General features: G+C 33.8%; 52 protein-coding genes (2 of these 52 cut by a window edge). 31 read left to right on the forward strand and 21 right to left on the reverse strand.

All coding sequences use genetic code 11. The features are described from left to right. From BSF42_RS10155 to metG, 9 genes are all read right to left on the reverse strand, one after another. On the reverse strand, positions 1-489 hold the 5' end (the start) of the coding sequence (locus tag BSF42_RS10155; protein WP_095952969.1) for a hypothetical protein. Its footprint begins 906 nt before the window's first position; only the first 489 of its 1,395 coding nucleotides appear in the window; the start codon lies at positions 487-489; the stop codon falls past the left edge of the window. Positions 490-522: 33 nt separating this feature from the next. Continuing rightward, positions 523-1,152, reverse strand: a complete 630-nt coding sequence (locus BSF42_RS10160; protein WP_095952970.1) for a chloramphenicol acetyltransferase — start codon at positions 1,150-1,152, stop codon at positions 523-525. Further along, positions 1,152-1,859 carry an HAD family hydrolase gene (locus tag BSF42_RS10165; protein WP_095952971.1) on the reverse strand — a complete coding sequence of 236 codons (708 nt, stop codon included), beginning with the start codon at positions 1,857-1,859 and terminating at the stop codon, positions 1,152-1,154. The genes BSF42_RS10160 and BSF42_RS10165 overlap by 1 nt, the downstream gene beginning before the upstream one ends. A gap of 202 nt (positions 1,860-2,061) precedes the next feature. Continuing rightward, the gene (locus BSF42_RS10170) at positions 2,062-2,949 is read right to left on the reverse strand and encodes a DMT family transporter (RefSeq protein ID WP_095952972.1); all 888 of its coding nucleotides are present in this window, start codon (positions 2,947-2,949) and stop codon (positions 2,062-2,064) included. A 128-nt stretch (positions 2,950-3,077) separates the two neighbouring features. Further along, on the reverse strand, positions 3,078-4,520 hold the full coding sequence (locus BSF42_RS10175) for a hypothetical protein (protein WP_095952973.1): 1,443 nt from the start codon (positions 4,518-4,520) through the stop codon (positions 3,078-3,080). Positions 4,521-4,657: 137 nt separating this feature from the next. Next, positions 4,658-6,169, reverse strand: coding sequence for a flotillin family protein (locus BSF42_RS10180; RefSeq protein ID WP_172426669.1), 1,512 nt, complete (start codon positions 6,167-6,169; stop codon positions 4,658-4,660). Between the two features lie 17 nt (positions 6,170-6,186). Beyond that, positions 6,187-6,753, reverse strand: a complete 567-nt coding sequence (locus tag BSF42_RS10185) for an NfeD family protein (protein WP_172426670.1) — start codon at positions 6,751-6,753, stop codon at positions 6,187-6,189. A gap of 148 nt (positions 6,754-6,901) precedes the next feature. Then, entirely contained in the window at positions 6,902-7,177 is a 276-nt protein-coding gene (locus tag BSF42_RS10190) for a hypothetical protein (RefSeq protein WP_095952976.1), read from the reverse strand. 272 nt (positions 7,178-7,449) lie between these two features. Beyond that, positions 7,450-9,585 (reverse strand): methionine--tRNA ligase, encoded by a 2,136-nt coding sequence (gene metG, locus BSF42_RS10195; protein WP_095952977.1) that lies wholly within the window; start codon positions 9,583-9,585, stop codon positions 7,450-7,452. A 431-nt stretch (positions 9,586-10,016) separates the two neighbouring features. Here metG and BSF42_RS10200 point away from each other — a divergent pair, with 431 nt between their 5' ends. Further along, positions 10,017-10,244 carry a CDGSH iron-sulfur domain-containing protein gene (locus tag BSF42_RS10200; RefSeq protein ID WP_095952978.1) on the forward strand — a complete coding sequence of 76 codons (228 nt, stop codon included), beginning with the start codon at positions 10,017-10,019 and terminating at the stop codon, positions 10,242-10,244. A 130-nt stretch (positions 10,245-10,374) separates the two neighbouring features. Continuing rightward, positions 10,375-11,511, forward strand: coding sequence for a DinB family protein (locus tag BSF42_RS10205; protein ID WP_095952979.1), 1,137 nt, complete (start codon positions 10,375-10,377; stop codon positions 11,509-11,511). Between the two features lie 37 nt (positions 11,512-11,548). On the opposite strand, the gene BSF42_RS10210 is transcribed toward BSF42_RS10205, so the two are convergent. Together BSF42_RS10210 and BSF42_RS10215 are read right to left on the reverse strand one after the other, a co-directional pair. Beyond that, on the reverse strand, positions 11,549-12,292 hold the full coding sequence (locus tag BSF42_RS10210; protein WP_095952980.1) for a hypothetical protein: 744 nt from the start codon (positions 12,290-12,292) through the stop codon (positions 11,549-11,551). Positions 12,293-12,350: 58 nt separating this feature from the next. After that, positions 12,351-12,713 carry a hypothetical protein gene (locus BSF42_RS10215; protein ID WP_095952981.1) on the reverse strand — a complete coding sequence of 121 codons (363 nt, stop codon included), beginning with the start codon at positions 12,711-12,713 and terminating at the stop codon, positions 12,351-12,353. Between the two features lie 262 nt (positions 12,714-12,975). Here BSF42_RS10215 and BSF42_RS10220 point away from each other — a divergent pair, with 262 nt between their 5' ends. The 3 genes from BSF42_RS10220 (at position 12,976) to BSF42_RS10230 (ending at position 15,120) form a co-directional block, all read left to right on the forward strand. Further along, on the forward strand, positions 12,976-13,542 hold the full coding sequence (locus BSF42_RS10220) for a hypothetical protein (RefSeq protein WP_095952982.1): 567 nt from the start codon (positions 12,976-12,978) through the stop codon (positions 13,540-13,542). Between the two features lie 27 nt (positions 13,543-13,569). Then, positions 13,570-13,959 carry a hypothetical protein gene (locus BSF42_RS10225; RefSeq protein ID WP_095952983.1) on the forward strand — a complete coding sequence of 130 codons (390 nt, stop codon included), beginning with the start codon at positions 13,570-13,572 and terminating at the stop codon, positions 13,957-13,959. 105 nt (positions 13,960-14,064) lie between these two features. Beyond that, entirely contained in the window at positions 14,065-15,120 is a 1,056-nt protein-coding gene (locus BSF42_RS10230; protein WP_095952984.1) for a hypothetical protein, read from the forward strand. Position 15,121: 1 nt separating this feature from the next. Here BSF42_RS10230 and BSF42_RS10235 read toward each other — a convergent pair whose 3' ends face one another. Then, positions 15,122-15,571, reverse strand: coding sequence for a protease complex subunit PrcB family protein (locus BSF42_RS10235; protein ID WP_095952985.1), 450 nt, complete (start codon positions 15,569-15,571; stop codon positions 15,122-15,124). A 534-nt stretch (positions 15,572-16,105) separates the two neighbouring features. On the opposite strand from BSF42_RS10235, the gene BSF42_RS10240 reads away from it, so the two are divergent. From BSF42_RS10240 to proC, 9 genes are all read left to right on the forward strand, one after another. Further along, positions 16,106-16,645 (forward strand): hypothetical protein, encoded by a 540-nt coding sequence (locus BSF42_RS10240; protein ID WP_095952986.1) that lies wholly within the window; start codon positions 16,106-16,108, stop codon positions 16,643-16,645. 135 nt (positions 16,646-16,780) lie between these two features. Continuing rightward, the gene (locus BSF42_RS10245; RefSeq protein ID WP_095953035.1) at positions 16,781-17,701 is read left to right on the forward strand and encodes a hypothetical protein; all 921 of its coding nucleotides are present in this window, start codon (positions 16,781-16,783) and stop codon (positions 17,699-17,701) included. Between the two features lie 158 nt (positions 17,702-17,859). After that, a complete protein-coding gene (gene serS / locus BSF42_RS10250; RefSeq protein WP_095952987.1) occupies positions 17,860-19,131 on the forward strand; it encodes a serine--tRNA ligase in 1,272 nt (423 codons plus the stop codon). 89 nt (positions 19,132-19,220) lie between these two features. Continuing rightward, on the forward strand, positions 19,221-20,063 hold the full coding sequence (gene lgt / locus BSF42_RS10255; protein WP_095952988.1) for a prolipoprotein diacylglyceryl transferase: 843 nt from the start codon (positions 19,221-19,223) through the stop codon (positions 20,061-20,063). Positions 20,064-20,201: 138 nt separating this feature from the next. Further along, positions 20,202-21,983: a tetratricopeptide repeat protein gene (locus BSF42_RS10260; protein WP_095952989.1), complete on the forward strand. Its 1,782-nt coding sequence runs from the start codon at positions 20,202-20,204 to the stop codon at positions 21,981-21,983. A 151-nt stretch (positions 21,984-22,134) separates the two neighbouring features. After that, entirely contained in the window at positions 22,135-22,446 is a 312-nt protein-coding gene (locus BSF42_RS10265) for a DUF4286 family protein (protein ID WP_095952990.1), read from the forward strand. Between the two features lie 163 nt (positions 22,447-22,609). Beyond that, the gene (gene rsmA, locus BSF42_RS10270) at positions 22,610-23,395 is read left to right on the forward strand and encodes a 16S rRNA (adenine(1518)-N(6)/adenine(1519)-N(6))-dimethyltransferase RsmA (protein ID WP_095952991.1); all 786 of its coding nucleotides are present in this window, start codon (positions 22,610-22,612) and stop codon (positions 23,393-23,395) included. Further along, positions 23,379-24,728: a magnesium transporter gene (gene mgtE / locus BSF42_RS10275; protein WP_095952992.1), complete on the forward strand. Its 1,350-nt coding sequence runs from the start codon at positions 23,379-23,381 to the stop codon at positions 24,726-24,728. Before rsmA ends, mgtE begins: the two co-directional genes overlap by 17 nt. Before the next feature lie 111 nt (positions 24,729-24,839). Beyond that, positions 24,840-25,616 carry a pyrroline-5-carboxylate reductase gene (gene proC, locus BSF42_RS10280; protein ID WP_095952993.1) on the forward strand — a complete coding sequence of 259 codons (777 nt, stop codon included), beginning with the start codon at positions 24,840-24,842 and terminating at the stop codon, positions 25,614-25,616. A 273-nt stretch (positions 25,617-25,889) separates the two neighbouring features. Here the strand turns inward: proC and BSF42_RS10285 are convergent, their stop codons facing one another. Together BSF42_RS10285 and nhaA are read right to left on the reverse strand one after the other, a co-directional pair. Then, the gene (locus tag BSF42_RS10285; RefSeq protein ID WP_216360278.1) at positions 25,890-26,360 is read right to left on the reverse strand and encodes a hypothetical protein; all 471 of its coding nucleotides are present in this window, start codon (positions 26,358-26,360) and stop codon (positions 25,890-25,892) included. A gap of 10 nt (positions 26,361-26,370) precedes the next feature. Continuing rightward, complete coding sequence (gene nhaA / locus BSF42_RS10290) at positions 26,371-27,516, reverse strand: Na+/H+ antiporter NhaA (protein ID WP_095952994.1); 1,146 nt, start codon at positions 27,514-27,516, stop codon at positions 26,371-26,373. A 616-nt stretch (positions 27,517-28,132) separates the two neighbouring features. Between nhaA and BSF42_RS10300 the strand changes: the two genes are divergently transcribed. The 3 genes from BSF42_RS10300 (at position 28,133) to BSF42_RS10310 (ending at position 30,247) form a co-directional block, all read left to right on the forward strand. Then, positions 28,133-29,080, forward strand: coding sequence for a 2-hydroxyacid dehydrogenase (locus BSF42_RS10300; protein WP_095952996.1), 948 nt, complete (start codon positions 28,133-28,135; stop codon positions 29,078-29,080). A 164-nt stretch (positions 29,081-29,244) separates the two neighbouring features. Beyond that, entirely contained in the window at positions 29,245-29,892 is a 648-nt protein-coding gene (locus BSF42_RS10305) for an RDD family protein (RefSeq protein ID WP_095952997.1), read from the forward strand. A gap of 79 nt (positions 29,893-29,971) precedes the next feature. Beyond that, the gene (locus BSF42_RS10310; protein WP_095952998.1) at positions 29,972-30,247 is read left to right on the forward strand and encodes a TM2 domain-containing protein; all 276 of its coding nucleotides are present in this window, start codon (positions 29,972-29,974) and stop codon (positions 30,245-30,247) included. Between the two features lie 73 nt (positions 30,248-30,320). Here BSF42_RS10310 and BSF42_RS10315 read toward each other — a convergent pair whose 3' ends face one another. Beyond that, positions 30,321-32,123, reverse strand: a complete 1,803-nt coding sequence (locus BSF42_RS10315) for a lysophospholipid acyltransferase family protein (RefSeq protein ID WP_095952999.1) — start codon at positions 32,121-32,123, stop codon at positions 30,321-30,323. A gap of 119 nt (positions 32,124-32,242) precedes the next feature. Between BSF42_RS10315 and BSF42_RS10320 the strand changes: the two genes are divergently transcribed. The 3 genes from BSF42_RS10320 (at position 32,243) to BSF42_RS10330 (ending at position 35,401) form a co-directional block, all read left to right on the forward strand. Continuing rightward, positions 32,243-33,004 carry an exodeoxyribonuclease III gene (locus BSF42_RS10320; protein WP_095953000.1) on the forward strand — a complete coding sequence of 254 codons (762 nt, stop codon included), beginning with the start codon at positions 32,243-32,245 and terminating at the stop codon, positions 33,002-33,004. Positions 33,005-33,113: 109 nt separating this feature from the next. Further along, on the forward strand, positions 33,114-34,058 hold the full coding sequence (locus BSF42_RS10325; RefSeq protein ID WP_095953001.1) for an OmpA family protein: 945 nt from the start codon (positions 33,114-33,116) through the stop codon (positions 34,056-34,058). 305 nt (positions 34,059-34,363) lie between these two features. Continuing rightward, complete coding sequence (locus BSF42_RS10330; protein WP_095953002.1) at positions 34,364-35,401, forward strand: aldo/keto reductase; 1,038 nt, start codon at positions 34,364-34,366, stop codon at positions 35,399-35,401. A 92-nt stretch (positions 35,402-35,493) separates the two neighbouring features. Here BSF42_RS10330 and BSF42_RS10335 read toward each other — a convergent pair whose 3' ends face one another. The 6 genes from BSF42_RS10335 to panC all read right to left on the reverse strand — a co-directional run bounded on the left by BSF42_RS10335 (position 35,494) and on the right by panC (position 43,246). Further along, a complete protein-coding gene (locus BSF42_RS10335) occupies positions 35,494-37,137 on the reverse strand; it encodes a DUF4139 domain-containing protein (RefSeq protein WP_095953003.1) in 1,644 nt (547 codons plus the stop codon). Between the two features lie 160 nt (positions 37,138-37,297). Then, positions 37,298-39,265 (reverse strand): transglycosylase domain-containing protein, encoded by a 1,968-nt coding sequence (locus BSF42_RS10340; RefSeq protein ID WP_095953004.1) that lies wholly within the window; start codon positions 39,263-39,265, stop codon positions 37,298-37,300. A 20-nt stretch (positions 39,266-39,285) separates the two neighbouring features. Continuing rightward, complete coding sequence (gene radA, locus BSF42_RS10345) at positions 39,286-40,647, reverse strand: DNA repair protein RadA (RefSeq protein ID WP_095953005.1); 1,362 nt, start codon at positions 40,645-40,647, stop codon at positions 39,286-39,288. A 3-nt stretch (positions 40,648-40,650) separates the two neighbouring features. Continuing rightward, the gene (locus BSF42_RS10350; protein ID WP_095953036.1) at positions 40,651-41,802 is read right to left on the reverse strand and encodes an alpha/beta hydrolase; all 1,152 of its coding nucleotides are present in this window, start codon (positions 41,800-41,802) and stop codon (positions 40,651-40,653) included. Between the two features lie 200 nt (positions 41,803-42,002). After that, entirely contained in the window at positions 42,003-42,353 is a 351-nt protein-coding gene (gene panD / locus BSF42_RS10355) for an aspartate 1-decarboxylase (RefSeq protein WP_026727479.1), read from the reverse strand. Between the two features lie 14 nt (positions 42,354-42,367). After that, positions 42,368-43,246 (reverse strand): pantoate--beta-alanine ligase, encoded by an 879-nt coding sequence (panC, locus tag BSF42_RS10360; protein ID WP_095953006.1) that lies wholly within the window; start codon positions 43,244-43,246, stop codon positions 42,368-42,370. Positions 43,247-43,323: 77 nt separating this feature from the next. On the opposite strand from panC, the gene BSF42_RS10365 reads away from it, so the two are divergent. From BSF42_RS10365 to BSF42_RS10415, 11 genes are all read left to right on the forward strand, one after another. Beyond that, positions 43,324-44,130 carry a glycogen/starch synthase gene (locus tag BSF42_RS10365; protein ID WP_095953007.1) on the forward strand — a complete coding sequence of 269 codons (807 nt, stop codon included), beginning with the start codon at positions 43,324-43,326 and terminating at the stop codon, positions 44,128-44,130. Between the two features lie 21 nt (positions 44,131-44,151). Further along, a complete protein-coding gene (locus BSF42_RS10370; RefSeq protein ID WP_095953008.1) occupies positions 44,152-45,786 on the forward strand; it encodes a DUF4270 domain-containing protein in 1,635 nt (544 codons plus the stop codon). A gap of 9 nt (positions 45,787-45,795) precedes the next feature. Further along, positions 45,796-47,646, forward strand: a complete 1,851-nt coding sequence (glmS, locus tag BSF42_RS10375; protein WP_095953009.1) for a glutamine--fructose-6-phosphate transaminase (isomerizing) — start codon at positions 45,796-45,798, stop codon at positions 47,644-47,646. Positions 47,647-47,952: 306 nt separating this feature from the next. Further along, entirely contained in the window at positions 47,953-50,784 is a 2,832-nt protein-coding gene (locus BSF42_RS10380) for a TonB-dependent receptor (RefSeq protein ID WP_095953010.1), read from the forward strand. 82 nt (positions 50,785-50,866) lie between these two features. Beyond that, positions 50,867-52,393 (forward strand): SGNH/GDSL hydrolase family protein, encoded by a 1,527-nt coding sequence (locus BSF42_RS10385; protein WP_095953011.1) that lies wholly within the window; start codon positions 50,867-50,869, stop codon positions 52,391-52,393. A gap of 236 nt (positions 52,394-52,629) precedes the next feature. Continuing rightward, complete coding sequence (gene atpD, locus BSF42_RS10390; RefSeq protein WP_095953012.1) at positions 52,630-54,141, forward strand: F0F1 ATP synthase subunit beta; 1,512 nt, start codon at positions 52,630-52,632, stop codon at positions 54,139-54,141. A 92-nt stretch (positions 54,142-54,233) separates the two neighbouring features. Next, positions 54,234-54,515 carry a F0F1 ATP synthase subunit epsilon gene (locus BSF42_RS10395; protein WP_095953013.1) on the forward strand — a complete coding sequence of 94 codons (282 nt, stop codon included), beginning with the start codon at positions 54,234-54,236 and terminating at the stop codon, positions 54,513-54,515. A gap of 141 nt (positions 54,516-54,656) precedes the next feature. Further along, the gene (locus BSF42_RS10400) at positions 54,657-55,793 is read left to right on the forward strand and encodes a pyridoxal phosphate-dependent aminotransferase family protein (protein WP_095953014.1); all 1,137 of its coding nucleotides are present in this window, start codon (positions 54,657-54,659) and stop codon (positions 55,791-55,793) included. 2 nt (positions 55,794-55,795) lie between these two features. After that, on the forward strand, positions 55,796-56,200 hold the full coding sequence (locus BSF42_RS10405) for a hypothetical protein (RefSeq protein ID WP_095953015.1): 405 nt from the start codon (positions 55,796-55,798) through the stop codon (positions 56,198-56,200). 117 nt (positions 56,201-56,317) lie between these two features. After that, entirely contained in the window at positions 56,318-57,181 is an 864-nt protein-coding gene (locus BSF42_RS10410) for a TraB/GumN family protein (RefSeq protein ID WP_095953016.1), read from the forward strand. A 7-nt stretch (positions 57,182-57,188) separates the two neighbouring features. Further along, positions 57,189-57,671: the 5' portion of an RNA polymerase sigma factor gene (locus tag BSF42_RS10415; protein ID WP_095953017.1), read on the forward strand. Its footprint extends 21 nt past the window's final position; only the first 483 of its 504 coding nucleotides appear in the window; it begins with the start codon at positions 57,189-57,191; its stop codon lies off the right edge, out of view.

The raw sequence follows: 57,671 nt of genomic DNA on the forward strand, positions 1-57,671 counted from the left end.
GTTTTTAAATACAAAAACCGTTAAAGCCTGTTTCTCGTTATATTGCAGCAACAGATAAAAATTATTGTCCTTTTGATATTGCGTAATTATAGATTGCTCTTCAAGAGGAATTTTAAACTTCAATGCTTTGGAAGTTTTATTTTCAAAATAATATTTAATTATAATAATGCTTTTCTCCTGTTCAGAAAACCAATATAAGGTTGGGTTTCCATCTTCGCTGAAACTATAACCTATTAAAGATTTGTTTTCTACGAATTGTCGAGAGGTAACAAATTTATCCTTTAAGAAAAGGGCGCTGTTGTATTTTAGTATGGAAAGACTGTCGGAATCCGCGATAAAAACAAAAACATCATGAGTCACTTTGTTCTCTGCATTTAAAATCGCGCTGTGTGATTTACTTTTTAAATCTAATGGATAAGAGGTTAGTACTGTTTGACTTAACGTGACAGTGCTAAAGACTAAAGACCAAAAAAGAAAGATTTGTTTCATGTTTTTTTACGCTCAAAAATCATTCCGTATATACTATTTATTCATAAGCTCCTGAAATAAGTCTACAAATTGACCAACATGCATTCCGTCCATTAAACCATGATGTACATAAACCGCCATAGAAATGGTCCTTTTTCCTGTTTCAGACACCATCATTTTTCCAAATGAAATTTTAGGGCAGCTGTCAGGATAAGTAAAACTTCTGGCATGTGTAAGTGATGTGAAATTTAACCACGGAATTGCCGAAAAGTGAATTAAATTATCATCATCAAAAGACCTTGTAAAAAGTCCGGTTGTGTTTTGAATGCGTTCGATTTCTGTTAATGCAATTTTTTCAAATGTTTTAAAATCGGGATCGTATTCAATTAATGAAAATCCGAATGTGCCGTCTTCGCGCCCAATTGTCGCAGATGCATCTATGCGATCGTTAATATAGATTTTATTTTCTGAAATTCGGTATCTAAAATTTTCAATTGCATTTACAGCAGTTAAAGTTTTATGCAGATAGAAAATGAAAAAAGAGGCGTTCATACTTTTTGCGGTTTGATACGCTTTGGTACAATCAATTTCTACAGTGGCGCCAAAAAAAGGTTCTTCCATCTGTTTAAAATGAGCAAAATGCTCTTTTCTATTCCAGTTTTCTAAGTCTAAAAGTGTTTTCATTATAGTAAATTAGGAACAACTTCTGCAATAGTTTCAAATGAACTAAAGTGTTGGTGTTCAACTTTGTGATTTATTTTTTCGTGTTCCCAAGTGGTGTGAAAAGGAATATGAACTGCGTAACCGCCAATTCCCAATACGGGCAGAACATCAGATTTTAATGAATTTCCGATCATTAAAAACTCATGCGCCTGAATGTCTAAACGGCCCAATAGTTTTTCATAATCAATTTCCTGCTTGTCTGACATCACTTCGATATGATGAAAATAATGCCCTAAACCAGAACGATGCAGTTTACTGTGCTGATCTTTCAAATCGCCTTTTGTAGCAACGACCAATTTGTATTTTCCGTGTAAAGACTGTAAAGTGTCTTCGATTCCGTCCAAAAGTTCGATTGGTTTTTCGAGCAGTTCTTTTCCGTATTGAATGATTTTTTCGATTACTTCAACTGGAATTGTGTTGTTCGAAATATTCATCGCAGCTTCAATCATCGAAAGAATATAACCTTTAATTCCGTAACCATACAAAGGTAAATTGGCAATTTCAATTTTAAATAACTCTTGCGAAATGCCTTGATGCGAAAGATAATCTTCCATCAAAGCGCAGAATTTATGTTCGGTTTCTTGAAAATAAGGTTCGTTTACAAACAAAGTATCATCGGCATCAAATGCGATTACTTTTAAATTTGGAATTTTGCTTTTATGTAACATAATTTTTTTGTTTCAGGTTTTAGGTTTTCTTTGTTTCAGGTTTTTTCTGCCACGAATTCACGAATTTTAGCTAATTTTTTGCCACAGATTGAGATGATTTAAAGATTAAAATATCTGCTCAATCTCCAAAATCTGCGAGAGAACTTTTCCATCACAAATTGCACGAATATTTAAAGCCAATCTGTATGAAAAATTTCTCCATCTAATCCTTAGAAAAAAGCCTTTTTAAAGAAATAGTTTTATCGTAAAAAGTGATTCGGATTCCGAAAAGTAGAACTATACCGCCGAAAACCATTTGTAAAGTTATTTTTTCTTCTAAAAACAACCAAGCTAAAATCGATGTAATTACAGCTTGACTTAATAAACTCAACGAAACTCTGGTCGCGCGCATATGTTGTGTCGCGTAACTAATCGAAAGCCAGGCGCACAATTGACAAATTACGGCTTGTAAAACTAATACAAACCAGCCCGTATTTGAAAATCCTGTAAAAGGTTCGTCCAGCGAATAACATAAAACTCCCAAATAAATGCTCGAAGCAAATAAACTAATTGTCATAAACGATAGAACATCTACTTCTGAAAGTACATTTTTGCTGACCAAAAGATAAATCGAATATAAGATTCCCGATAAAACCGCAAATAGAAATGCCTGATTGAAATTCAGATCAATAAAAAATTCAAATCCAACCAACGTTACCATTCCGAATAAAGACACGACAGTTCCGATCCAAAAGTTGGTGGCAGGTTTTGACTTTAAAAATAAAAAAGTACCAATTCCAACCCAAACTGGAGATAAATTCGTCAGCAGCGAAGCCTGAGTCGCACTTGATTCCTGAATGGCAATATTCCAAACCGCCACATCTGATGAAAATAAAACACCGCAAAGCATCGCTAAAAGTGCAAATTTTAGAGTTGGAAGTTTGAAGTTATTACTAAAAATAACGTAGGGAAGTAATAAAATAAAAGCAAAGAACATTCGATAAAATGCCGAAATTAATCCTGGCGTCAAACGCAGTTTTACTAATATCGGGAAAATCGAGATGCAGAGTATACCGCAGATTAAAGCTAATCTTGGTTTGGTGAGTTTCATTATGTGTATTTAATCGTGTATTATTTATCAAAGATACTTTACAAAATGAATACTTTGAAAGCAAAAAGCGCGAATCAATTAAAAATAGTAATCGGTTCGCGCTTTTTTATGATAGAATTTAATTGTTTTTAATCGAAAAACTTTCTAATCGTATATTCTTTAGTTTTATTGTCGTAATAACCCAAATAATAAACACTCTCCATTTTGAATAGGGTTTGAGAAGATACATCTTTATTATCATCAAAAAAAGTACGGATTTTATCGAAGGCTAATGGTTTTAAATCTCCCTGTATATGATTGTCTTCGTGATCAAACAAACCTTCAATTTTCACCACTTTTTTGCCAGCATAAGAATTGAAATTATCCATTGTTGGACTGAAAAATGCAGCGCCTACAAGAGCACCAATAAAACCATATTGATTAGCAGTTACTTGTCCTGCAGATTGTTGTTGCGCTGAAACCCCTCCGATAGTAATTAACGTATTAGAACCAATATGATAACAAGAAAGACCAGGACGAAGATTATTTAATTTTCTGATAAATTGAGAACTGTTTTCTAAAACTCTTTTAGGACCAAAAAAATCTCCACCTTCTTGATTAATCTCCGAATTTTTAAATTCTATAGGTTTGCCTGCAATAGCAGTGTATGCTTTTAAAATCGTATCATTTAAATCTTTAACATTCAAATATAGTCGGTCAGATGAAGTTTTTATTTGATATAGTTTTTTATCAGAATAGAAAGAGTTTGAATTCAATTCACTGCGAAATTCAGCTTGAATTATAGGATGTTTCAATAATTTTTCTGTACCAGTGTAACTTTCTAGATTTAATATAATTACTTGTGTATAATCTATGTTTGAATCTATTGTTATGACTATTTCTTTACCATCAAAATAACATTTTCTTTTAAATGCCCCATCTGTTATCGAAGTCAAGTTTTCAGGTGTAATATATTTAAGAGAAAACGGAGCTTCGTAAGGAAGCAGGTTTTCTTCTAAAACTCCATATAAATTAGTTCTTTTATAAACGCTTGTGTAAAAATGAAAATCTTTTAATTCAATAGATTTTTCCTCTTGTTTACCGTCTTTATCGAAAATATATAGTTTGAGAATGTTGCTTTTTTTTACAACAGTTAAAAGATAAAATGCGTTGTCTTTACTGAATCTTTGTAAAACCTTTTCATCTTTTAAAGTAAGAGCATACTCTTGATTTGTAATTGTTTTAGAATCAAAATCATAAAACTGAGAAGAGATTTCTTTGAAGTTATCTGAAGACCAATATAACCTCGAGTTTTTGTCATTAATATTATAGCCGATCATGCTGGCATATTTTTTAACATCTGGTCTTGGAGCTGACATGCTGTCGCTAATTTTCATTTGTTCGTTTAAGCGAATTGCTTTTACTTTTTCTTTATCACTGATGAACAAAGTAACTTCTTTCTTTTCGTTATTGACAATTTGAAAAATATCCCTATTCTTTTTAAGAGAAACAGGAGTAGAGTTTACAACTTCTTGAGAAAAAGAAATCAAAAAATTTAAAAGCAAAGAGGTGAGGAGTAGTTTTTTTACCATTGGTTATGTTATTCTTTTGTTTTGCGCGAATATCTAAAATTTTTCTGATATATTTTTTAAATTTTTTGTAAAGCAAAAAGCGCGAATCAATTAAAAATAGTAATCGGTTCGCGCTTTTTTATGATAGAATTTAATTGTTATTCTTCTTTTTCTACAACTTCAATTGTTGGCGGAACTTCCGGTGAATCTTCACCTTTTAGATAACTTGGTAAGTTTAATCCAGCCATATTGAAAAGATCATTTAATGGAGGAACCGTTTTCATCATTCCAGAAACAAAATTGGCAGTTGAGCCATTTTCGCCTTGGCCATTTCCAGAATCCCAAACCGTGATTTTGTCAATTTTGATGTTTTTAACGGCTTCAACCTGAGTTTTAACCAATTCAGGAAGTTTTTCTAATAATAAAAGCTGGAATGCTTTGCTTGGATCTCCGCCTGCTGCAGCCACAACTTCTTTATAACCTTCCGCTTGTTTGGTTAAGATTTCTAAAAGACCTTTTGCTTCGGCTTCCATTTTAGCAAAAATCGCATCGGCTTCTCCTTTTGCATTTTCCCTGATAGTTTCAGCAGCAGCTTGTGCCTCAATGATTGCTCTTTGTTTAGCAATTTCAGCAGGAATTACAATATTGGCAATTTGAGTAGAACGCTCTCTTTCAGAACGCGCCAACTCGGCTTTTTGCTCTGCAACATACGATTCTTCCAATGCTTTTGCCTGTTGTACTTTCTCGGCTGTTATTGCAATACGCAATGATTCTGCTTCTTTTTCTCTACGAAGAGCCTCAGAATTTGCAATTGCAATCTTGGCCTCATTTTCTCCCTGAATCGCAATCGCATTTGCTTCAGAAGTTTTTACCCTTGTATCTCTTGCTGCTTCTGCCTTTCCAATAGTTTCATCTTTAGACGCAGTTGCAATACTAATTTCTCTATCTTTTTGAGTAATGGCAATTTTTACGTCGCGATCTCTGTGTGTTTCCGCAATTTGAGTGTCTTTTTCTCTGTCAGCAAGAGCTTTACCCGTTTCTCCAATTTTCTCTTGCTCAGCAACACTAATTTTTGCTTCGTTTATAGCTTTTGCTGCAGCTTCTTTTCCTAAAGCTTCAATGTAGCCAGATTCGTCTTTGATGTCGGTAACGTTGACGTTGATTAATTTTAAACCAATTTTCTTTAATTCGCTGTCAACGTTTTTCGAAATATTATCTAAGAATTTATCACGGTCTGAGTTGATTTCTTCAATTGTCATGGTTGCAATTACCAAACGTAACTGTCCAAATAAAATATCCTTTGCAAGTTCTTGAATTTGTTCTGATGACAATCCTAAAAGTCTTTCAGCAGCCGTATTCATACTGTCTGTTTCTGTAGAAATTGCGATCGTAAATCGGCAGGGAACATCGACTCTAATGTTTTGACGGCTTAACGCATTGGTTAAATTGGCTTCGATAGAAAGCGGTTTTAAATCTAAAAATGCATAATCCTGAATTACCGGCCAGATAAAAGCCCCGCCACCGTGTACACATTTTGCAGATGTACCGCCTGTGCGACCGTAGATAACTAAAATTTTATCAGAGGGGCAGCGCTTGTACCTTGAAATTAATGCCGAAATTGTTACGAATAGAACGATTGCCGCAACTGCAATTAAAATAATTGGGTTCATTATCATTATTATTTATGTTATATGGTTTCTACAATTAAGATGTTGTTGTTTTCTATTTTTACAACTTTAACGGCTGTTCCCGACGGAATTCTTTCATTTTCTGTCATGGCTTCCAGTTCATGAAAAGCACCGTTTACACTAATCAGGATTTTACCTTTTCCATTTTTATTTTCGGGAATCGTCAAATAAACTTCAGCAGTTTTATTTACCGTATTGGTTATTTTAAAAGAATTGTCTTCGGCTAGTTTTTGTACTTGTTTGATCACGAAAAAAAATAAAAGCACAAACAAAAGCCCAACAACAAAAGAAGTCATAATGATAAACACGGGGTTTTCGCCAAGAATGGAATAAAAAGAAATTCCAGTCCAGCTGAAACCTAAAAGAAAGTTGATCAGATTTCGTAAGGAAAACCATTGAAAGTCATCTCCGCCATGAACATCGGCATCAAAATCGGTATCGAAACCATCAGCGACATCAAGACCTGAAAAGGTAATAATAGTTTGAATGATAAAAATTAAACTTGTTGGAATTGCGATATACCAAAAAGATTTAAGTAGTCCAGGTAAACTTTCTAATAGCTCCATAATTTTCAGTTTTTCGAATAACTTTTGGCGCTAATATCTTACTTTTTATGAAAGAAAACTAATTTTACTAAAAATCGATGTTTTGGTAATCTCTAAGAGCAAAAAGCGTGAAATCAAATAAGAATTTCACGCTTTTAATGCAATTGTATTAAACCGCAATAATTTTATTGCAGGCTGTTTCAATTTGTTTGTCAGAAAATGATCCGACTGCTTTTGCCAGCATTTTACTGGTTCTAATAGAATTAATCATTTTAATCCTGAGATCTTGGTCATCGCCCATTTCAGTTAACAGAATGGTCTCGAAAATTTCTGAGAGATATTCTGGCTGCTCTCTAAAATCATCTACAAACCAAAGGTCTGAGAGAAATTTTGCCATTGCTGTCATTACAGCCGTTTCTGTTGTTTTTTCATTTTCTGTTTGCATATTAGAAAATATTAGATACACGAATACCACGCTTTAGGTGTGCAAACATTCCAAGGAATAATTTTAGGAGGTTTCCCGTTCCTTCACCATGACGTGGTATACGCTTATGTTAACTTAAAATAAGTTTATGGATTTCTCCTTGTGAATAATGTTTGCAGAACAAACTTACAAATATAAATTCGAAAGAAACAACAAAATGTAAGAATTTTATCTTGTTTTTGTTGTGCAGTTTTGTCATTTCGAGGAACGACATGTTTACTGTCTAAATCAGTTTAATTTACAGTCTCTCCATTTGGAGCATCCGCATCTGGATTTACGAAAACCAATTTTCCTTCCGCGTTTGTTGTCATCAAGATCATTCCTTGACTTTCGACACCGCGTAAAGCTCTTGGAGCTAAATTTGCTAATACAGAAACACGTTTTCCGATGATTTCTTCTGGCGAAAAACTCTCTGCAATTCCTGAAACAATCGTACGAACATCAATTCCGGTATCAACTTTAAGAACCAGAAGTTTGTTTGCTTTCGGCATTTTTTCAGCTTCCAAAATAGTTCCGATACGAATATCCATTTTCGCAAAATCCTCAAACTGAATTAAGTCTTTTTGCGGTTCTGGTTGTTTGCTTTCAGCAAGATTAGCCGTTTTTGTTGCTTCCAATTTATCTATTTGTTTTTGTATTTCTTCGTCTTCAATTTTTGCAAAAAGCAATTCTGCTTCACCAATTTTATGTCCTGCCGGAATTAAATCTGAATTTTCAGAAATGTCATTCCAACCTAATTTTTTATCCAAAATAATCTCTTTTGCATCACGATCTTTCTCTTTCAAGAATTTGCTGAATCCTGCAAAATGTTCTTTAAGATCACCTAAATTCAGGATTTTAGACAATTTAGCCGATGTAAAAGGTAAAAACGGTTCAGCTAAAACGCTCAAAGCAGCAGCAATTTGCAACGCCACATACATTTGCGTTTTTACACGCTCTGGATTGTCTTTCATTACTTTCCAAGGCTCTTCATCAGCAAGATATTTGTTTCCTAAACGCGCAACATTCATTAATTCGCCCAAAGCTTCACGGAATCTGTAACGCTCAACCGAACTTGAAATCACAGCTGGATACGCTTTTAATTCGGCTAAAGTTTGTTCGTCAACTTCAGTAAATTCATTTGGCGTCGGAATAACACCTTCGTAATATTTGTTCGTTAAAACCACAACACGATTAATGAAATTTCCGAAAATCGCAACCAATTCATTATTATTTCTCGCTTGGAAATCTTTCCAAGTAAAATCATTATCTTTTGTTTCCGGCGCGTTTGATGTTAATGCATAACGCAAAACATCCTGTTTGTCTGGGAACTCTTCTAAATATTCGTGTAACCAAACCGCCCAGTTTTTAGAAGTCGAAAGTTTGTTTCCTTCCAAATTCAAAAACTCATTTGCAGGAACGTTGTCTGGCAAAATATAACTTCCTTCGGCTTTAAGCATGGCAGGGAAAATGATACAGTGAAAAACAATATTGTCTTTCCCAATAAAGTGAACCAATTTCGTTTCTTCATCTTTCCAATACGGTTCCCAATCTTTTCCTTCGCGCGCTGCCCATTCTTTCGTAGACGAAATATATCCGATAGGTGCATCAAACCAAACGTATAATTTTTTTCCTTCGGCACCTTCAACAGGAACGTCAATTCCCCAATCCAAGTCACGTGTTACCGCACGAGGTTCCAATCCGCCGTCGATCCAAGATTTTACTTGTCCGTAAACGTTAGGTTTCCAGTCGTTTTTATGTCCCACCAAAATCCATTCTGTCAAGAAATCAGAATAACGGTCTAAAGGTAAAAACCAGTGTTTCGTTTCTTTTAAGATTGGAGTTTCTCCTGTAATTGTCGATTTTGGATTAATCAAATCTGTCGCATTCAAAGTCGATCCGCAGTTTTCACATTGATCGCCGTAAGCTCCTTCATTACCACATCTTGGGCAAGTTCCAACCACAAAACGATCTGCTAAAAACTGATCTGCTTTTGCATCGTACAATTGCTCGGTTACTTCTTCAATAAAATCACCATTATCATACAGTTTTCTAAAAAATTCCTGAGCCGTATCATGATGAATTTTTGCCGAAGTACGAGAATAATTATCAAATGAAATTCCGAAATCAGAGAATGATTTTCTTATTATTCCATCATATTTATCAATAACTTCTTGTGGTGTAATTCCTTCTTTTTTGGCTTTCATCGAAATTGCAACGCCGTGTTCATCGCTTCCGCAAATAAATGCAACGTCTTTTCCTTGCAAACGCAAGTATCTCGAATATATATCTGCAGGCACGTAAACACCCGCCAAATGCCCAATATGAATAGGTCCGTTGGTATAAGGCAATGCCGCTGTGATAGTATATCTCTTTGGATTCTGTGTCATAACTCAATTTTATTGAGTGCAAAAATAAGCAATAGAATTGAGATTTTAATATTGATAGGAGAATCGCACGTAATTTCGCAGAGCTGCACGAATAAAAACACAAAGTTTCGCAGAGATTTTTTATCTGTTTGTGTTAAAAGAATCTCGCAAAGTTGCGAAGTCGCAAAGTTTTTGTTTCACGCAGATTCCGCAGATTGAGCAGATTTAATTAGAAAATCCCTTTAATCCTTTAATATGGGGCATTAATTTAAAAACTTTGCGACTTTGCGAGATTAAGTCGATTTGCTTTAAAATAAATTAGCGTTTCACTTCGAAAAATCTCTTCGCATCTCTGTAAAACAACCCCACAAAATAGAACCAGTTTAAACTACGTTTGCCTCTTATAAATAAAGATATATTTCGCAATCTTTGCACTCGAAAAAAACAAGTTTATGAGCAAGACAAAATTAATCATCAATAAAAACGGATCTATTAAAATCGAAGGAGATTTTGAAATCATGGATCCAGAAGGAGTACTTTACGGTTTACAAGGAAGAGCTGCACTTGGCCTTTGCCGCTGCGGATTATCTGCAAACAAACCATTTTGCGATGGAGGACACAGAAACAATTTCGAACACGATTCTGTTGCGTTTGATTTACCGCCAATGAAAACAAACTAAAATTCATTTAGGTTAAAATATTTTAAAACCGCATTCTATTTGGATGCGGTTTTTTTATGCAGTTTTTTTATAAAAGTAAGTTATTACTTAGAAAACAATATTACATTTACGCAACTTTAATTTCCCAAAAATGAAAAAACTAATAATACCACTGTTGCTTTTGTTTTTGAGTACAACTTATGCTCAAACTCAAAAAACGATTTCCAGCGATTGGACTTCTTTCAATCAGACAATTGATATTCAGACTGCTGTTACGAAGAAATTTAAGGTAATTGCTTCTGTTAAAGTCGAAACTGCAGAACCAGCATCTTGGGCTGGTGTCTGGGCAAGAGTTGATACCAAAAATGACGAAGAAGGTTTTTTTGACAATATGCAGGACAGGCCTGTAAAATCTAAAGAATGGAATTCTTATACCGTTGAAGGAACTTTAGATAAAAACAGCAAATCATTAAGTTTTGGAGGTTTGTGTATCAATAACGGAAAATTCTATTTTGACAAATTCGAATTGTTGATTGAGAACGATAAAGGTGTTTTTGAACCTTTTACAGTTTTGAATTCAAGTTTTGAAACTCCTGTAAAAAATGGGGATATTCCGAAATGGAGCTTTGGAACCTCAAAAGAAGCTATTGTTAAAGTAAAAGAATTTAAAATTTCTTCAGACAAGTCAAGTGTCGACGGAAAAAGCAGTATACTATTAGAAGGAAGCGGTATTAAACCAAGACCAGAAGCTAGAATAGGAAATGTTGAAGGAGCTTCTCCAAAAATCAGCGACATGATTTCGATGCTTGAAGACCTTAAATCACGCGTGGAAAGAACGGTGAAAAACATGAGCCAATATGAAATTGATTATCTTCATGATGAAGAAGCCAATCGAATTGGAGCTTTGGTAATGCATTTGGCTGCAGCCGAAAAATATTATCAGGTTTTTACTTTTGAAAACAGGGATTTTAATGAAGAAGAAAAGAAAATATGGAACAACGCTTTAAATCTAGATCAAGGCGGACGAGACGATTTTAAAGGTCACGATATTCAATATTATTTGGACATTTATAATCAAGTGCGTGCAAAAACAATTGAAGAATTAAAGAAAAGAGATGACGCTTGGTTTGCCCAAGTTCAGTTAAAATACGATATGACAAATCAATATTGCTGGTTTCACGTTATGGAACACCAATCAAGTCATTTAGGTCAGATTTTGTTTTTGAAAAAACGAATTCCGCCAGAGAAACCGCAACAAAAAACGCTTCCAAAAGAGATTAAGAAATAAAACCAAAAAAGCTGCATCTTGAAAAATGCAGCTTTTTTTATATTTGCTTTAGTTGAGGTTTTACTATTTCAAAAAAAGTCTGATATTGATTATTGTTTTCTGGATTGGTGATTCTGGAAAAGCCACAATTTTCAAAACAAATTCTTAGATAATTGATAAATGTAGTGTTATGTTCTTCATACAAAAATTGTCCATCAACACTTGGTTTTGAAGTGACTTGTAAAGCATAACCCTGACCACCACTAATATTGTCTTTATGAAAATAATCAGCGGAAAGCTCTAATGAGACAAAACCATCATCTTCATAATATTCTTGAAAAGTTTCAAAAGCATATTCATCTGTAACTATTGAAATAAGCTCATCCAAACTTATTATTTGAATTGGATCTGCATATTCCCAAATAAAATCTTCATTTGTATCATAGTCCCAGCCAAAATTACACGCACCAACAATCTTATAAAACATTTTTAAAGATAAAGGCACAAATCCGAACGACTTAACTGATTCTTCTAGTTTTTCTAGTAATGAATCTGTGTTTGGTAGAGGATTTAATAATGGACGTTCAAAATTAAATTGAAAATCAGTTTTAAAAAGATAATTGATGTTTACCAATTCCTTGTAAATAATACCAAGATTATAAGCTACTCGTTCAAAAGTTTCAGTTAATACTTTTTCAATTTCAACACTATTATTTGGCAGAAATGCATCATTACCAAGTTCATAAATGTCATTATAAACTTCTTTTGTTTCTCCTTTTAAATATCTTTCGTAGAAATTCATTTAATATTAATTTTAATTGAGGGTATTATCTTTTGCAGATTGATCAGAGTGATAATTTTTAAATATCTAAAAATGTATCATTTTCATTGTAATAATTTAAACATTCAATTAGTTTAGTAATACTTACAGTCGGATTTTGAGATGTTGCTAAGTCAATTACATCTTGAAAATTATCACACGAATATCCAAAATCAAAGTTCATTTTGATAACTTCTACAGGATATATTTCGTTATCATCTTCACCAATTTGTACTGTGTTTCCGACGTACACAATCATTTCGGGAAAGAGTTGATTATTATCATTAGGTATATAAATGTCGTAGTAATAATCAATATTGTAATTTTGTGAACGATCTTTTTTTTCTTTAACAAATGTTATAAAATTGCCCAAAATCCATGTTTTGTTTTTAAAGTATTGCATTTTACAAATTGTAATAATTATTTTACAAATATAATGCTTTAAATATTCTAATGTTTTTAATTAACGTTTAAAGTATCTCAAACTGAAAGAAAACCTCATATCGAATTTAATAATTTACTAAGAGATTAAGAAATAAAACCAAAAAAGCTGCATCTTGAAAAATGCAGCATTTTTTATGGATTACAGTGAATTTTAAAATGTAAGTACTTGTATTTAAATTAATTACTTTAATTTTAGTTCGGTATAAATAATTTACTTATTTATGGAAGAACTTACTCATATCAAATCAATTATCGGAATCATTCTGGGTTTAAGTTTAACGCATCTTATCAAAGGATCTGTAATTTTTATTCAACATCCAGGGCGTAAGAAATTTTATTTTGTGCATGCGCTGTGGGTGTTTTATGTTTTTTTAATGCTGATTCATTTTTGGTGGTGGGAGTTTAATCTTAAATTAATTCATGAATGGTATTTTGCAGATTATTTCTTTATTATCTGTTATATTTTGATTTATTATCTGCTCTGCGCCATTCTTTATCCAGACGATTTAGTAGAGTATACAGGTTATGAAGATTATTTTTATTCCAGAAAGAAGTGGTTTTTTTCTATTTTGGCCATAAGCTTCGCTGCCGATATAATTGATACCGCAATTAAAGGAGGAGATTATTTTTTATACAATCAAACCGAATATTTTGTTCGTGTTGTAAGCCACATTATTTTATGTTTTGTGGCAATAAAAGTCGATAATAAAAGGTTTCATATTATTTTAGTACTGCTTTTTATTATTTACGAACTCTCTTATATTCTGAGATTGTTTAATGTTGAATAAAATGATGAAAATTAAATTGCATTTAGAATGAAAATTAAACTTTCCATAGTACTCTTTCTTTTGTTTTTAAACAAAGGAGTGGGGCAGAACAAAATAAATCTATTCTCAGAAATCAATTACAATTCAATTCCTGCGATAAATTTAAGCGAATATAAATCGGTTCAGGAACGTGATTCACGATTTCAAAATCCGAATATTGCGTTGGGAGTCGGAATTTCTGGCGGCGGATCGAGAGCACAGTTTTTTAGTATGGGCGTTCTTTTAGGATTGGAAGAAGTTCAGGAAGAAAGTTCCAAACGCAATTTTTTAAATGAAATTGATTATTTCTCTACCGTTTCTGGAGGCTGTTATTCGGCGGGATATTATTTAACAATATTGAAAAATAAACTGCAATACGATAATTGTACTTTCAATTAATTTTATTTCTCTAAAGCAGATGCCTTTAAATCGGAAGTAAATAAATCGGCGACACTTTTCTCTCTTTTAAATAACAGCAGAAACGAAAAAGGAGAAAAAATCTCTATGGCACAGCGGCTGGATTTAGAAGTTTTGCAATACGACAGCTCGAATCCTGAAAATCAGAATAAGTTTAAAAACCAAATGCGCTTAGCTGATTTCTTTGTTCCGAAAGACAGTAAAAAAACTCCAGAATTACCCATGATGGTGGCCAACGGAACTGCCTATAACAATGGAGAACGATTTCCTTTTATGCCGCATATAATTCGGGCATTAAAAATCAATTCGTCTTTGGCTCCCAATAAAGCATCAATTCCGCTTGACGAAAACCTAATTAACAACGGATATGATTTCCCTCTTACGTATGCTATTACGGCGAGTTCTGCTTTTCCAGGTGTTCTTCCCAAAACAAAATTCGGAATCAAAAATCAGGATAAAATTTTGTGTGTGATTGATGGCGGCGCTTCAGATAATATGGGTTATGAAACTTTGATTGAACTGCTTCATAACGACTCGAAAGTGAAAGACAAAAACAAAAAAGCACTTTTTATAGATTGTTTAGGCCAAGGTAAAAAAGCACCTTTTATAAATGATGAAAAAATCAGATTGATTTCCTTGTTAGAAACGGCTTCATTATATACCGTTCAAACCCGATACATGACTTTTGAGAGAGATGTCGAAAATGTACTGGAACGCTATAAAATTCCAACTTCAAATTATCAGGTTATTGGATTTACCACTTTGCGAAATCATTTGTCAGATCTAAAAAAAGATCAGCAATACGAAGATTTGGTTACGCAGTTAAAAAACACCGATGACGAAGCGGCAAGCTGGCTGAAGGTTCATGATGATTTTAGAAATCTGTTAATTGCTAAATTTGGAGCTGAAAGTTTTAAAAAAGACAAAAATGGCGAATTGCAGCTTTCAAGTTTAGAAAAAGAAAAGTTTAAAGATTTTGGTGCCAGCGAGCTTTTAATGCTTTATGAATATTCGTCACACGTAGAAACCAAACTCAAAATTACACCCGAAGAAAAAGAAATGTTATTGCTTTCCGGGCGTTTTGCAGCGTATTTAAAAACAAAGGAACTGAAAGAATTATTAGCAGAAAATAAGGGCTTGTAGATTACTGTTCAAAAACAATCTTTTTTGTTGTCTTTGCTATTTTTATAATGTCATAAGGTCTGGATAATCTAGAAGTAAGATCTCCGTTTTTCAATTTTTCTATTTCGACAATTATAGTATTGCGGTTTTCTGTAATTCCAACAACATCTACTGAGTGTCCGCCGCTTCCTTGTGTTCTATCAATAATTACAATGATTTGATATTGGCTGAAATCAATATTCGTTTCTTTAAAATCTTTGGTTAAATTATTTACTGCATCCATTTCAGTCAATAATTTATTCCAAGTTGCAGTATCTTTAATTATTAAATGCCTTTGGGCTACACTTTCGTCATTAGGAAAAGAATCTCCCTTACCAACCACAGAAAACTGCACATCAGACTGAGGTAAATCGTCATTTTCACAGCTTGTTAAAGCAAGTAAAAGAGCGAAAATTAGTAAAATATGTTTCATGACTTTTGGTTTTGGTTGGAAGAACGATAAAGCACTGCTTATTTAATAGATGCTTTTTTTGTAAAAGGTTGCTTAAAGTTAGTTAAAATTTTTATGCATCATTCTTATTTATAACGTAAATTTTCATTAAAAATTGCAATAAGTTAAAGGAATGTCGTAAAAATATATTTTTTATAAAAATAGTGTTCAGAATTTATATTACGATTTCTAATTTTAATAAAATTAATTGCGTCCAGCTTTAGCTGGAGGTTTTGTTATCGATCGTCAAATAGGCTTTAGCCGAAGTGTATTATTTGGCTAAAGCCCTTTATGAAGCAATATTTTTTGATCTCCAGCTAAAGCTGGACGCAATTCAAAGATTTAGATTTTTAAATTTTTCACTTTCGAAGCTAAAACACCTTTGTCAAAGTTTCAAACTTTGAAAAAGGTTTCTGTGGTTAAGGAAAATACGAAACAAGTTTTGATTGGAATAAAGTATTTCTTTTCTCCAATATTTTACCCGAAATTTGCAAATCAATCTCAAAACAAATTCAAATGGAATTCGGTAAAATCATCATTTCAGAAACTGCGGCAAAAAGCGAAAATCCGCAAGACGTTGTTAATTCAAATATTTCGGTAATTAATTTAATGCGCGAAGAAAAAATAGACGACGATTTGATTCACGAAGATGCGTTGATGAGTTACTACTTGGATTTTTACACCTCAAAATATACCGAAGGAAATTTTTCAAAATTCGTGTACGATTCTGGCTGGAATAAAGAACTTAATGAATTAATTGAAGAAGGTTTGGCCTTAATTGGAGCCGAAAAACATTTGGCTTTATTTCAGGAACAAAGTAGAAAACTGCGTTTACAAAGCAATATTAAATTGGGTAAGTTCCTGCAGGGAAAATTCGACGTTCCAAATCCGTTTCGTGATCTTCTGAATAATAATGATTATTTTGAATTGGATGAAAATCTGGTTGAATTAAATGCATCGTTTTTAAAATCGCATCCGGATACAGAAGTACTTTCTGTTGAAGAGATGTTCTCGGCTTTAGAAGAATTTGTTGGGCATGAAATAAAAAGAGATTAAATTATCTAAAGGGCTGTTTTAATTGGAATTTTTATTGTTTTAGGAAATAGGTTTTGAAATTTTAATTTTCTTAGTATGAATTGTAAGAAAATTATATATTTGGAGCACCCTAAATCTTCTAAACAAATAATGCCTATGAAAAAATGTATTCTCTTAAGCGGCGTTTTATTGTCCTTGATCGCCTGCGGAAAAAGTGAAAAGAGTATAAACAAAACAGAAATTCAGAATCAAGAACTGCTTTCTCAAACAGAATCAAATACTGATTTAAACAGCAAACCGCTAAAAAAACTCATTTTCAAAAATCTGGATGACATAAAAGATTCGGAAGAATTAAATCTGCCATTACTTTCTAAAGTCGCTTCCAACCTAAAAATTAAATATTCAAACATTAAAATAGACGAAACGAGTTCTATTAACTATGACGATAAAACTGCTTTTTTTGTTCTAACAACTGTAGAGCGTAATAAAAAGAGCCACAAAGCGGAAGGTTATGAAAATTTGGGAAATTATTTTCAGCGTAAATATTTATTTGTAAACAGAGAAGACGGATGCATTATTGCAGAAGAATTTGATGCTAATTTAGGTTATTATGATAATGAATCAATCCGTTTTTCTAAATCACATATTTTAAAAGATTTAGTTTATTTAAACGAAAATACTCCGGCAATTGCTTTTTACACAGAAGCCAGCGCAAGCAGTAGAATTGTATTGTATTCCGAGCGAAAATTTACATTGGTAACTTTAGCCGAAAACGAAATTAAAAAAGTTTTATACGGATATCCAATTCGAATGACAAATGGAGATTCTAACGGAGGCAATACGTACCAAATAGAAACTTTGGAAACCGGTTTAAGTTTTGGAGATCATAAAACAAATGGTTTTTTCGATTTAATCATAACCAAAAACTTTTCGTACGAAGAAGCATTTGAAAGTGATTCTGAAAATAATTTAGCTGAAGAAACGAATCTGAAAACCAAAAAAGAATCGGAGAAAATAAAGTTTAACGGCAGGGAATATGCTTTTCATAGAGATGACAGGCATCGTTTTCTGGAGTAAAATTTATAAATCTCAACTAATACCAAGAGCACTTTTTTAGTGCTTTTGCTGTTTCTGGGAGATTTGAGTTTTCCTTGTAAACTTTGTCCTATTGTTAACAAACATTTCCTTAAATTTGCTTCCGTTATAAAAAATACAATAGTTATAAAAATCAAGCTATGTTACAAATTGCATTTATTAGAGAAAATCAAGAGAAAGTAATCAAAGCTTTAGCAAAACGAAATATCGATGCTAAAAGCGTTGTTGAAGAAGTGGTTCAATTAGACGAAAATCGTCGTGCTGCACAGGTAGAATTAGACAATACTTTATCAGAATCTAATAAATTGTCCAAAGATATTGGTGAATTGATGAAAGCTGGTGAGAAAGCAAAAGCAGCAATCCTAAAAGAAAAAACAGTTTCGCTAAAAGAAAAGAGTAAAGAACTAAGCGAGAAAGCAGAAGCTTTGGCGGTTGAGTTAACGAATAAATTATACACATTACCAAATCTTCCAGCAGATATCGTTCCTGAAGGAAAAACTCCAGATGACAATTTGAATGTTTTTCAAGAAGGAGATATTCCAGTTTTACATGAAGGCGCACAGCCTCATTGGGAATTGGTAAAGAAATACGATATTATCGATTTTGAATTGGGTGTAAAAATCACTGGAGCTGGATTTCCTGTTTACAAAGGAAAAGGAGCAAAATTACAGCGTGCCTTAATCAATTATTTTTTAGATAAAAACACTGCCGCAGGATATAATGAAGTTCAGGTGCCTCATTTGGTAAATGAAGCTTCTGGTTTTGGAACAGGACAATTGCCAGATAAAGAAGGGCAGATGTACCATTCTACAATTGACGATTTATATTTGATTCCAACGGCTGAGGTTCCAGTTACGAATTTATTCCGTGATGTAATTTTAAACGAAAGCGATCTGCCGGTTTTACATACTGCTTATACGCCTTGTTTCCGTCGTGAAGCGGGTTCTTACGGAGCGCACGTACGCGGATTAAATCGTTTGCATCAATTTGACAAAGTAGAAATTGTACGTGTTGAACATCCTGAAAAGTCTTATGAAGCACTTGACGGAATGGTAGAACATGTAAAAGATATTTTAAAAGAATTAAAACTGCCATACAGAGTTTTACGTCTTTGCGGAGGCGATATGGGATTCACATCTGCTTTAACGTATGATTTTGAAGTATTTTCTACAGCACAAGACCGCTGGTTAGAAATTAGTTCTGTTTCTAACTTTGAAACTTTCCAGGCAAATCGCTTGAAATTACGTTTCAAAGACAAAGATGGAAAAAATCAATTGGCACATACCCTTAACGGAAGTTCATTAGCGCTTCCTAGAGTTTTAGCCGGAATTATTGAAAACTACCAAACTCCAGAAGGAATCGTAATTCCAGAAGTTTTACGCCCTTACTGCGGATTTGATATTATAAACTAGTTTTTTAGTTTTCAGTCGCAGTTTTCGGTCTCAGTTAGATACTGGACTGAAAACTGCGACTGCGACTGAAAACTGAAAACTGCGACTAAATGATGGATGGAATATTAAACTGGAACGTAGATCCTGTTATTTTCTGGATTACAGATAGTTTTCCTTTAAAATATTACGGAGCTCTTTTTGCCAGCGGACTTCTTCTAGGATTTTATATTGTTAGAAATATCTATAAAAAAGAAAATCTTTCGCTGGACAATCTCGACACTTTACTTATTTATGTAATTGTTGGAACCGTTCTTGGCGCGAGATTAGGACATTGCTTTTTTTATGAAGCAGATTATTTTCTAAAGCATCCGATAGAAATTCTTTTACCAATCCAGAAAATAAAAGGTTCTTATGAATTTGTGGGCTACCAAGGATTAGCAAGTCATGGCGGTTCGATAGGAGTTATTACAGCAATGATTTTATATTGCCGCAGATACAAAGTAAAATTCTTAGGCCTTTTAGATAAAATGGCAGTTGCAGTTCCTGTAACCGGTACATTTATCAGATTGGGAAATTTTATGAATTCTGAAATCTACGGAAAACCAACCAATGGAAATTGGGGAGTTGTTTTTCAAAGAGATGATTTAATTCCCAGACATCCAACGCAACTGTATGAAGCATTTGCTTATTTATTGATCTTCGGGATTTTGTTTTACATGTACAAATCGGAAAAAATTAGAAATGCACAAGGATTAATCTTTGGAACTTTCTTAACTTTATTATTCTCAGCTCGATTTATAATTGAATTTTTCAAAGAAAATCAAGAGAGTTTTGAAAATAATATGCTGATTAATATGGGGCAGATTTTAAGTATTCCGTTTATTGTAATTGGTTTAGCCTTGATAATTTGGAAAAATAAAAAAGTCACAGTTTACAGTGGCAGTTTACAGTAACTGACTGAAAACTAAAAAAAGTCACAGTGGACAGTGACAGTTTGCAGTAACTGAAAAAAAGTCACAGTTTACAGTCACAGTTTACAGTTTGTAAGACTGAAAACGGCGACTGCGACTGAAAACTAAATAAAAGGCAGTATGAAAAACATATTGATTTATATCGTTTTATTGTGTTCTGGTTTTGCATTTAGTCAAAACGAGCAGCTGGCTCAATATTACTACGATAAAGGGGATTTCGATAAAGCTAAAATCAGCTACGAAGAACTTTTAAAAAGTGCGCCTTCTAATACGCAGTATTTTTTAAGAACAGTCGATTGTTATCAGCAGTTACAGCAGTTTACAAATGCTGAAAAAGCAATTCAAGACCGTTACAATCGTTATAAACAAGGTGTTTTTTTAGTTGAGTTAGGATATAACTTTCAACTGCAGAAAAATGATTCGAAAGCCAAAAATTATTACGAACAGGCAATTGAAAAAATAAAAATAAATCCGAATGATGTTTACGGCGTTGCTAATTCATTCGAGAAAAAAGTATTGTTGGAATATGCTTTAAAAGCGTACCAAACCGCAATGCAGATTCAGCCGAACTTCAATTTCAATTTTCAAATCGGAATGCTCTACGGACAATTAGGAAAAACCGATCAAATGATCGATTTATTATTGACAGAATCTTTTACAAATCCGCAAAATACCAATCTGATCCAAACGCAGCTTTCTCGATTTATGAATGGAGAAACAGATAATACGGCTTTTAAAGATGCAATGCGAAAAGCATTAATTCTTAAAACCCAAAAAGATCAGGACGTTTTCTGGAATCATTATTTAAGCTGGTTTTATGTACAGCAGAAAGAATTCGGAAAAGCTTTTATTCAAGAAAAAGCAATTTACAAACGCGAACCCGAATCGTTGATGAGTATCGTCAATCTGAGTCAGTTTGCAATGAATGAAGACGATGATGAAACTGCTGTAGAAATTCTAAATTTTATTCTTCAAAATACCAAAGATTTAGATTTATTGATTCAATCTAACGCCTATTTAATGCAGATTAAGATTGATAATGCTCAGGAAAAAGATTATCCCGCTATCCATCAGGAATTACAGCAGTTACTGGCAACTTACGAAATCAATCCTTTTACCTTATCTTTGCAGCTGATTCAAGCGCATTTTCTGGCTTTCAATTTGAAAAAAACAGAAGAAGGAAAGGCAGTTGTCAAAAAGGCTTTAGAATTAAATTTAAACGAATATCAAAAGGCCGATGCCAAAATGGAGCTGGCAGATATTTTACTTTTAGAAGAAAAATACAATCAGGCACTTATTTATTATTCGCAGATTCAATTGGATTTAAAGAATGATGTAATGGCGCACGAAGCCAGTTTAAAAGCGGCAAAAACCAGTTATTACAAAGGCGATTTTGAATGGGCGAATAAACAGTTTAAAGAATTAAAAGCGGCCAATACGCAGTTAATTGCCAACGACGCACTAGAATATTTTCTATTAATTAATGATAACACCGCTGCAGATTCTACTCAAGTCGCTTTGAAGCAGTTTGCAAAAGGAGATTTTTTAATTTATCAGAATAAAAAACAAGACGCCATAACGCAGTTTCAGAATATTTTAAAAACCTTTAAGGGACAAGAAATAGAAGCTGTAACATTATTGCGTTTAGGGAAAGTCTATGAAAGTCAGAAAGATTTTGCTTCGGCTTTAAGCCAATACCAGCAGATTATTGACAATCACAGTGACGGAATCTACGTAGACGAAGCACTATTTTTCTCAGCCGAAATTTACAATGACGAATTGAAAGAGGTAGAAAAAGCAAAACCACTTTATGAAAAGGTAATTTTTAATCATCAAGACAGTATTTACTTTGTCGATGCCAGAAAAAAATACCGCGAATTAAGAGGAGATAAGAATTTGTAGTTTGGTTTAATCGGTTAAACGTTTAACCGAATAACCAATTAAACAATTAAACAAAAAGAATTAGTAATACGATGATTCAATAAAGGATTTAAGAGCCTAAAATAAAAACTTAGAACCTTAACGCCTTAGAATCTCAGAACCTTAGAAAAAAATGATTATTTACAACGTTACCACAAACATACACGAAAGCGTTCACGACCAATGGTTAAAATGGATGCAGGAAAAACATATACCAGAAATATTGGCTACTCAAAAATTTTCATCGGCACGAATTGTAAAAGTTTTGGTTGAAGAAGAAATGGGCGGTATTACTTATTCTGTACAATATGTAACCGACAGCAAAGAAACTCTAGATAAGTTTTATATCGAAGATGAACCAGAATTTCACAGAGAAGCTTTAGGTTTATTTGCAGATAAAATGCTTTCTTTTAGAACAGAATTAGAAGTTATTTCGGAACACTAGGTTTTAGTTTACAGTCACGGTTTTCAGTTTACAGTTGAGAATTAGAAAATAACGAAATAAAGCTTTGTTTCTTTGATCCTTAGTGGCAAAAAATAAATAAAATAGGCATTGCCTTTACAGCAAAAAGAATACTTTTGCGCCCTCGCGGCAAACAAGAAATAAAATGGAAAAAGTAAAAGCCAAAAAACATTTAGGACAGCACTTTCTTAAAGACGAAAGCATTGCAAAAGCTATTGCCGACACTTTAAGTCTGAAAGGATACGATGAGGTTTTAGAAATAGGACCGGGGATGGGTGTGCTTACTAAGTATTTACTTGAAAAGCCGATTAACACACACGTTATTGAGATTGATACAGAATCTGTAACGTATCTGGGTGCCAATTATCCAAAATTAAAAGAGAAAATTATCTCTCAGGATTTCCTGAAATATAACATAAACGAAGTTTACGAAAACAAACAGTTTGCCATTATTGGTAACTTTCCGTATAATATTTCGACTCAAATTGTTTTCAGAACTTTAGAATTTAAACATCAGATTCCAGAATTTTCAGGAATGTTTCAAAAAGAAGTTGCCGAAAGAATTTGCGAGAAAAAAGGCTCCAAAGCCTACGGAATATTATCCGTTTTAGCCCAGGCTTTCTATATTACAGAGTATCTGTTTACGGTTGATGAAAACGTTTTTATTCCTCCGCCCAAGGTTAAGTCGGGTGTGATGAGAATGACCCGAAAGGAAGATTATAGTCTTCCTTGCAGCGAAAAGTTGTTTTTTACAGTTGTAAAAACCGCTTTTCAGCAGAGACGAAAAACATTACGTAACAGTTTGAAAACATTAAATTTATCAGACAAATTGCGAGAAGACATTATCTTTGATAAACGTCCAGAGCAGCTTAGCGTCGATGAATTCATTGAACTAACTCTAAAAATAGAAACCGATGGAGTTCAAAGTTAGTAGAGAATTTATACATCAGTTAGAAGATCTTATCAATAAGAAAAACGACAATGAACTTGAAGTTTTGCTTAATGATATGCACCACGCTGATATTGCGGAAATCTTAGACGAATTAGATTTCGACGAGGCAACCTATATCTTTAAGGTTTTAGATAGTGATAAAACAGCCGAAATTCTTCTGGAATTAGAAGAAGATCTGCGTGAAAATATCTTAAGCCGACTTTCGCCAAAAGAAATTGCAGAAGAGCTTGATGAGCTTGAAACGAACGATGCTGCCGATATTATTGCGGAACTTTCGCAAGAAATAAAAGCTGAGGTAATCTCCGAGTTAAATGATGTTGAGCACGCTAAAGATATTGTTGATCTTTTGCGTTACGACGAAAACACGGCTGGTGGATTGATGGGGAAAGAGCTCGTGAAAGTAAATGAAAACTGGAACGTCTTGACTTGCGTTAAAGAAATGCGAATTCAGGCAGAAAATGTTTCCAGAGTTCATTCTATTTATGTTGTTGATGACGAAAACAGGCTAAAAGGGCGACTGTCTCTTAAAGATCTACTGACTTCTTCTACCAAAACTCAGATTGGGGAAGTTTATATCCGAAAATTAAATTTTGTAAATGTTGATACGGAAGATGTCGAGGTCGCGCGTATCATGCAGAAATACGATTTAGAGGCAATTCCGGTTGTTGACGAATTGGGACGCTTGGTTGGAAGAATTACTATCGACGACATTTTGGACGTGATCAAGGAAGAAGCCGATAAAGATTACCAATTAGCAGCGGGTATTACACAAGACGTTGAGTCGAATGACAGCGTTTATGAATTGACAAAAGCGCGTCTGCCTTGGCTTTTAATCGGGATGGTGATCGAAATTGTAGCCTCTTTTGTTTTAAAAGGCAATGAAGCAACCTTTCAAAAATATTCGACTTTAATTATTTTTGTGCCTTTGCTTTCTGCTACAGCTGGAAATATCGGAGTTCAGGCTTCGGCAATTGTTGTGCAGGGTTTGGCAAACGGAACATTGAAAGAATTCAGCCGTGCTTATTTTACCAAAGAAATTACCGTTTCGATGATTTCGGGAAGCATTATTTCATTACTGCTTTTAGGCTATCATTCTGTAATGTACCAGCAGTATTTAGTGGGATTTGCTATTTCTATCTCAATGATTGTTGTGATTTTGTTTGCAGCAACTTTAGGAACTTTAGTACCGCTTTTCTTAAATAAAAATAAAATTGACCCCGCAATTGCGACCGGTCCATTTATCACAACCACAAACGACGTATTCGGAATTATGCTTTACTTCGGAGTGGCCAATTTGATTCTTGGATTTTAGATTTTTGCCACAAATTAGCATTTTACAGTGATTTAAAATCTCTAAAATCTGCGTAATTTACAGGCGGAAAATATACTGTTAATCAGTCATCATAAATTCAAACCAAGAAGAATGAAAGTACACATTATTGGAGGAGGAAACCTTGGGGTTTCTATTGCCTTGGGAATCGCTAAATTTTCAAAAAACAACCAAGTTACCGTTACAAGAAGAAACACAGCAAGTATTCAATATTTAACCGAGTACGGAATTACTGTCTCTAACGATAACAAACATACTATTCAAGAAGCTGATGTCGTAATTTTAACCATAAAACCGTATCAAGTCGATACTGTTTTGGCTGAAATTCTTACAGTGATTCAAAATAAAACAATTGCTTCGGCTGTAAGCGGATTATCTCTTGATGTGCTTCAGTCGAAAACAAATAATGAATATCCAGTTGTACGCATCATGCCAAATATTGCGGCACAATTTGGAGAATCGGCAACTTGTATTTCTTTTCCTGAAAAGTATAAAGAAAATGCAGCGCCAATTGTTGATTTATTCCAAGATCTAGGAACAGCTCCAGTAATTGACGAAAAACTAATGGATGCGGCAACTGTTTTAGGTGCATGCGGTACTGCGTATGCATTGCGTTACATTCGTGCGTCTATGCAGGCAGGAATCGAAATTGGATTTGATTCTCAAACCGCTTTAGCAATTGCGGCACAAACCGTAAAAGGAGCAGCAAAAATGCTTTTAGAGGAAAAAGTACATCCAGAACAATTAATCGACCGCGTAACAACACCTCAAGGCTGTACAATAGTTGGTTTAAATGAAATGGAACATAATGGTTTCAGTTCCTCTTTAATCAAAGGGATTAAAACTTCTTTGAAACAAATTAAAGGTTAGAATTATTAAAATCTCAATAATAGAAATTCCAAATTCCAATTTTTATTGGTGTTTGGAATTTTTTGGTTTTATAATTAATAGTTCAATTTGTCATCCTGAGGAACGAAGGATCACACTAGAAACTCCACAAACAAAATCTTTAATATTGTCGAACTGCTTTACGATATTATTGTCAAAAACCTTTGTCAAAGTTTTAAACTTTGACAAAGGTCGAGTTCTACAGATTCAAGTTTTTCAAGAACAATTGGAGTTTGGAATTTATAACTTGGAATTTTATTTTTTAACCAGCAGAATATACTTCAATCCGCATTCTGAAATCTTAGTATATGAATTCATAGCATTACCATAATTCTGAATGGTTAAAGTGTCTTTCACATATACAGCATCGATGCCAACAGGAATCTCTAACTCTTTTGCAGGAATCGAATCATTTTCCTCTTCATTGCTAATGTCGCCTTCGTATTCGTCCCATGGAATTCCTTCTAAAACAATATACTTTTCACCCGAACTGTTTTTAGAATAAGATGCTTTTCCTTTTAAAGTTCGAACACTTGTTTTAAAAACATATTGATAATCATTTTTAATTTTTGAAATGATTAACGAAAGATTGCATTCTTCAGATGTATATGTTCCTTCAATTTCATCTTTTAAATTTTCAGAAGAAGCTGGATTTTCTGATTTCTGATTACAAGAAATTAGAAAAAAATAAAATGCTGAGAGGATAAAAAATTGAATTTTGCTCATAACTTTTAGATTAAACCGCAGGGTTTTTATTTAAAACATACTTCAAATACACAAAACCCATAAGACCAGCTAAAAATGAGGCAATAAGAATTGCTATTTTAGAAAAAACAATGATTTCTGGGTTTTTAAAAGCAAGAACGGTAATAAAGATCGACATCGTAAAACCAATTCCGCCGAGCATTCCTGCGCCTAGAATATGTGCCCATTTTAGGTTTTTTGGCAAAATACATAAACCTGCAGTTACTCCGACAGAAGAGAATAGTAAAATTCCAAGCGGTTTACCAATTACAAGTCCAAGGATAATTCCGTAGCTATTAGTATGGCTCAATCCTTCGTGCCAGTTTTCTGTGATAGTTAAGGCAGTATTCGCAACGGCAAATAAAGGCAGTATAAAAAACGCAACAGGCTGATGCAAAAAATGCTGTAACTTGTATGAAGAAGTCTTTTCGCCGCCATCACCAAACGGAATAACAAATGCTAGAATTACACCCGTGATTGTAGCATGAACTCCCGAGTTTAGCATAAAATACCACATTATAATACCACCAATGATGTATGGAATTAAATTGTGAATTTTCATTCGATTTAAAACAAACAAAGCACACCAAATTCCAAGTGCAATTCCTAGATTTAAAAATGAAATGGAAGTTGTGTAGAAAATGGCAATAACGATTATAGCGCCTAAATCATCGATAACAGCCAAAGCCGTTAGAAATACTTTTAATGAAGCAGGAACTTTATTGCCGAGAAGAGATAAAATTCCAATTGCAAAAGCAATATCTGTAGCCATCGGGATTCCGGCTCCGTTTTGAGTAGTTGTTCCGTAATTTAAAACCAAAAAGATTGCAGCGGGAACCAGCATACCACCAAAAGCAGCCATGATTGGTAAAGATGCATTTTTGAAATTAGACAATTCGCCATGATAAATTTCACGTTCCAATTCTAATCCGATAAGCAGAAAAAAAATCGTCATTAAACCATCATTAATCCAGTCTGTTATGGAATGACCTGCGATTTCTTTTTCCCAAAATGCTACATACGGAACTTGAAAAGATGAATTTGCCAAGTAAAGAGATAAAATCGTGACAACGAGCAAGATAATTCCTCCTGATTTTTCGTTTTCAAAAAAAGCTTTAAAAGTTTTGGTTAATTTCATTTTAGAAAAGTTCAGAAGATTTAGGAATGACATTTTTTTAAGGCTTGTATTTTCAAAGTTAAAAAAAATATGACCAATAAAAAAGTTTGGCCGCGAAGTCACGAAGACTCAAAGTTTTGTTTTTAGTTATTTGAATTTAGTGCAAGAGAAAAAATCCATAAAATCTGCAAAATCTGCGAGAGAAAAATTATGCGTCTAAGTGCTAACGATCATGTTTAGCCGCGAAGTCACAAAGGCTCAAAGTTTTGTCTTTAGTTATTTTGAATTTAGTGCAAGAGAAAAAATCCATAAAATCCATAAAATCTGTGAGAGAAAAATTATGCGTCCAAGTGCTGACTATCATGTTAGCCGCGAAGTCACAAAGGCTCAAAGTTTTGTTTTCGGTTATTTGAGTTAAGTGCAAGAGAAAAAATCCATAAAATCTGCAAAATCTGCGAGAGAAAAATTATGCGTCTAAGTGCTAACTATAATGTTTAGCCACGAAGTTACGAAGACTCAAAGTTTTTATTCTATTTAATTCAAGAATGAAATCTACATTAAAAAAAACTTTGTGCCTTTGCGACTTAGCGAGATTAAATTAACCGTATTTTTGTTTATCATAAAATCTGAAAAAATAATGAGCATAAAAATTCTTCATATCGACAGTAATAATCCAATACTTTGGAATCAATTAGAAGAAGGAGGTTTTGAAAATCATGCCGATTTTAAATCTTCAAAAGAAGAAATACAAGCAAAAATACATGACTACAACGGAATCGTAATTCGCAGTCGTTTTAAAATTGATAAGACATTTCTGGATAGCGCAACAAAGTTGCAATTTATTGCGAGAGTCGGCGCTGGCTTGGAAAGTATTGATTGTGAGTATGCTTCTTCAAAAGGAATTCATCTTATTGCTGCGCCAGAAGGAAATCGCAACGCTGTTGCAGAACATTCGCTTGGCGTAATTTTGTCTCTATTTAATAACCTAAACCAAGCTGATGCAGAAGTAAAAGCAGGACATTGGAACCGAGAAAGTAATCGTGGTCACGAATTGGATTTAAAAACGGTCGGAATTATTGGTTACGGAAATATGGGAAAAGCTTTTGCTAAAAAACTAAGAGGTTTTGATACAGAAGTTTTATGTTATGACATTTTGGATAATGTCGGTGATGAAAACGCAAAACAGGTGTCGTTATCCGAATTACAAGAAAAAGCAGATGTTTTAAGCCTTCACCTGCCATGGACTCCAGAAACCGACAAAATGGTCAATAAAAGTTTTATCGACGCATTTAAGAAGCCATTCTGGATCATAAATACTTCGCGTGGTAAAAATATAGTTACTGCAGATTTAGTTGAAGCTATGAAGTTAAAAAAGGTATTAGGCGCAGGTTTGGATGTTTTGGAGTATGAGAAACTTTCGTTTGAAACGCTTTTTCAGGATGAAAATACTCCAGAAGCATTTCAATATCTGCTGGAAGAAAAGAATGTTTTACTGACACCTCACATTGCGGGGTGGACTTTTGAAAGTCATGAACGTTTGGCGCAAGTAATTGTAGATAAGATAAAAGCGGTTTATAAAGTATAGATTTGTTTTAGGATTTGAATAGAATCTTTTTCGATTTTAAATTTTATTGAATTAGTTTTATGTGTTAATTTTTAATAATATTGTTTCAGTTTTTAACAAAACATTTTGAATGTTTGAGTTGAATTCCCCAAAAACCAAAAACTAAACTAATATTTAAAAATCCTATGATTATCTACGGAAGAAAAACGGTTCAAAGTACCCTTAAATCTGGAAAATTTGATTGCCCGAATTGCAGAAGACAAGAAAGCTATCAATTAAAAAACTATCAGCTTTATTTTCATATTTTCTTTATTCCATTGCTTAAAATTAAAGATGTAGGCGATGAGTTAAGCTGTTTCTTCTGTAATACGGCTTACATTCCCGGATCGGTTTTGTCTGCGCATGAATACGATACAAGAAATAGAATGGGAAATACTTCGCAAGAAGAAAACAGTGTAATTGGTCTTGTGCCGTGTGACTTTGGAAAAAGAATTGGAGCTTTTGTTATAGATATTGCTCTTTTGTATGCGGTCAATCTAATTCTGATTTATTACATAAAATCTGGACTTGGATTTATTCCTTTAATTGGTTTCGGGTATTTTATGCTCTGCGACTTTTTATTCAAAGGCTCCTCTGTAGGGAAATTAGCGCTGTCTATTAAAACAGTTGATTATAATGAGGGGCAAAATGTGCTTCCTTTCTATACGATTATAAGAAATCTAATTAAAGGAATTTGTGTTTTCTTCCCACTAATTTATTTAGCTTCATTATTGAATCAGGAAAAAAGAGCGCTTCATGATTTGGCTGCCCAAACGATGGTAGTAGATAAGTAATACATTATTTGTCTTGTCAGATTTGATCTGAGGTTTAACGATTTTGTAAACTATATTATTAACTATAAAGGAAATAAAAATGGAGAATACAAAAAGAGAAGATTGGAACAATCCAATACACTATCGAAGAGAAAATAAAAAAGTAATTTCAGCTATTCTGGCAATTCTATTAGGTTATTTGGGAATTCATAAATTCTATCTTGGTTATACCAAAGAAGGTGTGATTCAGCTTCTTTTAGGACTTTTGTTTGGCCTTGGCGGACTAATAGGTATTATCGAAGGAATTATTTACTTGACAAAATCAGACGAAGAGTTTTATCAGACTTATCAAGCCGGTTATAAAGGCTGGTTTTAAGCAAACCACATAATAAAAAGTCCCATTTGTTTAACAAATGGGACTTTTTATTATTTTTATATAAAAGAAAATCTTAATCTTCCTTTTCAGATAATTTACGCTCCAATTCTATTTGAAATTCTTCAATAACAGGTTTCATAGTGCTTTCTGGAATATCTGCGATTCTAATGTACATTAAACCATCTATAGCGTTGTTGAATAAAGGATCGACATTGAAAGCAACCACTCTTGCATTTTGTTTGATGTATTTTTTAATTAAAACCGGTAAACGTAAATTTCCTGGTTCCAATTCATCAATGATTTTATCGAATTTATTTAAATCAGATTCGGCTTCATCAAAGATAAAGTCTTTATCTGCATCTTTTAGTTTTACTTTATACGCTTTTTTCGGGTGGATGTATTGCGCAATATACGGATCGTAATAATTTGATTTCATGAACTCAATCATCAAAGATTTAGAGAAATCTGAGAATTGGTTACTGATACTTACACCGCCAAGTAAATACTTGTGTTCTGGATGACGTAAAGTGGTGTGTATAATACCTTTCCATAATAAGAACAAAGGCATTGGTTTCTGCTGATATTCTTTTACAATAAATGCACGTCCCATTTCGATTGACTTGTGCATCATATCGTGTAATTCTGGTTCAAATCTAAAAAGGTCATTAAGGTAAAAACCTTCAATGCCGTATTTAGGATAAATTTCAGAACCCAATCCCATTCTATAAGCACCAGCAATTTTTTTGGTTTCATCATCCCATAAAAACATATGGTGATAATATTGGTCAAATTTATCTAAATCGATAGATTCATTCGTTCCTTCGCCCACTTCACGAAAAGTAATTTCACGTAAACGGCCAATTTCGTGTAAAATATTCGGAACCGCTTTTGCTCTTGCAAAAAAGACTTCGTAGTTTTTGCTTTGTAATAATCGGCAATCGCTGTTTCTCAATGCATTTACTTCGTCGATCATTTTTGATTCGTCGACAGGCGTAACTATTTTTTTTGGTGCTTTTGAAATTTTTAAACTTGCTGTGTCCAGCAATTTGCTGTCCTTTTCAAAAGGATTTGCCAGCATATACGTTTTCTTTCTTAAGAATTCTGAATATTCTTCAAAAGATTCAATTTCGTTTTGCTCATTTACAGAGATTGGTTTTCCAATACGAACTTTAATTACACGATCCTTTTGAGTCAAAAGCTCAGAAGGCAGTTTTGCAGTACGCAGCGTGTCATCAATTTTAGAAAGCCAGTAAAATAATTTACTGTTTTTAGCATGAAAATAAATGGGTACAACAGGAACTTTGGCTTTTCTGATTAATTTCAGAGCGCCTTCTTCCCATGGTTTATCCACAACTAATTTTCCATCTTTATAAGTAGAAACTTCTCCGGCAGGGAAAATCCCTAAAGGTTTTCCGTCACTTAAATGACGTAAAGTTTCTTTAATACCAATTACGCTCGATTTAGCATCCTTATGATTTTCAAAAGGGTTAACCGGCATAATATATTTTTTCATAGGAACAATTCTATGCAATAAGAAATTGGCGATAATCTTGAAATTTGGCTCTCTTTCAAGCATTAATTTCAATAATAAAATTCCGTCAATTCCCCCAAGAGGATGATTAGAAATAGTAATATAGGCACCATCTTTTGGCAGACGTTTTAAATCTTCTTCAGGGATTTCAAATTTGATTTCCATCTCATCTAAAATTCCATTCAAAAACGCCAGGTCTTCCAAATGTTTATTACGATCGTAAATTTTATTAAGGGTTGAGATCTTAAGAACCTTCATAAGAATCCAGCCAGAAAAGGTACCGAAAACTCCGTACTTTTCAACATTTATTGCCTTTGCAACTTCTTTCGCGGTAACTAAACCCATGTACTACTTTTAATTTATTAGAACAGCGAACAAAGATAACAAAAAAGTCTACTTTTCATTGTTTCCAAGATAAACTTTGCACTTTTTTATTACATTTGAAATCCTTTAAAAAAACACTGATGAAAATTATTTCTTATAATGTAAACGGAATTCGTGCTGCGATAAACAAAGGTTTTATCGAGTGGCTGCAACAAGCAAATCCTGATGTGATCTGCCTTCAGGAAATAAAAGCTACACAGGATCAGATTCCGGTTGATGATATAACGGCAGCTGGCTATCCTTTTCAATACTACTATCCTGCAACAAAAAAAGGATACAGCGGCGTAGCAATTTTGTCTAAAACAAAACCTAATAATATTGTTTTTGGAACTGGAATTCACCATATGGATTTTGAAGGACGAAATCTTCGTGCCGATTTTGACGATGTTTCTGTAATGAGTTTATACCTTCCATCTGGAACAAACATTGAAAGACTGGATCATAAATTTATGTTTATGGATGATTTTCAGACGTACGTTAATGAATTAAAACTTACGATTCCAAACCTGATTATCTGCGGAGATTATAATATCTGCCACGAAGCAATTGATATTCACGATCCTGTTCGTAATAAAACAGTTTCTGGATTTCTTCCTGCAGAACGCGCGTGGTTAGATGGTTTTATGAAATCTGGTTTTATAGATAGTTTCCGTCATTTCAATAAAGATCCGCATCATTATTCTTGGTGGAGTTATCGTGCAGGCGCAAGAGGGAATAACAAAGGCTGGCGTATCGATTATAATTTAGTGAGCGATTCATTGGAAAGCAGATTAAAAAGAGCCGTTATACTTCCAGACGCTGTGCATTCAGATCATTGTCCGGTTTTAGTCGAAATTGACTAAAGTTTGGTATTGTTCTTGTTGAAAAGATTTAAGTTTTAAAATTGATATTGGCATTAAATTTTGAAATTTAAAATTATAAACGCCCCGAAATAAAAACCAATTAAGAAAGATGATTAAAAAAGCCTCCATCGGATTGCTAGTATTAGCCTTGTCCACAACGTCATGTGTTTCGAAGAAAATTTACAATGATTTAGAAACAAAGTATTCAGATTTAAAAAAAGAAAACCGATCTATTGCCGATGAAAATGAAAGTTTGAAGACAGCAAAAAATCAGTTAGAACTCGATCGTGATAAACTGACTAAGGATTTGGCCAGTACAAAAGACGATTTGGCTAAACAAAAAGCCGATCTTGCTGCAGAGCAGAAAAAATATAAAGTATTACAAGATTCATACAATGCTCTAGAGAAAAACAGCAATGATGCTTTAGAGAAAAACATGGCTAAAAACCGTGAATTGCTGGCGCAATTAGAAGCAAAAGGTAAAGCTCTTGCAGAGGAACAAGCTCGTTTAGATAAAACAGCAAGTCGCTTAAACGAACTTGAAGCTATGATTGCGGCAAAAGAAGAAGCAATGCGTAAATTAAAAGAAACTTTATCGAAAGCCTTAAACGGATTTGAAGGTAAAGGTTTAACAGTAGAACAGAAAAATGGAAAAGTATATGTTTCTATGGAAAACAAATTACTTTTTAATTCAGGAAGCTGGGCTGTTGGAACAGAAGGTAGAAAAGCAGTTGTAGAACTTGGAAAAGTTTTAGGAGATAATCCAGATCTTTCGGTTCTTATCGAAGGTCATACAGATGATGATCCGTATGCAGGTTCAGGGCCAATTGCGAACAACTGGGATTTGTCTACTAAAAGAGCTACTGCAATTGTAAATATTTTGAGCGAAAATGCCAAAATCAACAAACAAAAATTAACAGCAGCGGGAAGAAGCGAATTTTCTCCATTAGCAAGCAATGCTACTGCAGAAGGAAAAGCGAAAAACCGTAGAATCGAAATCATCTTAACGCCAAGATTAGATGAAATCGCTGAAATGCTTAATAGTATTAATTAAAGGTTCTAAGGTTCTGAGGAACTAAGATGCTAAGATTTTAAAAGGGTTCAAAGTTTTACTTTGGACCCTTTTTTCTTCCTGCAAGGTTTTTAAAATCTTGTAGGTTTGATTCGGCTTATTTAGATTTAAAAGTTATACCAACAAGGTTTTGAAAACTTTGCAGGAACGCCTGCTAATAAACTTAGCGTCTTAGAAACTCAGTCCCTCAAAAAAATCTTGTACTTTTTTTAACCTTTGCCACATTTCGATTTGAATAATCCCTTTGTACCTTTGTTTCTTTGCAACTTTGAACCTTTAAGAAAAAAATGAAATACACAACATTACCCAACACCGACATAAAAGTTAGTAAAATATGCCTTGGAACGATGACTTTCGGGCAGCAAAATACAGAAGAAGAAGGGCACGCTCAAATGGATTATGCTCTTGAAAGGGGAGTGAATTTTTTTGATACCGCAGAAATGTATTCCGTTCCTGCGAGTGAGGCTACATACGGAAGTACAGAAAAAATTATTGGAACCTGGTTTAAAAAATCAGGAAATAGAGATAAAGTAATTTTAGCATCAAAAATTGCGGGTCCAAACGCGAATTTTGGATACATGCGTGAGAAGGTGGATTTTTCGCCTGCGAGTATAAAATATGCGGTTGAAAACAGCTTAAAAAGACTTCAGACAGATTATATAGATTTGTATCAAATGCACTGGCCGGAAAGAAAAACGAATAATTTCGGACAGCGTGCTTTTCACGGACACGATGATGTTTGGGAAGATAATTTTAGAGAAATCCTTGAAACGTTTGGCGGATTAATCAAAGAAGGTAAAATCAAACATATTGGAGTTTCAAATGAAAATGCTTGGGGAATGATGCGTCTTTTGGAAGAAAGCAAATACAACAATCTGCCAAGAATCAAAACCGTTCAAAATCCGTATTCTTTGTTGAATCGTTTGTTTGAAGTAAATTCTGCCGAAGTTTCGAAATATGAAAATATTGGTTTGTTAGGATATTCACCTTTAGCATTTGGAGTTCTTACAGGTAAATTCTTAACGGGTGAAAGTCATCCAAAAGCGAGAGTTAATCTTTTTCCGCAATATACACGTTACAAAAGCGAACAATGTACGCAAGCAACAAAATTGTATCAGGACATCGCTAAAAAACATGGTTTAACGTTAACCGAATTGGCAATGGGATTTGTACTGCAGCAGCCATTCTTAACAAGTTCAATTATTGGAGCTACCACTTTAGAACAATTAAAAGAAAATATCGATACAATTGATGTCGTTCTTTCTAAAGAAATCCTTGCAGAAATTGATGCTGTTCAAGCAATTATTCCTGATCCGGCGCCGTAATTGAGGGCAGGCTTTCTAGAAGATCAAGTCAGAAGGCAGGATAAAAAATTCCCGATGCACTTTGTATCGGGAATTTTTTTAAGTACTGGAATTTATAAATTTAAGCTCTGATCTTTAGGAAATCTGACTTTATAACTCATTCTGATTTTCTTGGTTTCACTTGGTTTTAGGTCAAATTGCCAAGTTAATATTCCTGTTTCTGTGTTCACCTTTGCGCTGTCGCTTTGCAATAGTTCAACCTCTATTTCTTTATTCGTGCTTAAAGGATATTGATCTTTCAATAACAATTCGACAATCTCTTTTTTATTGTTTCGGACAATTATGTCATATGTAAAAACTTGTTCTTTTTTTGAGGAGAAAAACTTAGTTCCTGATTTATCAGCAACTTTTTCGCGTTTAATAGAAACTTTTTTATCGCGACCCATGCTTAAATTGAGAGTGTCGCTTGTTTGATTTGGCTCTATAAAAGTTTTACCAACATACATACCTTCAAAAATAATATTGGCCTCGCCTCTTAGTAAATTGTATTTGCTGTAATCTGCAATTTCTGCTAAAAGGAAAGCTTCGTTTTCTGCTTTTGGTACAGCATAATATTTATAAGTTGCCGGGAGTTTTATTTCTTTTAGTGAAACACTGTGTATTTTTCCATTTGATAATATGTCATAAGGAATATCAATATCAAAAGAAACAATAAGCTGGTTTTCCTCAACAGTTGTGTAATTTGAAATAGATGATTCGGTCATAACTGGAGATGGAACAGGTGTTGCTTTTTCGACAACCTCATCATTAGTTTTTCTCATTGCTGCAGATGAACTTTGTAACTGATTCATCCGGTTTTTTTGATTATAACCAAGGTTTGTTGGTACATAGTTTCTCAAAAACCATGAACTAAGCATTGGCGCTTGATTGTTTTGGTTGGGCAGTCCACTTGATAGCGTAAGTTTAACTTTTTTCCAGTCGATACCCGTATTCTGAATAACCTGAGCTTTGTACATCATATTTATTGATGATGATACTCCATCACTTCGTAAATCGTAAAAAGGCACCCAGGCGGCATCATTAGTTAAGTATGAAATATCCAAGGGAACTACACCCGCGGTAGTATTCATAATCTGAATAATTAATTTACCAGATGATGTCTTTTCTTCCTTTCCTTCATTTATTTGTAGTTTGTTTTGAAGTTTATATAGCAGCTCATTTAATTTTTGCTCTTTTTCGTTAAGGTTGTTAATGTTATTGGCAATCTCGATTTGTTTATTTTTATAATAATCAACCATTTTTATTAATTCGGTTACATTTAAACCTGAGTTTACGCCTGAAATTTGTTGGTTTTTGTCTAAAAGCTCAATCGTTTTGGTTTCAGAATTAATTATATTTTGAACTTTCAGAATTTCTTTTTGAACCAAAGAAATGCTGTCCCTTACGCGTTTCAACTCTGGAGATCTTGTGTCAGATTCGTATTCTGATATGTAATTATTCGTAAACTGTACAGATAATACTGTAACATTTGATGGTGCACCAATCTGTATAGAACTTTCGTTTAGTGATGCTGCGACATTTTTTATCACAATTTCAGTTGTTCCTGCTGGTAAGGTTACTGCTGCGGTCTGCGAAATTTCGGCGGCATTAAAGTATACTGTTGCTGATTTTACTTTAGCTGTTGTAAAAATTGGTTTTTGAGCTAATGCAAAAACACAAAATAGCAATAAAACAGATGTAGCTTCTTTTTTTTTCATGATTAATTATTTTTTTTGCAAGATATAGATTACAAATATCAATAATTTTAGATGGATTATGACATGTTTGAGACAAAGATTTCACTTGTTACGGAATATTTTAAAAAAAGCGCTGTATAACTCTAGATATACAGCGCTTTTTTTATGGGAATAAAAACGATTACAAATCAAATTCCTCTTCAATAGACAATAACGAATCATTTTTAATCGCAGTAGAATCTGGAACTTTAATTTTAATTAAAGATCGGGCGTTTCCTGAAATATAAACCGGCAATAAACCAATCGTATCCTCAGGAACCAAAAGACCGCGGCGGAACATTAGGTTCTTTAGGAATTTCTGATTTTTAATAGCATAATCTTTGAGATTGCCTTGGTCATTAAACTGATACATGAATTTTCTTGGTTTCGGAATAATCGTTGCCAAGTACAAACATTCGTCAACGTTTAAAGCCGAAGGACTTTTTTGGAAATAAAAATGACTCGCTTCACCAATTCCGTATACATTTGGTCCCCATTCGATAATATTGAAATAAACCTCTAGCATTCTTTCTTTGCTTACAATTCGGTTATTTTCTAAAATGTAAACCAATAAAATTTCTTCAAGCTTTCGCGAAAGCGTTTTTTCACGAGTCAAAAAGACATTCTTTATCAATTGCATACTGATTGTGCTGGCACCGCGAGAGAATTTTCTGGTTCTGATGTTTTTTAGAATCGATTGTTTGAAAGCTTCATTAATAAAGCCGCGATGTGAAAAGAATGACGGATCTTCTGTTGTTAAAACAGATTTTCTTAAGTAAGGGGAAATCTGGTCTAAAGGCGTATAATTCGGATTTGCATTTCCGACCAAAACAGGGCGCTGCAATACATTTTGAATAATCGCGCGGTATACAAATTCGCTATTTAATTTATTTAAATCGGCTTCGCCGTATTTGGTAATTCTTAAATCTTCCTTATTGAGTTTGCTGTCGAAAACAAGTGTATTAGGTTTGTTTTTGTTGAACTTGAAATCCAGTTTATAATTGAAATTTCCAGTTGCCTGCATTCCTTGAAAATGAGTAAATAAACCGTCTGGAAGCGAAACGATAAAATCCTGAGCTTTCATTTTCGGAATATCCATTTTTAAAGTATAAACCGTATCTTTTTCAGTATCATAAGAAATGTAAGGACGTACTTTAATTTTATTTAACTGCATTGTTGAAGTGCTGTCGATAGAAATAAAACTATCTCCCAATAAAAAGCGGTAATCAAAACGCGCATTTTTTATAACCACATCTTTACTCGCAATTTTTGGATGGTTGATTTTAAGATTCGCGATAGAAGTATAGCCGTCAATATGCAGTTCACTGCCGCTTTTATCAATGTTTTGAACATTTAATCGAATCGAATCAAAACTTGCTTTTAAGTTATAACGCTGGTCCAGATAAGGAACGCGGATTGCGCCAGTGTCTAAATTGAAAAATCGGATATCGGCTTTTTTATTTCTTGGATCTGCAAAACCTTTTATGTTCCAGCGCTGGTCAAAATCTTTTGCCTGTACATGCAGGTTGGTTTCTAGTTGTTTGTTGTTTAAAACTAATTTATTTACATCGACAGAAGTTTGTTTTCCGTTATCATCGATTTTGAATTTGAAGTTTTTCAAATCCATATCAGTTGGAACTAAATTCAAGAGTTTGGAAATGATTCTATAAGCAAAAGTACCATACTTACGTTTTTCGTTTGACTCTGATTCTTCTCGATCTCTCTTCAAGAAAGCATCAAAATTTCGTTTTTTGCCTTTTTTGACCAATTGAATGTAACCATTATCAATTTTTAAAGTACCGACTTGAACATCGCCTATCAATAAACTGCTTAAACTTATGCTGGTTTCTACGTTTTTAATTTTGCATAATGTGTCCGCATTTATCGGTGCCAAAACCACATCTGTCAAATGTATAGTAGACAAGCCATCAAACGAAGCCGATTTTACAGAAAAATTACTGTTATATTCAACAGCCATTTTATGGGTTACTTTTGCAATTGCCTGCTTTAAAAGTGAATTTCGGAAATAATACAATCCGATGCAAAGCAAAACCAATACTACGGCTAGTATTTTTAATGCTTTGTATATTTTTTGTTTTGGAAAATTCATAGTGGTATTTTTATCAGAAATCAACCAAAAAGAATGCTGGCGACATCTTCTATTTTTGCTACAAGTTCAATTTTAATTCCCGTGTTTTTTAAAGCAATTTTATTGTATTTAGAAACAAAGATAGTATCAAAACCTAGTTTTTCGGCTTCCTGAATGCGTTGGTCTACACGATTTACAGGACGAATTTCGCCAGAAAGCCCAACTTCCCCGGCAAAGCAGAAACCTTTTCCAACAGGAATATCTTCATTAGATGAAAGAATGGCGGCTACAACTGCCAAATCAATTGCTGGATCATCAACAGAAATTCCTCCGGTAACGTTTAAGAAAACGTCTTTTGCTCCTAAACGAAATCCTGCTCTTTTTTCTAAAACAGCCAAAATCATATTTAGTCTTTTAGCATTATAGCCAGTTGTGCTTCGTTGTGGTGTTCCGTAAACTGCAGTACTTACCAACGATTGTATTTCGATCATTAACGGACGCATACCTTCAAGAGTTGTGGCAATTGCGGTTCCAGATAACTCCTCGTCTTTATGGGAGATCAAAATTTCAGAGGGATTGCTGACTTCTCGCAAACCACTTCCGAGCATTTCGTAGATTCCAAGTTCTGATGTAGAACCGAACCGATTTTTTAAAGAACGTAAAATTCTATAAATATGATTTCGATCGCCTTCAAACTGAAGAACCGTATCTACCATATGCTCCAAAATTTTGGGACCAGCAATGTTTCCATCCTTAGTAATGTGACCAATTAAGATTACAGGAATATTACTTTCTTTGGCAAATTTGATAAGTTCGGCAGTTGTTTCTCTAATTTGAGAAATACTTCCGGCTGTCGATTCGATATAGTCGGTATGCAGAGTCTGAATCGAGTCAATGATGACGACTTCAGGTTGAATGGTTTCAATCTGTTTGAAAATATTCTGCGTCTTAGTTTCCGTCAAAATATAGCAGTTGTCGCTATTTGGTGTTATTCTTTCGGCGCGCATTTTTATCTGTTTCTGACTTTCTTCTCCAGAAACGTATAATGTTTTATAAGGTAATTTTAGAGAAACCTGAAGCAAAAGCGTACTTTTTCCTATTCCAGGTTCTCCTCCTAAAAGTGTCAAAGATCCAGGGACAAGACCGCCGCCCAAAACGCGATTTAATTCGCCGTCAGTTGTATCCATGCGAACTTCCTGAGCAGAATCAATTTCGTTTATTTTTAAAGGTCTTGGCGCTTTGCCGGCTGGAGTAGATTCACTCTTCCAAGCCACTTTTTCCTGTTTTTGAATAATTTCTTCGGCAATCGTATTCCATTCTTTGCAGGCATTGCATTGTCCCTGCCATTTGGAATATTGCGTTCCGCAGTTTTGACAAAAAAAGGAAGTTTTAACTTTTGACATTATTTACTTTTTTTTCGAAAGTGTATTCATTTCGTCGATTTTCTCATACATCAAATCTTTGTTCAAATCTCCAATCGGCTCCATTTGCGAAGCGTTTTGGTATTTTTTTGAAGCATGTTTAGGATCGCCTTGTTTTTCATACATTAATCCTAGTTCATATTCTCCCAGCATAGCTTTTGGATAATTTACATTTCCTATTTCGGCCATTTTGCCTAACTCGCTGTAAGCATTATTTCTTAAAATAATATTTTCTATAACTTTAAAATCACTCATACGAACTGGAATTTGTACTCCCAGAACTTTTGACATTTCACTGTATTTGTTTTCCAAATATTCGGCATAACCAGATTGAAGAACGGCAATTTTATTGTTGTACTCGGCAGAATTTATTGGTCTGTAAACCTCAAAAATCTGATAAAGTGCACTTGGAATAGAATGCAGTACTTCTGTATAATGTGTTGTGCCTTTAAATAATTCGTATTTGTAATTTACTAACGGATTATTTGCAATTTTAATATTGCTGTCTAATTTTTCTATTGGTTCTTTTATTTTTTTAATATCGCCTTCGGAAGCAGATAAATAATAGAAAATAGGCTCTTTAATTTTGGCAAATTTTTCCGGAATACGAACTTCCATTTTTGGCGCTAATTCTGGACTCAAACAGATATAAGCATTGAAAATTGGATTTTCTTTGTATAAATAAAAATTGGCAAAACTTGCTGTTAAATCATGTCCGGCAATAATCCTGAAAGGAGAAGTGCGGTATTTTTTTTCAATGTACGGAATTAATTCTGCTCCAATAAATTCAAAAAACTGCGCTCCTTTTTCAAAAGGAAGTCCGTTATTCTGGTCGATTGTTGTGTCGTCAAAACGTTCACCGTCTTTGTTTTGGTGAATTCCGATAATAATCATTTCTGGAATATCATCCCAATAAGAACCATAACTTACCGCTCCAGAAAAAGGATCAAATAAGTAATCTCCATCTAATAAATAAAGAACAGGATATTTTTTGTCTTTGTTTGCCTCGTAAGAAGCAGGAAGTCCAATCGTAATTCTACGTTCTTCTCCCAGTTTTTCCGATTTAATATTATCAAACGTTTTTTGGGCAAAAGACGAGATTGAAATTAAAATCGCTAGTAGGTAAACTTTCTTCATGATTTGTGGCATTTCAGTGAATTAAAAAGTATTAAAAATAGTGTAGCAATATACTATTTTATTTGCTTCTTTGTTAAGCAGGTTTAAATTTGAAGCACAGTGTTTTAGAGTCAAAATCATTTCTGATTGAGACAAAAGAGGAGTTTTTTGTGCAAAATAACTTTTGACAAATAAGGGAAATTCTAAGAAAAAAGAAAAGATTAAGTCAGCGAATTGTCATTTTCATTAGGGAAAATAATCCAAGGCTTGAAAGTTTTAGCTTCTTCAAATTCTAGGGTAGCATAAGAAATGATAATGATGATATCATCTTTTTGAACTTTTCTTGCTGCAGGACCATTCAAAGTGATTTCGCCTGAATTTTTTTCACCTTTAATCGCGTAAGTTTCAAAACGTTCGCCATTATTAATATTTACGATAGATACTTTTTCGCCTTCAATAATGTTTGAAGCTTCTAGTAAAGTTTCATCAATAGTAATACTGCCAATATAATTTAAATCGGCACCCGTTACTTTAACGCGATGAATTTTTGATTTTATAACTTGAATTTGCATGCTGCAAAGTTAGATTAATTTAATGAAATGGTGTCAATCAGTCTTATAGAATTAACAAATACCGCTATAAATGCGCGATATTTTTTATCATTCTCTTTCTGATCGATAGGTAAAAGTGTGGATTCGTCAGCAATGACAAAATATTCAAGTTCAAACTCTTTATTGTCTTTGAAAGAATTTTCTACAAATTCAACAGTTTCTTCTGGAGTTTGAGTTTGAAAAATGTCTTTTGCTTCGATTAAAGTTTTGTAAATGATAGAAGCATCTTTTCTTTCCTGTGCAGTTAATCGTTCGTTTCGGGAACTCATAGCCAGCTGATTTTCTTCTCTAAAAATTGGACAGCCCACAATATTTACGGGTAAATTTGTTTTCTCGACCATCTTTTTAACTATCTGAAGCTGCTGAAAATCTTTCTCTCCAAAATAAGCATTTGTTGGAGTTACAATTTCAAAAAGTCTTTTTACGATTGTTCCAACGCCATTAAAATGCCCCGGCCTGAATTTTCCTTCCATTTGATTTTCCAATCCATCAAAATCAAAATCTTGAGAAATTGTGTTTCCTTCGTAAATATCTTCGACAGAAGGTGCGTATAAAATGATTTTGTCACTTAATGTACGCATTTTCTTAATATCTTCTTCCAGTGTTCTTGGATATTTTGCCAGATCTTCAGGATTGTTAAATTGAGTTGGATTGACAAAAATGCTTACAACTGTATCGTCGTTTTCTTTTAACGAACGCTGCATTAAAGCCAAATGACCTTGGTGTAAAGCGCCCATTGTAGGTACAAATCCAATAGTTGAATTTGCGGTTTTGATAGTTTTAAGATAGGCTATCAAAGCTGCTTTACTGTAGAAAATATGCATTGAGGTATTATTAAAATTTAGTGCAAACATAATATATTAGTTATAAACTGCATAAATTTTTGTAATTTTGCGACGTTTTTATTACCAAAATTAAGTAAAATACTATTATGAAAGATAAGAGGATATTATATGTATCATCTGAAGTCGTGCCTTATTTGGCTGAAAATGAGGTTTCTTTAATGTCTTATGACGTTCCAAAAATGATTAACGATCAAGGCGGTCAGATAAGAATTTTCATGCCAAGATACGGGAATATCAACGAGAGAAGACATCAACTGCATGAAGTAATTAGACTTTCTGGGATGAATTTGGTAGTGAATGATTTAGATATGCCATTGATTATCAAAGTTGCATCAATTCCAAAAGAAAGAATTCAGGTTTACTTTATTGATAATGATGAATACTTTAAACGTAAAGCAACCTTTGCAGATGAGGAGGGTGTTTTATATCCTGATAATGACGAAAGAGCAATTTTCTTTGCAAAAGGTGTTGTTGAAACAGTAAAGAAATTAAACTGGGTTCCGGATATTATTCACGTTCACGGCTGGCTTGCGGCGATGCTTCCAATCTACATGAAGCATTATTATAAAAATGAAGCATTATTTTCTGAAACTAAAATTATTACTTCTGTTTACGGACAGTCGTTTGATGAAAATTTAGATTTGGAGATGATAAATAAAGTTAAATTTGATGGTGTTCCACACGAAGCTGTTTCAGATTTAGAAGTTCCAAATTATGAGAATGTTTTAAAAGCTAGCATATTACACTCTGATGGAGTAATTATAGCATCAGAAAATGTTTCTCCAAGTTTAACAAAATTTATAGAATCTTCAGGAAAACCTTTTTTACCTTTCGCCCCGAAAGATGCATTTGCTGACGCTTATACAAATTTCTATAGAACGTTTGGACTTTAAATTTTAACTTTATTATAAAACATGTATAATACTTCTTTTATTAAGAAATTTCTTTTAGCTTTAATTGTTGTTTGTTTATATTCTTGCGATAAAGATTTTAATGCAATTGGTGATGGTTTAATTGGGGATGATCATTTTGGTCTTGAACCAGAAGAATATAGTGTTTTAGCTTTTAATCAAGAAGTAACGCCAATACAGTCTAATAATTTGGCTGTAAATGCTTTGGGTATTTTTACTAATCCGTTGTTTGGTACTACTACGGCTAACTTTGCTACACAATTGGCTTTAGCTTCATATCCAGTTACAATTGGAGAATCTCCTGTAATTGAAAGTGCTGTACTTACTATTCCCTATTTTAATCATATAACTGCCACTGGTACTGATGGAGCAAATACATATGTGCTGGATTCTATCTATGGAGGTCAAGGAAAGGATTTTAAATTAAAGTTGAGTGTATACGAGTCGGGTTATCAAATGAGAAGCAGTTATTTTAGCGGTGGTTCTCAATTGCCTCAATTCTATTACACAGACCAAAACAATGATTTTTTTAGTAATGCAAATAAGGCATTGTTGAATAATGGACCAGTTCAAGAAAATGTAGAATTCTATTTTGATCCTGCTGAAATTGTAACTAAAACGACTGATCCTGATACTAAAGTGGAAACAGTTACGAGAACGGCACCACAAATGGTGCTTAATCTTAGAAAAGATTTTTTTCAAGAAAAGATTTTAAATGCACCAGCATCGAAGCTGTCTAGCGAGGATCTTTTTCAAGAATATTTTAGAGGTTTATATTTCATGGTAGAAAAATCGGGGGCTAACAGTAATATGGCTATGTTAGATTTTTCTAAAGGTGTGATTACTATTAAATATAAAGCTAAAACTGCTGCGACAACGGATGGAGATGCAACTGAGGATAAGCAAATTTTAGTGAACTTCAAATCTGTTCTTTCTGGTGCCGTTGCGAACACAGCTAGTTTTCTTCAAGATGATCGAGAAGCTAATTATCAAAATGCTGTTACAACAAATGTGAATGAAACCGCAGGCGACGAGAGACTGTATTTAAAAGGTGGTCAGGGTTCTCTGGCGGTTGTAAAACTTTTTAATCAGACAGATGTACTTAGTTATAATGCTGATGGTACTGTAAAAACTGGAGCAAATCAGGTTCCTGATGAATTAGACGAAATTAGAAATAATGTTGTCTATAAAAACTGGAAAGTAAACGAAGCAAATCTTGTTTTTTATATTGACGCTGATAAAATGGGTACTACAAAAGCGCCACAGAGAGTTTACTTGTATGATTTAACCAATAATACTGTTTTGGCAGATTATTCTGCAGACCCTGCAGATCCTTTTGGCGGTTTGATTATTCTTGATTCTGATAAAAAAGGAAAAAGCTATAAACTTAGAATTACAAGTCATATTCGTAATCTTATAAAAGATGCGACAGCTAAAAATGTTGATTTAGGAATAGTTGTTTCTCTAAGTGCTGGGGTTGTTGCCTCAAATGCATTAAAACAAAAGAACGAAACTATATCACAAGCGCCGAGAACATCGGTTATGAGTCCTTTAGGTACGATCTTATATGGCGGAAAAGCTTCTGTTCCAGATGATAAAAGATTAAAACTTCAGGTCTACTACACGAAACCAAATTAATAAATATATATGTGTGGAATTGTTGGATATATCGGTCATAGAGACGCTTATCCTATTGTAATCAAGGGGCTAAAGCGACTTGAATACAGAGGGTATGATAGTGCCGGCGTTATGTTGTATGACGACGAGTCGGGTATAAAAGTTTGTAAAACAAAAGGTAAAGTGTCAGACCTTGAAGCTAAAGCTGAAGAAGGTTTTACAATAAATGGAAATATTGGAATTGGACATACACGTTGGGCTACACATGGTGTTCCGAATGATGTAAATTCACATCCTCATCTTTCAAATTCTGGAGATCTTGCGATTATTCATAATGGAATTATCGAGAATTATGCTCCGCTAAAAGAAGAGCTTATAAAAAGAGGCTATACTTTTAAATCGGATACAGATACGGAGGTTTTAGTTAATTTAATAGAAGAAGTTCAGAAGAAAGAAAAGATTAAATTAGGTAAAGCAGTTCAGATTGCATTGAATCAAGTTGTTGGAGCATATGCAATTGCTGTTTTTGATAAAAAAAATCCAAACGAACTTGTTGCGGCTAGATTAGGAAGTCCGTTAGCAATTGGAGTTGGTGAAGGAGAGTATTTTATTGCTTCTGATGCATCGCCATTTATCGAATACACTTCTAATGCGGTGTACTTGGAAGATGGAGAAATGGCAAATATCAGACTTCACAAGGCAATCAAAATTAGAAAAATTAAAGATGACTCTTTGGTTGATCCTTATATTCAGGAACTTCAATTAAATTTGGAGCAGATTGAAAAAGGCGGCTATGATCATTTTATGTTAAAAGAGATTTACGAACAGCCAAGTGTTATTAAAGATACTTACAGAGGAAGACTTCATGCAAATGAAGGAATTGTTCAAATGGCAGGTGTTGAAGATAATATTGAAAAATTCTTAAACGCTAAGCGAATTCTAATTGTTGCGTGCGGAACTTCTTGGCATGCAGGTTTAGTAGCAGAATATATCTTTGAAGAGTTTACACGTATTCCTGTTGAAGTAGAATATGCTTCTGAATTCAGATATAGAAATCCAATTATCAATAAAGATGACGTAGTTATAGCTATCTCGCAATCTGGTGAGACTGCAGATACTATGGCGGCTATAAAACTGGCTAAAGAAAACGGAGCATTTGTATTTGGAGTTTGTAACGTTGTTGGTTCTTCTATTTCTAGAGAAAGCCATGCAGGTGCTTACACGCATGCTGGACCAGAAATTGGAGTTGCTTCTACAAAAGCATTTACTACTCAGATCACTGTTTTAACTATGATCGCTTTAAGATTAGGAAAAGCAAAAGGAACATTATCAAATACAGATTTCCGTACCTATCTTCAAGAATTGGAAATCATTCCTGAAAAAGTTGCTGAAGCATTGCAGACTAATGATAAAGCAAAAGAAATTGCGGCTGCTTTTAAAGATTCGCCAAACTGTCTTTATTTAGGTAGAGGTTATAATTTCCCAGTTGCTTTAGAAGGTGCTTTAAAGTTAAAAGAGATTTCATATATCCATGCCGAAGGTTATCCAGCAGCGGAAATGAAACACGGTCCAATTGCTTTAATTGATGAACTTATGCCTGTTATTGTAATTGCTCCTAAACAAGGACATTATGATAAAATTGTAAGTAACATTCAGGAAATTAAATCAAGAAGCGGTAAAATTATTGCTGTTGTTACAAAAGGAGATACTCAAGTACGCGAATTGGCAGATTACGTAATCGAAATTCCAGAAACTTCAGATGCGTTGTCTCCATTAGTTACGACAATTCCGTTACAATTACTTTCTTATTACATAGCTGTAATGAGAGGTTGTAATGTTGATCAGCCGCGTAACTTAGCAAAGTCGGTTACAGTAGAATAGATTTATTTTAAAATATAAATATGTTAAAAAAGCGAGATTTAGGTCTCGCTTTTTTTTATTATCAATTTTTTTTTCAGGTTATGCATTTTTATGAATTTTTCAGTTTTTTGTCAAAAATTTATATGTATGCATAGTAAATTGGTTTTTCTTCTTGTTTTCTTTGTTTTTATTACAACAAATTCAATTAGCAAATAGTTAAAATATTGTACAAATACCTGGTAAATATTAATTTTATTTAACGTTTTTTTATGTATATGGAAATATTTGTTTATTTTGGCTATATATACTAACAAAAAAACTAACCCAATGAGAGTCTACTTGCTAATTATGTTGTTATTCAGCGGAATATCTTTTGCGCAGAATACAATAACAGGTTCGGTTACAGATGGTAACAAACAATCTATTCCTGGTGCCAATGTTGTTGTTGTCGGTGAGAATAGTGGTGCTTCCACTGATTTTGACGGATCATTTAAATTGACGACAAATACTAAACTGCCTTTTTCTGTAAAAGTTTCTGCGGTGGGATTTGAATCAAAAACGATTAATGTAATGACAGTTAATCAAAAACTGAATGTAATTTTAATAGATGAAGAAACTAAATTAGATGAAATAGTAGTTTCTGCTTCTAGAACACCAGAAAGGGTTTTAGAATCTCCAGTGACAATTGAAAGAATGGGTATTCAGGAAATTAAAAGAACGGCTTCTCCGACTTTTTATGATGGTTTAGAAAATATGAAAGAGGTACAAATGAATACCAGTAGTATGTCTTTCAAATCAATCAACACCAGAGGATTTGCCGCCGTTGCCAATACGCGTTTTATGCAGTTGGTAGACGGTATGGATAACTCCTCTCCTTTATTGAATTTCGTTTTAGGAAACATGATTGGAGTTTCGGAAATTGATGTGCAGAGTGTGGAACTTCTTCCAGGTGCATCATCTGCATTATACGGTGCGAATGCATTCAACGGAATTTTATTTATGACGAGTAAAAGTCCGTTTACAAACCAAGGAATTTCTACTTATTTTAAATATGGCGCAACTTCTCAAGAAGCTGCGGGTACAAATAGTTACTATGATTTTGGTATTCGATTTGCTCACGCGTTCAATAAATATTTTGCTGCGAAAGCGAACTTCACTTATATGCAGGCTACAGATTGGTATGCTACAAATTATAATGATAAAACAAGAAATGGTTTAGACAGAACAGATCCAAGTTATGATGGTATAAATGTGTATGGTGATGAAGCTTCGACAAACATTAAAGGAGTTGGTTTAAAGCTTGAATCAATGGGGATAATTCCTGCAGGAGCATCTAATCTTCTGCCAAATTCAATTGTAAGCAGAACTGGATATAATGAAATAGATTTGACTGATAATAAAGCAGCAAATAAAAAAGTTGACTTTTCTTTTCATGGAAGGCCTTTTGGAGATGAAAGATTAGAAATCATTTGGCAAAGTAAATTTGGTACTGGTAATGCGGTTTATCAGGGAGCGAACAGATATTATTTAAATGACTTTTTTATGCAGCAGCATAAATTAGAATTTAAAGGAAAGAACTTTTTTGTGAGAGGTTATATGACTTCCGAAGATGGAGGGCATTCTTATGATATGGTTTTTACGGGTATTAATGTAAATAGAAAATGGAAAGACGATAATACATGGTTTGGTCAGTATGCTGGAGCGTATATTCAAGGGACTTTGGCTGGTATGACACCGCAGCAGGCGCATGCAGCGGGTAGAGCAACTGCGGATACAGGTCGTTTTTTACCCGGAACAGCGGAGTTTAAAAACGCTTTTAATCAAGTTATAAATGAAGAAGATGTTCTTTCTGGGTCAAAATTGGTAGATAACTCAAAAATCTATCATTCTGATGCAAACTATAACTTTAGAGATTTAATAAAATTTGCCGAAATTCAGGTTGGAGGTTCGTTTAGGGCGTATGAGTTGAATTCTCATGGTAGAATTTATACGGATGCAAATGGCCCAATCAATTATAATGAGTATGGAACGTATGCTCAATTGATGAAAAAATTCATGGATGACAGATTGAAATTTACTGGCTCTCTTCGTTATGATAAATCTAAAAACTTTGATGGAAACTTTTCACCGCGTTTGTCTTTAGTGTATTCAGGTGGAGAGAAGAGAAATCATAATTTTAGAGGATCTTTCCAAACCGGTTTTAGAAATCCTTCAACTCAAGATCAGTATATCGGGTTTAATATTGGAAGTGCTGTGTTGATTGGTTCTGCGCCAGACAACTTAACTAGATTTAGTGAGACGTTCGCATTAAGCGCTGAAGGGCAGTCTTACAGCAATGGCAATGCTACAAAAGATATGACAGGTGTAGATGCTTATGGTAACTCTTACTTAGCGAGTTCGGTTAGTGCTTTTTCTGCAATGGCAGGAAGTAATCCAATCGCAGCGGCGGCATTATTAAAAAAATCAACAGCCAATTATGTAAAACCTGAAGAAGTGAAAGCGTTTGAGGTAGGGTATCGTTCTGTTTTTGAAGGTATGTCTGTTGATCTTAATGCTTACTATAATATCTACAATAACTTTATTGGGAATTTAAATGTAATTGCTCCTTATTACGGAACAGCTCAAGATAATCCAAATCTTGCTGCGGGAACTACAGATGCAGGTGTTCAATCAGTAAGAGCTATTCAAAATGGAGAATATAGAGTGTATCAATTGTATACTAACTCAGATGTCGAAATACATTCATTAGGTTTTGGTGTTGGACTTTCTAGAAAAATAATTTCTGATTTTGAATTAGGGGTGAATTACAACTATGCTCAATTTGATTTTGATCAGGAAAAAGACGCGAGTTTTGAAGCTGGTTTTAATACGCCAAAACATAGAGTTAAAATGTCAATTGGAAATGATAAACTATTTAAAAATTTCGGATTTAGTGTAAGTGGAAGATGGAATAGCGAATACGAATGGCAGGCAGGTTTTGCTGATGGTATAATTAAGTCTGCAACTGTAATTGATGCTCAGATAAATTATGGAATTCCAAAATTGAAATCGGTTGTAAAATTAGGTGCGGCAAATATTGGTGGAAAAGAATACTATCAAGTTATCGGAGCAGGATTAATCGGACAGCAGTATTTTGCTTCTTGGACTATTAACCCATAATTGATTATTAACTCAAAGTAAATTCATTATTTAGGTTTCTGAATTAATATTTGGAAATAGATAATTTTAAAATATAGAAATTATGATAAAAAATTTCAAGTGGCTTGTATTGGTTTCATTAACCTTTATGGCTTGTAATAGTGATGATGATGTAGTTGTTCCTGTAGATTCGTCTGATGGTAAACCTTTGACCGCGGGAAGTGCAGATTTTTCTAAATATGTTGCACTAGGAGATTCTTTTGCAGCGGGTTTTAGTGATAATGCTTTATTTATTAAAGGGCAGGAAGGAGCTTATCCGAATATTTTAGCGCAGCAGTTTGCTTTAGTTGGAGGAGGAGAATTTAAAACGCCTTTTTCAAATGATAATATAGGAGGATTGTTATTGGGTGGAAATGTTATTTTTGGTCCTAGACTATATTTTAACAGCACTCCAATTCCAGTTGAAGGAACTCCGACAACAGAAGTTACAGCACATTTGTCTGGAACTTTTGGTAATTTAGGAGTGCCTGGTGCTAAAAGCTTTCATTTGCTGGCTCCTGGTTATGGTAATCCCGCGGGTGTGGCCACGGGAACAGCAAATCCTTACTTTGCTCGTTTTGCATCAAGTACAACAACTACAGTTTTGGCGGATGCTTTAAGTCAGAACCCTACTTTTTTCTCTCTATGGATTGGAGGGAATGATGAATTAGGTTATGCAACTGCAGGTGGAGATCCAACGGTAAATCCTTTGACGCCTACTGCGACTTTTGATGCCACGTATAAGGCTTTAGTTAGTCAGCTCGTTTCTGGAGGAAGAAAAGGAGTTGTGGCTAATTTGCCAGTTATTACAACGCTGCCTCATTTTCATGTGATTACGTATAATCAGTTGACGCAAGCTAATTTGAGTGTAGGCGGAGTTAGTTTGGTAAGTACATTAAATGCTCAATTGTACGGGCCTTTACATAATGCTTTGGCTTTTTTAGGACAAGGAAATAGAATCAATCTTTTGTCTGCAACAGGAAATAATCCGTTGTTAATTGTAGACGAAACGTTACCTGATCTTTCAGCAAATTTAAGAGCGGTTTTAATGGGTGGTGGATTAGATGTTACTACTGCTACGGTGATGGGACAGATTTTTGGAAGAGCCAGACAGGCGCTTCCTACAGATTTAATTGTTTTAGGTGCTTCATCTAGAATTGGGAAAGTTCCAAGTGTAGCGGCTGATGGAGTTGCTTCGCCTTCGCCTTCTTTGTCGCAATTAGGCGTTACTTTTCCTTTGCCAGACAGATATGTTTTACTGCCTTCTGAAGTAGCGGAAATTGGAGTTGCTACTGCGGCTTATAATTTGACTATAAAAACTGTTGCCGAGGCAAATGGCTTAGCTATTGTCGATGCAGAATCAATAATGGCTGATTTAAATAAGCCAAACGGAATTACAATGAATAATTTTACATTGAAAGCGACATTTGTTACCGGTGGAATGTTTTCGTTAGACGGGGTTCATCCTACTCCAAGAGGATATGCATTTATTGCTAATAAATTTATCGAAGCGATTAATGCTAAGTATGCTTCAAACTTAAAAGGTGTGGATATTGGTAATTATCAGGTTTTGTTTCCTGCTAAATTGTAATAAAAACTATTTTAACTTGAAAAAACCGCTCATTTTTAGGATGCAGCGGTTTTTTTTCTTTTGCTTAAAAAAATGCTGTTTTTGTTATTTTTTAAGGAAGTTTTATGAATCAAACAAAATCATGGTATTTTTTATGAAAAAAAAATTGATTTTATATTTTAAAAAATTATCTTTGCGCTCTGAAAAAAGAGGTATTTTCGATAAACCTAAATAGCTATTTAATAAATACATAAGTAATGTCAAAAGTAATAGGAAAAGTTGCTCAAATCATTGGACCAGTAGTAGACGTAGTTTTCAACGGTAAAGATGTTGAACTTCCAAAAATTTATGATTCACTAGAAATCACTAAAAAAGACGGAACTATTTTAGTTCTTGAAGTACAATCTCACATTGGAGAAAACACTGTTCGTACAATCTCTATGGACTCTACAGACGGTTTGTCAAGAGGATATGAAGTAGTTGGAACAGGAAATCCAATCCAAATGCCAATCGGTCCGGATGTATACGGAAGATTATTTAATGTAATTGGAGATGCGATTGATGGTTTAGGAAACTTGCCAAAAACAGGTGAAAACGGTTTGTCTATTCACAGACAAGCTCCTAAATTTGAAGATTTATCAACTTCATCTGAAGTTTTATTCACAGGTATCAAAGTAATCGATTTGATCGAGCCTTACGCAAAAGGAGGTAAAATTGGATTGTTTGGTGGTGCAGGTGTTGGTAAAACAGTATTGATTCAGGAGTTGATCAACAATATTGCAAAAGGTCACGGTGGACTTTCAGTATTCGCTGGAGTAGGTGAAAGAACACGTGAAGGAAATGACTTACTTCGTGAGATGTTAGAGTCAGGAATTATTAAATACGGTGATGATTTCATGCACTCTATGGAAAATGGAGGATGGGATTTATCTAAAGTAGATATGCCAGGAATGAGAGAGTCTAAAGCTACTTTCGTTTTCGGACAAATGAATGAGCCTCCTGGAGCTCGTGCACGTGTGGCACTTTCAGGATTATCTATTGCTGAGTATTTCCGTGATGGAGCTGGATCTGATCAAGGTAAAGATGTATTATTCTTTGTTGATAATATCTTCCGTTTTACACAAGCAGGTTCTGAGGTATCAGCACTTTTAGGTCGTATGCCATCTGCGGTAGGTTACCAACCAACTTTAGCAACTGAAATGGGAGCTATGCAAGAGCGTATTACATCTACAAACAAAGGATCTATTACATCTGTACAAGCGGTTTACGTTCCTGCGGATGACTTAACTGACCCGGCGCCGGCAACAACGTTTGCTCACTTAGATGCTACAACAGTATTGTCTCGTAAAATTGCTGAGTTAGGTATCTATCCTGCGGTTGACCCGTTAGATTCTACTTCAAGAATTTTAACTCCTCAAATCTTAGGAAATGAGCACTACGACTGTGCACAAAGAGTAAAAGAGATTCTTCAAAAATACAAACAATTACAAGATATCATCGCTATTCTTGGTATGGAAGAGTTATCTGAAGAAGATAAATTATCTGTATCTAGAGCACGTCGTGTACAACGTTTCTTGTCTCAGCCTTTCCACGTTGCGGAGCAATTTACAGGTATCCCAGGTGTATTAGTTGATATTAAAGATACTATCAAAGGATTTAACATGATTATCGATGGTGAGTTAGATCACCTTCCAGAAGCTGCTTTCAACTTGAAAGGTTCTATTCAAGATGCAATCGAAGCTGGAGAAAAAATGTTAGCTGAAGCATAATCAAGCAAAGCTTGATAAACATCAAAAATAAAAATTCCAAATTCCAATATTGGAATTTGGAATTTTATAATTTGGAACTTTAAAAAACAGTTATGATTTTAGAAATAGTATCACCAGAAGCTAAATTATTTTCGGGAGAAGTAACATCAGTTACTTTGCCAGGAGTTGATGGAAGCTTTCAGATTTTAAATCATCACGCGCCAATTGTTTCTATTTTAGAAGAAGGAACGATTAAAATTGCAGCTCCAAGCTTCAGTTTTTCTAAGGAAGCAGTTGATAAATTCAAGAGAGTAAATGACCAAACTTATACTTTAGATATTAAGTCAGGAACTATCGAGATGAAAAACAATAAAATAATTGTATTAGTTGACTAAAACAATTTTACAATAAGCAAAAGCCAGACAGATTTGTCTGGCTTTTTTGTTTTTACTTCTGGAAGATTAATATATTTTAAACAGCAGATTCTTTAGTCAGCTGTATATTTTGTCGTAACTTCAATTTTATAACTTTGCTTTATGAAACTGCCTGAAAACCTCAATAATAAAATAGAAAATTATAAGCAGCACAATCTGCTTAGAAAACTGCCTGCATTTAATAATGTAGTTGATTTTTCTTCTAATGATTATATTGGGTTTGCAAAATCGGAAGTTATATTTAGAAATGTTCATGCCTATTTGGTGGAAAACGAAATATTTCAGAACGGTTCTACAGGTTCAAGATTGATTTCTGGAAATCATTCTCTTTATCCAATTGCGGAAAATTTTATAGCCCAATTTCATGATGCAGAAACTGCTTTAATTTTTAATTCGGGTTACGATGCCAATATTGGTTTTTTTAGCGCTATACCGCAGGAAAATGATGTTGTTTTGTATGATGAACTCTGTCATGCATCAATAAAAGATGGAATTGCAATGTCTAGTGCTCAATCCTATAAATTTATCCACAATGATTTTGAAAATTTAGAAGAGCTGATTCTTAAATTTCAAGGTTCAGCGATTTATATTGTTACTGAAAGTGTCTTTTCAATGGATGGAGATACTCCCAATTTGGAAGAATTGATAATGCTTTCAGAAAAATACAATTGTTATCTAATTGTTGACGAAGCGCACACACTTGGTGTTTTTGGAGACAAAGGAGAAGGTCTAATTCAATACTTGCAATTGCAGGATAAAATTTTTGCTCGAATTATGACATTCGGAAAAGGTTTAGGATGTCAAGGTGCAGCGATTTTAGGATCTGCTGAACTCAAAGAATATCTTGTGAATTTTGCAAGAAGTTTTATTTACACAACGGGTTTGTCTCCAAATGCTGTCGCGACAATCTTTACAGCTTATCAACAGTTAGAGTTGGAAAATGAAGCAATTCAAAAACTTCGCGAAAATATTATATATTTCAATCAGCAGAAAAATTTATTAGGACTAAAGCCAATGTTTGTACACAGTAAATCTGCGATACATTCTGCTATTGTTCCCGGCAATGAAAATGTAAAACAGCTGGCACAAGAACTTCAAGATAAAGGATTCGATGTGCAGGCATTTCTTTCACCAACCGTTCCAGAAGGGCAGGAGCGTCTGCGTTTTTGTATTCACAGTTTTAATTCTCATCAAGAGATTAATCAGGTTTTAGAATTGGTAAGGGATTTTATTTTTTAATTATGGAAGAAGAATTTAAGTTGGTTCAAAGTTATCAATATTCATCAGAAGCGCTCATATTTAGTGGTAAGCTGGAATCTGAAGGAATTGAAGTTTACATTCGTGATCATCATGTTGTAGATTCAAATCCGATTTGGAGCAACGCCGTTGGAGGAGTTAAACTCTTCGTTGAAAGTAAAGACTTTAAAAGAGCAAATGAAATTCTATTATCAGTAAGCCAATATTCCTTAGACGAAAAAAATAATTTAATTAAATGTCCTAAATGCGATGCAGAACAAGTAGAAATGGTTACTTCAATAAAAGATATTAAATCATTTTTCGCATTTCTTCTTTCACTGCTTTTTGTTGTGATGCCTTTTTACTCAAAATATAGATATAAGTGCAATAATTGTAAAGCTGAATTTTAGATAAAAAATGTTTCCAAAATCCTCTTTTTATGGATTTTAAAAAAGTTTACAGTTTTTTTTGTAACATTTTGATTATTCGATTACTTACGAGTAGTAATCAAATAAACCAAATATAATATGAAAACAATCTTTCAATCGATAATAGCAGTATTTATATTCTTTTTTACTATTGCTGGTGCGGCACAGACAAAATCTCCAAAACTCGAAAATTCTCTGCTTTGGGAAGTTTCAGGAAAAGGTCTTACTAAACCGTCTTACTTATATGGAACCATTCATATGATTTGTTCAAAGGATTATTTTTTATCCGAAAAAGCAAAAAAGGCATTTGAAGCTTCAGACAAATTATTTTTAGAAATCAATTTTACAGATCCTGCAGAAATGAGTCAGATGCAGCAATTGGCGATGGGAAAAGAACCGCTTAGTAAAAAGTTAAGCCCAGAACAATTGGTAAAATTAGATGTAATTTTAAAGAAGAGCACCGGAATGAATGTACAGCAAGTAGACAGCTTTAGTCTTTTGACTGTCTTGAGTTTAATTTCTATGAAAAGTTTTGGCTGTGCGGACCTTAAGTTTTATGAAATGGAATTTTCAGATGCAGCTAAAAAAAGAAATGTTCCCATTTTTGGTCTTGAAACCGTTAAATCGCAATTTGAAATTCTGGAAAATGCCTATTCAAATGATGAGGTTTTAAAGCTTCTGGAAGAATCAACTTCTGAGGAAACGGATGGATTAGTTACTGCATATAAAAATGAAAATATTGATGCTATGTATGCTTTAACAACCGATGAAAAATTTACAACCGAGAAAACAAAAAAGCAGATTCTTGATAATAGAAATGTAAACTGGGTAAAAGTTATGCCTGAGTTAATGAAGCAAAATGGGATTTTCTTTGCAGTTGGAGCGGGACATTTGGGAGGTGAGCTTGGCGTTATTAATTTATTGAGAAAAGAAGGATACACTGTAAAACCTGTAATGAACTGAATCTGTTTTGAAAGAGAAAGAACAAGAATTTTTGAATCGGATAGAAAGCCATAAGGGAATTTTGTATAAAGTTTCTAAGATGTACATGGATAATTTTGATGATCAGCAGGATTTGTTTCAGGAAATTGTCTGCCAGCTTTGGAAGTCGTATGATTCTTTTCGAAATGAAAGCCAGTTTTCGACTTGGATGTATAGAGTTGCTGTAAATACCGCCATTGTGTTTTTAAGGAAAGAAAAACGAAAGGTTGATAAATATGAAATCGCTTCAGAGAATATAAAGGAAGACGAAAATGATGCTCATATAAAAGAAAGTCAGCTGGATCATTTTTACAAAGCGTTGCAAAGACTGGAAAAAATCGATAAGGCCATAATTTTCTATCAATTAGAAGGTTTCTCTCATAAAGAAATAGGTCAGAATCTCGGAATTTCAGAAGGAAATGCCAGAGTAAAATTAAACAGAGCGAAAGAAAAATTAAAAGAAATTATAAAA

This window comes from Flavobacterium sp. ACN6 (assembly GCF_002304005.1).
Taxonomy (GTDB): Bacteria; Bacteroidota; Bacteroidia; order Flavobacteriales; family Flavobacteriaceae; genus Flavobacterium.

Bases quoted from the DNA above. Each gene is read 5' to 3' on its own strand.
- BSF42_RS10185 (WP_172426670.1), bottom strand. From the start codon at position 6,753: ATGGAGCTATTAGAAAGTTTACCTGGACTACTTAAATCTTTTTGGTAT.
- BSF42_RS10395 (WP_095953013.1), top strand. From the start codon at position 54,234: ATGATTTTAGAAATAGTATCACCAGAAGCTAAATTATTTTCGGGAGAA.
- BSF42_RS10300 (WP_095952996.1), top strand. From the start codon at position 28,133: ATGAGCATAAAAATTCTTCATATCGACAGTAATAATCCAATACTTTGG.
- radA (WP_095953005.1), bottom strand. From the start codon at position 40,647: ATGTCAAAAGTTAAAACTTCCTTTTTTTGTCAAAACTGCGGAACGCAA.
- proC (WP_095952993.1), top strand. From the start codon at position 24,840: ATGAAAGTACACATTATTGGAGGAGGAAACCTTGGGGTTTCTATTGCC.
- BSF42_RS10200 (WP_095952978.1), top strand. From the start codon at position 10,017: ATGAGCAAGACAAAATTAATCATCAATAAAAACGGATCTATTAAAATC.
- BSF42_RS10410 (WP_095953016.1), top strand. From the start codon at position 56,318: ATGAAAACAATCTTTCAATCGATAATAGCAGTATTTATATTCTTTTTT.
- BSF42_RS10225 (WP_095952983.1), top strand. From the start codon at position 13,570: ATGAAAATTAAACTTTCCATAGTACTCTTTCTTTTGTTTTTAAACAAA.
- BSF42_RS10350 (WP_095953036.1), bottom strand. From the start codon at position 41,802: ATGAAGAAAGTTTACCTACTAGCGATTTTAATTTCAATCTCGTCTTTT.
- BSF42_RS10160 (WP_095952970.1), bottom strand. From the start codon at position 1,152: ATGAAAACACTTTTAGACTTAGAAAACTGGAATAGAAAAGAGCATTTT.
- BSF42_RS10405 (WP_095953015.1), top strand. From the start codon at position 55,796: ATGGAAGAAGAATTTAAGTTGGTTCAAAGTTATCAATATTCATCAGAA.
- BSF42_RS10315 (WP_095952999.1), bottom strand. From the start codon at position 32,123: ATGGGTTTAGTTACCGCGAAAGAAGTTGCAAAGGCAATAAATGTTGAA.
- BSF42_RS10245 (WP_095953035.1), top strand. From the start codon at position 16,781: ATGAAAAAATGTATTCTCTTAAGCGGCGTTTTATTGTCCTTGATCGCC.
- BSF42_RS10170 (WP_095952972.1), bottom strand. From the start codon at position 2,949: ATGAAACTCACCAAACCAAGATTAGCTTTAATCTGCGGTATACTCTGC.
- serS (WP_095952987.1), top strand. From the start codon at position 17,860: ATGTTACAAATTGCATTTATTAGAGAAAATCAAGAGAAAGTAATCAAA.
- BSF42_RS10310 (WP_095952998.1), top strand. From the start codon at position 29,972: ATGGAGAATACAAAAAGAGAAGATTGGAACAATCCAATACACTATCGA.
- atpD (WP_095953012.1), top strand. From the start codon at position 52,630: ATGTCAAAAGTAATAGGAAAAGTTGCTCAAATCATTGGACCAGTAGTA.
- metG (WP_095952977.1), bottom strand. From the start codon at position 9,585: ATGACACAGAATCCAAAGAGATATACTATCACAGCGGCATTGCCTTAT.
- BSF42_RS10180 (WP_172426669.1), bottom strand. From the start codon at position 6,169: ATGAACCCAATTATTTTAATTGCAGTTGCGGCAATCGTTCTATTCGTA.
- BSF42_RS10305 (WP_095952997.1), top strand. From the start codon at position 29,245: ATGATTATCTACGGAAGAAAAACGGTTCAAAGTACCCTTAAATCTGGA.
- rsmA (WP_095952991.1), top strand. From the start codon at position 22,610: ATGGAAAAAGTAAAAGCCAAAAAACATTTAGGACAGCACTTTCTTAAA.
- BSF42_RS10260 (WP_095952989.1), top strand. From the start codon at position 20,202: ATGAAAAACATATTGATTTATATCGTTTTATTGTGTTCTGGTTTTGCA.
- BSF42_RS10335 (WP_095953003.1), bottom strand. From the start codon at position 37,137: ATGAAAAAAAAAGAAGCTACATCTGTTTTATTGCTATTTTGTGTTTTT.
- BSF42_RS10320 (WP_095953000.1), top strand. From the start codon at position 32,243: ATGAAAATTATTTCTTATAATGTAAACGGAATTCGTGCTGCGATAAAC.
- BSF42_RS10205 (WP_095952979.1), top strand. From the start codon at position 10,375: ATGAAAAAACTAATAATACCACTGTTGCTTTTGTTTTTGAGTACAACT.
- BSF42_RS10235 (WP_095952985.1), bottom strand. From the start codon at position 15,571: ATGAAACATATTTTACTAATTTTCGCTCTTTTACTTGCTTTAACAAGC.
- BSF42_RS10385 (WP_095953011.1), top strand. From the start codon at position 50,867: ATGATAAAAAATTTCAAGTGGCTTGTATTGGTTTCATTAACCTTTATG.
- BSF42_RS10265 (WP_095952990.1), top strand. From the start codon at position 22,135: ATGATTATTTACAACGTTACCACAAACATACACGAAAGCGTTCACGAC.
- BSF42_RS10215 (WP_095952981.1), bottom strand. From the start codon at position 12,713: ATGCAATACTTTAAAAACAAAACATGGATTTTGGGCAATTTTATAACA.
- glmS (WP_095953009.1), top strand. From the start codon at position 45,796: ATGTGTGGAATTGTTGGATATATCGGTCATAGAGACGCTTATCCTATT.
- BSF42_RS10370 (WP_095953008.1), top strand. From the start codon at position 44,152: ATGTATAATACTTCTTTTATTAAGAAATTTCTTTTAGCTTTAATTGTT.
- panD (WP_026727479.1), bottom strand. From the start codon at position 42,353: ATGCAAATTCAAGTTATAAAATCAAAAATTCATCGCGTTAAAGTAACG.
- BSF42_RS10165 (WP_095952971.1), bottom strand. From the start codon at position 1,859: ATGTTACATAAAAGCAAAATTCCAAATTTAAAAGTAATCGCATTTGAT.
- panC (WP_095953006.1), bottom strand. From the start codon at position 43,246: ATGTTTGCACTAAATTTTAATAATACCTCAATGCATATTTTCTACAGT.
- BSF42_RS10330 (WP_095953002.1), top strand. From the start codon at position 34,364: ATGAAATACACAACATTACCCAACACCGACATAAAAGTTAGTAAAATA.
- BSF42_RS10175 (WP_095952973.1), bottom strand. From the start codon at position 4,520: ATGGTAAAAAAACTACTCCTCACCTCTTTGCTTTTAAATTTTTTGATT.
- mgtE (WP_095952992.1), top strand. From the start codon at position 23,379: ATGGAGTTCAAAGTTAGTAGAGAATTTATACATCAGTTAGAAGATCTT.
- BSF42_RS10220 (WP_095952982.1), top strand. From the start codon at position 12,976: ATGGAAGAACTTACTCATATCAAATCAATTATCGGAATCATTCTGGGT.
- BSF42_RS10340 (WP_095953004.1), bottom strand. From the start codon at position 39,265: ATGAATTTTCCAAAACAAAAAATATACAAAGCATTAAAAATACTAGCC.
- BSF42_RS10190 (WP_095952976.1), bottom strand. From the start codon at position 7,177: ATGCAAACAGAAAATGAAAAAACAACAGAAACGGCTGTAATGACAGCA.
- BSF42_RS10325 (WP_095953001.1), top strand. From the start codon at position 33,114: ATGATTAAAAAAGCCTCCATCGGATTGCTAGTATTAGCCTTGTCCACA.
- lgt (WP_095952988.1), top strand. From the start codon at position 19,221: ATGATGGATGGAATATTAAACTGGAACGTAGATCCTGTTATTTTCTGG.
- BSF42_RS10210 (WP_095952980.1), bottom strand. From the start codon at position 12,292: ATGAATTTCTACGAAAGATATTTAAAAGGAGAAACAAAAGAAGTTTAT.
- BSF42_RS10240 (WP_095952986.1), top strand. From the start codon at position 16,106: ATGGAATTCGGTAAAATCATCATTTCAGAAACTGCGGCAAAAAGCGAA.
- BSF42_RS10230 (WP_095952984.1), top strand. From the start codon at position 14,065: ATGGCACAGCGGCTGGATTTAGAAGTTTTGCAATACGACAGCTCGAAT.
- BSF42_RS10365 (WP_095953007.1), top strand. From the start codon at position 43,324: ATGAAAGATAAGAGGATATTATATGTATCATCTGAAGTCGTGCCTTAT.
- BSF42_RS10285 (WP_216360278.1), bottom strand. From the start codon at position 26,360: ATGAGCAAAATTCAATTTTTTATCCTCTCAGCATTTTATTTTTTTCTA.
- nhaA (WP_095952994.1), bottom strand. From the start codon at position 27,516: ATGAAATTAACCAAAACTTTTAAAGCTTTTTTTGAAAACGAAAAATCA.
- BSF42_RS10400 (WP_095953014.1), top strand. From the start codon at position 54,657: ATGAAACTGCCTGAAAACCTCAATAATAAAATAGAAAATTATAAGCAG.
- BSF42_RS10380 (WP_095953010.1), top strand. From the start codon at position 47,953: ATGAGAGTCTACTTGCTAATTATGTTGTTATTCAGCGGAATATCTTTT.